The organism is Methylobacterium sp. J-088, from assembly GCF_022829295.1.
Lineage (GTDB): Bacteria > Pseudomonadota > Alphaproteobacteria > Rhizobiales > Beijerinckiaceae > Methylobacterium.
Genome location: NZ_JAKSYH010000048.1, coordinates 1 through 54,407, shown reverse-complemented (window position 1 = coordinate 54,407; position 54,407 = coordinate 1). Strand labels below are relative to the sequence as shown.

Genomic DNA, 54,407 nt, shown 5'->3' with positions numbered 1-54,407 from the left:
GCGCCGTGGCGCGGCTCTCCGAACTGGGCTTCCACACCTTCGAAGACCTGATCGACCACGGCTACGACCCGATCAGCGACCCGATCGAACGCCTGCCGCAGGTGTTTCGCGCGATCGAGCGGGCCTGGACAGACTGCAAGGCGGACCGCCCGGCCTGGCACCGCCGGGCGCGGGAGCAGACCGAGGCGAACGTCGCGCATGCGCGGAGCGGTCTGCTGCGGCAGCTGGATCGCGTGATGGTCGCGCCCCTCGTCGCGCGGCTGGCCCGGTTCGCCGAAACCGGCGCGATCGTGTCCTGAACGGGCTCCGTCTCACAGCATCTGGCGCAGCGTCTCCGCCAGGCGCCGCACCGCCGGCGCGATCGCCCGGTCGGGCACGGCGGCGTAGCCGAGCAGCAGCCCGGGCTCCGGCACCCCCGCGTGATAGGCCGAGAGCGCCACCGCGGAGATCCCGGCCCGGCCGAGGGCTGCCGCCGCGGCGGCATCGGTGAGGCTGGGTCCCCAGACCGGCCCCGGCCGCGCGATGAGGTGCATCCCGCCCTCCATCGGGTCGACCGCGATCACGTCCGCGGCGAATGTCGCGGCGGCCTCCACCAGGGCCTCCTGGCGCAGGGCGTAGAGGCGGCGGGTCCGGCGCAGATGGCCGGCGAGGTGCCCGTCCTCGATGAAGCGCGCGAGCGCCCACTGGCCGATCCCGGGCGGGGCGGGGCCGATCTCGGCGAGCGCCTGATTCACCGGGGCCACCAGCCCCCGGGGAAGGACGAGGTAGCTCAGGCCGAGGGCCGGCAGCAGGAGCTTGGAGAAGCTGCCCACGTAGATGACCCGGCCCGACCGATCGAGGGCGCGCAACGGCGCGAGCGGACGGCCGGCATACCGGTAGGCGCCGTCGTAATCGTCCTCGACGATCCAGCCCGAGACCGAATCCGCCCAGGCCAGGAGGTCGAGGCGGTTCTCCAGGCTCATCGTGTGGCCGAGGGGGTAATGGTGGGCCGGCGTCACCACGGCGAGCCGCGCGCCGGGCGCCAGGAGGGCCGCGCGGGACGCGGACAACCCGCCCGGTCCGACCGGGATCGGCACCGGCCGCAGGCCCGCGTTGGCGAGCGCCTGGGCGATCCCGGGAAATCCCGGCTCCTCCACCAGGGCGGTCTCCCCGGGATCGAGCAGCAGCTCTGCGAGCAGCCGCAGGCTCTGCCGGATACCGGCCGTGACGATCACGTCGTCGGCCTCGCAGACGACGCCCCGTGCCTGCGCCAGATAGGCCGCGATGGCGCCGCGCAACGCCGGCGAGCCGCGGGGATCCGGCGGCTCGACCGGTCCGTGGCGCCATTCGGCCTGGAGCAGGCGCGCCCAGACCGCGTACGGGAAGGCATCGGGTGCCGGACGGCCCAACGCGAAGGCGTCGGGCGCGGTGGATCCCGCCATGTACCGCTGCCGCGGCGTCGCGGTGAGGCCGGCACCCCGGCGCGACAGGTTGGGCACCGGGGCGACCGACGCGCCCACGGGTCGGACCGCCGACGGCACCGAATCGTCCGGCAGGGTCGCGGCGACGCGCGTGGCCGAGCCGGGGCGGGCCGTCAGGTAGCCTTCGGCGACAAGCTGTTCGAGGGCGAGCACCACCGTGCCGCGGGCGCAGGCGAGATCGGCGGCCAGCACGCGCGAGGCCGGAAGCCGGGCCCCGCGCGGCAGCCGGCGGTCGAGGATCGCCCGACGCAACGCCTCCCGAAGCTGCGCGTGGAGCGGCAGCGGGTTCGCGGGGTCGAGGCTGACGGGCAGCGGAAGCGGAGCTCTGGACATCCCGGCACGTGGTCCAGTCGCATTTCAGGAATTGGACCTTTCCTCTGGTCCACCAAACCGTCAAGCACCCCGGGCAAACGACGCGTCTGTGTGATCCGACAGGACGAGGCCCGTGTACCAGCCGCCACATTTCAGGGACGATGCTCGGGAGGCCCAGCAGGCGCTGATCCGCGCCTATCCGCTCGGCCTCCTGATCACCGCCGGGCCGGGGGGCCTGACCGCCAACCCGATCCCGTTCCTCCTCGACGAAGGCGGCGCGCACGGGATCCTGCGTGCGCATCTCGCGCGCGCCAACCCGCAGGGCGTGGATCTGGCTGCGGTCGCCGAATGCCTCGTGGTGTTCCAGGGGCCGCAGGGCTACGTCACCCCGAGCTGGTACGCGAGCAAGCGGGTTCATGGCCGCGTCGTCCCGACCTGGAACTACGCCACCGTCCATGCCTGGGGCCGCCCGCGCGTGATCGCGGATGCGGCATGGCTGCGGCGCCAGATCGCCGATCTCACGGCGCTCCGGGAGGGGTCGCGCGCCGAGCCCTGGGCGGTGTCCGACGCGCCGGAGCCGTTCGTGGCGGCGCAGGTTCAGGCGCTGATCGGCGTCGAGATCCCGATCACGCGTATCGAGGGGAAGTGGAAGATGAGCCAGAACAGGCCGGAGCCCGACCGGGCCGGCGTGATCGCAGGATTCCAGGCCGCGGGCGAGGCGGAACTCGCCGAACTGGTCGCCGAGCGGAGCCGGCCATGAGCGCGCGCGTCGACGAGTTCGGCCAGCCGATCGGGCCGGCTTTGCCGGACTGGACGCCGCGTCCGCACCCGCCCCGGACGCCGATGGAGGGCCGCACCTGCCGGGTCGTGCCCCTCGACGCCGAGGCCCACGCGGCCGGTCTGTTCGCAGCCTACAGCGCAGCGCCCGATCGGCGGACGTGGACTTATCTCCCCGACGCGATGTCCGAGAGCGAGGCAGCGTTCCGCGAGCGTCTCGAAGCCCGGGCGGCGAGCCGGGATCCGCTGTTCCATGCGATCCTCGACCGCGAGAGCGGCGAGCCCTTAGGCATCGCCTCGTATCTCAGGATCGACGCGGCCAACGGCGTGATCGAGGTCGGGCACCTGCATTTCGGGCCGGGCCTGCAGCGTACCCCAGCCTCGACCGAGGCCATGGCTCTGATGATGACCCGCGCCTTCGACGCGCTCGGCTACCGCCGCTACGAGTGGAAGTGCGACAGCCTCAACGCCCCGTCCCGTGCGGCGGCCCTGCGCCTGGGCTTCACCTTCGAGGGCATCTTCCGGAATGCCACCGTGGTGAAGGGCCGCTCGCGCGACACCGCGTGGTTCTCGATCACCGACGCGGACTGGCCGAAGGTCCGTGCCGGTTTCGAAGCGTGGCTCGATCCCGCGAATTTCGACGCGGAGGGCCGCCAGCGGCGCTCGCTCGCCGATCTGCGCGGAGCGGCGGGCTGAGGCGACCCGTCCGGCGAAGCCACGACGGACGCGTCGAGGCTGCTTGGGACGCGCAACGAACGGCCTCCCGTTCGATCAAGGCAAGTCGATCCGATCTGGGAACGTAGTGTAACAGACAGAGAAACCCAATCGGCTCCGGCGGAAAGCGGCGCGCACCGCAATGCAGACCGGTTCACGACACATGGCGAAGATGTTAATCGTGTCGTCATATTCGGAGACTCCGAGTCTGCGCGCGGAAAATCATGCCCTTGCTCGCATACCTCTGGAAGATCGATCTGTAGGCGACAGGAAATACGGAGCATGCGCGGCCCCATGTTTCGCTCCGGACGTATCTCTTTGCGGTCGTCGGGTTCCTCGGCCTCGCGCTCATCGCCGATGTCGCGGCGCGGGCGTGGCATGCCTGGGAGGTTGTGACCGCGTCGGAGATCGCCAAGCGCGATGCCGTCGCCGACAAGGCTGTCTTGAACGCATTGCAGGCCCTTCGATTCGAGCGAAGCAACAGCCTCTCCAGCCTCAAGGCGAGCACCGGGGAGGCCCGGACCGCTATCGAGCGGCTCGCCAAGATCCGCTTGGAAGTCGATGCGACGATGCGGGAGATCGGTTTGCAGGCGGCCGGGTTCGCCGATCCCGAGCTGACCGTCGCGACGCGTGCGATGGATCAGGTCGTGGCCGCGACGGAAGCCGCGGTCGAGCGGGCGCGGCGGGTCATGACGTCGATGTCGGCCGTCATCGGGGCGGCATTGCTCGTGGTCCTGGGCGGCTTGGCGATCACGCAGTTCCGCGTCGTCCGGCCGCTCGGCGCCATGCAGGGGACGATGTCCAGGCTCGGCGCCGGCGATCTGGACGTCCGGATCCCGGGCTTGAACCGCCGGGACGAGATCGGCGCGATGGCGGCGGCCGTGCAGCTGTTCAAGGACAACCTGATCCGCACCCGGGCCCTGGAGGCCGAGACCGCTCAGGCACGGTTGGCCGCCGAGGACCAGCGCAGGACCGTCATGCGGCAACTGGCCGATGGCTTCGAGCGGGCGGTCGGCGGCATCATCGGCCTCGTCTCGGCCTCGGCTACGGAGTTGCAGGCCACAGCCCAGACCATGAGCGCCACCGCAGCCCAGACCGCCGACCAGTCGACCACGGTCGCGGCCGCCGCCGAGGAGGCGGCCAGCAACGTCGGCACCGTGGCGGCCGCCGCCGAGGAACTGGGCTCCTCGGTTCAGGAGATCGGCCGGCAGGTGCAGGGCTCCGCGGAACTCGCGACGGCAACGGCTTCGGAGGCCGATCGGACCACCGCGCTGGTGCAGGAGCTGAGCGGGGCGGTCACGCGCATCGGCGACGTGGTCGGCCTGATCGCCTCGATCGCGAGCCAGACCAACCTTCTTGCGCTCAACGCCACGATCGAGGCGGCGCGGGCCGGCGAGGCGGGCCGGGGATTCGCGGTGGTGGCTTCGGAGGTCAAGGCGCTCGCCGAGCAGACCGCCAGGGCGACCGACGAGATCTCCGGGCAGATCACGCGGATCCAGGCCTCGACCGGCCAGGCAGTGGTGGCGATCGGAGCGATCACCGCACGGATCCAGGATCTCAGCGACGTGGCGACCACGATCGCCGCGGCGGTGGAGCAACAGGGATCGGCGACCCAGGAGATCGTGCGCAACGTCACCCAGGCGGCGCAGGGCACCGGCGCGGTGACGAGCAATGTCGCGGGCGTGGCGCATGCGGGCGAGGAGACGGGGGCAGCGGCGAGCCAGGTCCTCGGGGCCGCTTCCGAACTCTCGCGCCAGTCCGAACACCTCACGGCTGAGGTCGCTCGCTTCCTCGCGACGGTGCGGGCCGCGTAGACCGACGGGGCGCCCGTCTCGGGCGTTTCCCGCTGCCGCCGGTCCACCGCCGCGCAGGCCGGACCTCAGCTCCGCCCTGCACCGCCCAAAAACGCCTCTGCGGTGCGCAGGCTCAGCGCCATGATGGTCAGCGCCGGGTTCGCCGCGAGAGAACTCGGAAAGGTCGAGCCGTCGCAGATCCACAAATTGTCGATGTCGAAGCTGCGGCCCTGCGGGTCGACCACGGCGCTCGACCCGTCGCGGCCCATCCGGCAGGTGCCCAGCGTGTGGGCGACGCGCTCCAGCACCCAGATGTCGTCGGCGCCGGCTTGTTCCCACAGGTCGCGCATGACCCGCGTGGCGTGGGCGTTGAGGCTTTTCTCGTTGGTGCCGTAGCCGAAGCTGATCTGGGGCTTGCGCATCCCACGCGCGTCGGTCTCGTCCGCCAGCGTCAGCACGTTGGCGTCGCAGGGCAGGGTCTCGCCGTTGATGCCGATACCGGCGAGATTGTTGTAGCGGTCGAGATAGTCGAGGAGCGGCTTGCCCCACAAACCGCGCCCGCGCGCCACAGCGTTGCCGAAGGTCACCGGCACGACGCCGAGGCTCTGAATCAGGTAGCCGCCGGCGAAATCCGAGCCCGCGCGGATGAAGTCCTCGGTGATGAGCGACGAGGGGTAACCGCGGTTCATCCGCACCGCGTGCGGGAAGGTGCCCCAGACCTGCGTCGCCACATGGCCCATGTAGTTCCGGCCGATCTGGTCGCTCGAATTGGCGAGGCCGCAATGCAGCAGCAGCCGCGGCGTCTCGACCGCGCCGGCGCAGAGGAAGACCGTGGCGCAGCGCTGGCGCCGGTCCTGGCCGTCCTGCCGGTAGACCACGGCGGTGATGCGCCCGTCCGTGCCGCGCTCCAGGCCGTGCACGAAGGCCTCGGCCCGGATCTCCGCGCCGCGGGCCAGCGCCATCGGCAGGTAGGTGACGTCCATGCTGGCCTTGGCGCCGTTGCGGCAGCCCTGGTGGCAGTAGCCGCAATTGATGCAGGCGCCGCGGTGGGGTCCGTCCTCCGACTGGAAGTCCCGGGAGACCACGGCCGCGGGCGCGTCGGCCCAGCGGATGCCCCGGGCTTCGCAGGCCTGCGCCATGATCTGCGCGGGGCCGTTGCGCGGCACCGGGGGCAGGGGATAGCGCCGGTCGGCATCCCACGGATAGCTCTGCGCCCCCGAAACGCCGAGGAACCGCTCCACGCGCTCATAAAACGGCAGCAGGTCGTCGTAGCCGAGGGGCCAGTCGACGCCCTCGCCGGTCTCCGTGTGGAGCCGCAGGTCGCGGGCATCGGCCCGGGGCACGAAAGCGCCCCAGTGCAGCGTCGAGCCGCCCACCCCGGTGCCGCTGTTGTTGCCGCCGAAGGCCTCCGGCGTCGAGCCGCCGCTGAGGCGCTCATCCGTCCAGTAGATCTCGTCCGCCAGGGTCTCGTCGAAGGCGAAGCGCTCCGGCGTGAAGTTCGGTCCGGCCTCCAGGGCCACGACCTTCAGGCCCGCCGCGGCGAGGCGGGCGAGGAGCGGCGCGCCGCCCGCCCCGGTGCCGACGATCACCGCATCGACGACGTCATCCTCGCGGTAGGTCCGCATCCCCGCGACGTTCATCGTACAGTCTCCCCGTGTGACGGTCGTGGTTCCCAGGCTTCGGGCGTGTCGAGCCCGACCGCGTGGAAGCCGGGCAGGTCCGTGGCGATCGCATCCGGCCGGTCGCCGCCGGCGCCGATCCCCGAGAAACCGATCCGCGCCAGGGCCGCCGGGTGGCCGAGCCAGAGCCGGGCCGCGTCGCCGCGCAGGTCCTCGAACCAGAAGCGCATCCGGTCGGCGTCGAGCCGGCCGCCGAGCGTGTCCGGAACCGTCAGTTCGCCCCGCTGGCAGAGCGTCAGCAGCGCGTCCTGGTTGTCGGTGTCGAGGGCCACGAACGGGCGGCCGTGAGCCGCGCGTGCGGCGGCGTCGAGGGTCCGCAACGCAGCCCGATAGGCGTCCGGGTCGGCGGGCAGGGCCGCGAAGCGCCAGCCGTCGCCCTGTCCGGAGGCGAGGCGGCGGTCGATCCGTGCGGCGAGGTCGAGGCCGGGCTCGGGCAGGACCCGGGCGAGGGCGGCGCGCAGGATCGCGAGTTCCACCGGGTCGACAGCCTCCGGCCGGTAGGCGGGATCGTCCGGCTCGGCGCGGGTGTTCAGCGCTTCGCGCAGGCGGCTGTTGACCCGCTCCGAGGCGATCAGCGCCGCGTAGGCGGGCGGAACCTCGGGCGGGCCGGCGACCGGCGCCGCGGCCCGCGTGGCGAAATGCTCGCGCACCAACCCGGCCAGGAGGTCGGGGCGCTCCAGCGGCAGGAGATGGCCGACGCCCGCGACGGTCACGCGGCGATGCCGCGCGAGATGGGGCGCCATCAGCGCCTCCTGCGCGTCCGCGCCGAGATCGGCATCTTCCGAACCCGCCAGGATCAGGGCAGGCGTGGGCAGAACGCCGATGCGGCGGCCCCAATCCTCGCGGGCGCCGGACTCGAGCCAGGCCTTCCAGGCTTCCGGCGCGGCCCGGAGCACATCGGCCACCGCCGCGTCCTCGGTCGCGCGATCCAGGGCGGTCCCGACATTCTCGCGCACGAAGGCCCTGGCCTCCCGCGCCCGCGTCTCGGGATCCGCGTCGATCCAGGCCCGCATCCGGGCGCGGCGCTCCTCCGGGATCGGCTCGGGGCTCGGCGGCGAGCCGGACACCAGGATCAGGTCGGTGAGCCCGGCAAGCCCCGGCGCCCCGTCCTCGGAGCGGCGCGCCAGGGCCAGCGCCACCTTGGCGCCCATGCTGTGCCCCGCGATCCCGTAGGAAGCAGGTGCGCGGGCGCGGATGGCCTCCGCTACGTGATCGGCCATTGCGTCGACCGAGAACCCGGTCTTGCCGGCTTCCACCCCGAAGCCCGGCAAGTCTATGGGCACGCACGTCACGACGCCGTCGAGCGCCTCGGCAAGTCGCGCCCAACTTTGGGCAGACCCGCCGAGAAAGTGCAGGCAGAACAGGCATTCAGGTTCGGACATCGCGAAGACATCGCGCGGGCCTGGAATGCTTCAAGCGGACGCGACGCCGCACGGCAAAACTCTTGGCCGCACGTCCGTTGTCCGCGTTCCCGCGGCATGGGATCACCGCCCCCGGAGGACATGATGATCGTCGATCTCGACCTGGCCTGGCGCGTGGAGGAGGCCTGCCTCAACGCCTGGCCGAGCCCGCGCCAGATCCTGGTGGAGGGCTATCTACTGCGCGCCGCGGGCGGGCGGTCGAAGCGGCAGAACTCGGTCAATCCGATGCGCGGAAGCGGCGCCCCCGAGCCCGCCATCGCGGCGGCCCGCGCGCTCTACCGCAGCCTCGGCCAGCGCCCGATCTTCCGGGTTCCGGCCATCGCGCCGCAGATGGAGCCGCTCCTCGGACACGGCGACTACGCGGTCGTGGATGAGACCTGCACGCTGTACCGCCCCCTCGACGGCGTGCCGGACGCGCTCGACCCGTCCGTCACCGTCGCGACGGCGCCCGGCGCGGACTGGCTGGCGCTTCGCGACGCGGTGAACCAAGCGGACGCCGCGGCCGCCCAGGTGTTTCGCGACACGGTCGCGGCCCTGATGCTGCCGCGGGTTTTCTCAAGCACGGCCGCGGAGGGCGGGATCGGGGCGATCGCCTTCGGGGTCCTCGACCGCGGGTTGCTGGTGATCGAATCCGTGGCGACCCCCGCGCCCCTGCGCGGCCGTGGCCATGCCCGGCGCGCCGTTGGGGCGTTGCTCCGCTGGAGCCGGGCCCAGGGGGCCGAGGCCGCCTGTCTGCAGGTCGTTGCGGAGAACACCCCGGCGCGGTCGCTGTATCGCAGCCTCGGATTCGAGCGCGAGTTATACCGCTACCATTACCGGGTCGGGCCGGAGCCGGACTGAACGGGCGCTGCAAGAAGAGCATCACGACAAAGGCCCGGAGCCATGCTCGATTGCGATGCCACGATACGCAACCACCGTCTGTCGACAGGATCGGCAAGCGCGACCGGCCCCCTCTCCCGAGCGGGAGAGGGTTGGGGTGAGGGATGAGAACGCTCAGGACAAAGCACGTGATCGACGCCCCGATGGGTCGCGCCTCGTTCGGAACGTTCTCGACCCTCACCCTGTCCCTCTCCCGCTCGGGAGAGGGGACCCGCGCTTCATTCGGCGACGGTGGCCGTACCATCGTTTACAGTGTTGCAATGCGAATATGCGCGCCTCCAAAGTCGTTATTGCGCCGTATCTAAATCACCGGTCTGGACGCTGCCGTCTTCGCGAATGGGGCGACGTGACAACGAGGCGGATTGCAGCGATGCAATCCTTCAACCCGCCACCCTGTCAGGCGTCGAACAGCGAGCCCTGCCGCACCGGGCTGGCCGGCTTCGCGCTGCGCCGCTCAGCCGCGCGAGCAGAAGCCGGGGACGGTCGCGCGCTGGCCCGGCGCTTGGCCGCCCCATCCGGATCCTGCCCGACATCCGGCACGGCCGCGACGGTCCCGTCCGAGAACTGCAGACTGAGGCGCGTGGCGGCGGCGGCCTCGGCGGCGCGGCGCATCGGCAGGCCGGCGGCGTCTCGGACCAGCACGTAACCCCGCTCGAGCACGGCGTGGTAGCTGAGCGAGCCGAGGAGCCCGGCCAGACCCTCCAGCCGATCACGGCGCCGCTCGATCCCGCGCGCACCGGCCTGGGTCAAGCGGTCGGACAGGGCGAGCAGCCGGTCGGTGCGGCGTGCCTGCAGGGCGCGGGCCCGCTCCAGGCTCGCGTCGCGGGCCACGACGAGGCGGCGCCCGAGCTGGACCAGCGCCTCGCCCTTGCGCTGCACGTCGTTTTGCAGGGCGTGGAGCGGCCGGTGATCGATCCGCGCCAACCGGGCGCGGGCATTGGCCAGCGCCACATCGGGCGAACGCCGCGCCATCCGGTCGAGCAGGAGCTGGAGCCGCGCCCGGTGCCGGCTTGCGCCCGCGGCCAGGGCCGGGGCGAGGCGGGCCTCGGCGAGGTCGAGCCGCTGGCGCTTGGCCGCCAGCAGGGCATCGGCACTGGGTAGCGCCCGCCCCAGCGCCCGCAGGTCGACCCGGTCGCGCTCGATCCGCCGCCCGACCGCGCCGATCGCCCGGGCGGAGAGGTCCGCCACCGTAGCGATCAGGTCGGCCCGGACCGGCACCGCCATCTCGGCGGCCCCGGTCGGGGTCGGGGCGCGGCGATCGGACACGTAGTCGATCAGCGTGGTGTCGGTCTCGTGACCCACCGCCGAGATCAACGGGATCGCGCTTTCGAAGGCGGCGCGGACCACGCATTCCTCGTTGAAGGCCCAGAGATCCTCGATCGAGCCGCCGCCGCGGGCGACGATCAGCACGTCCGGGCGCGGGATCGGGCCGCCGGGCTTCAGGGCGTTGAAGCCGCGGATCGCGGCGGCGACCTCCTCGGCCGCGCCGTCGCCCTGCACCCGCACCGGCCAGACCAGGACGGGGCGCGGGAAGCGATCCTCCAGCCGGTGGAGGATGTCCCGGATCACCGCACCGGTGGGCGAGGTGACGACGCCGACGACGCGCGGCAGGTAGGGGATCGCCCGCTTGTGCTCGGGGGCGAACAGCCCCTCGGCGGCAAGCTGCTTCTTGCGCTCCTCCAGCAGGGCCATCCAGGCGCCGAGGCCGGCCGGCTCCAGGCTCTCGACCACGATCTGGTACGACGATTTGCCCGCGAAGGTGGTGATGCGCCCGGTGGCGATCACCTCCAGCCCCTCCTGGGGCCGCTGGCGCAGGCGCCCGAACACGCCCTTCCAGACGACCGCGTCGATGCGCGCCTGCCCGTCCTTCAAGGAAAAGTAGGCGTGGCCCGAGCCGTGCTGGCCGCGATAGCCGGAGATTTCGCCGCGCAGGCGCACATGGCCGAACGCATCCTCGAGGGTGCGCTTCAGAGCGCCCGCGAGGTCGCCCACCGTCCATTCGGGCTGGTTGGCCGTGAGCACGCTGGTCGGCGGGATGTCCGTCGCGGGCGGGGCGGCGGGGCGCGGGGGTGGAACGAGGGGCATCATCGGAGGCTAATGCATGCGGCGCGGAAGGGGAAACCGGTTCTCCGACTTCATCGCGATTGCGGCGATCCAGTCGAGATCGTCACCCGCGGCGGGCGCGTAGACGATACGTCGCCGCCTCACGTGCCATCCCGCATCCGTGCTTCGTGACGCTGACGCATCCGCTCGGCCATCTCGTCCGCCGAGATCAAGCGCTCGCGATGTGCCTTCATCGCGTCGTAGGTCGCGGCGACTTCGTCCCGGAGCCAGCACGCGACGGCAGCGTCACGCTCCTGAAGCGCGCGCAACCCGGGCCGCACAACCTCGCTGGCGCTCGCAAACGCGCCGGCCCTGACTTGAGCATCGATGAACGCGGCCCGCTCAGCGGTCAGACTGAACGTCCGCTTCTCGGTCGCGGCCATGCCGGCTCCTGCGAAACAACGGCATGACATGATCATACCGCGCCCGGAGGCGGCCGCAAACGCAGCGGCCCCTCGAAACGACGCCTACTCCACCGCGAGTTCGCGCGGCCCCTCCGAGATCGCCACGGGCGGGACGAGGAGCGACAGGAGCAGGGTCAGCACGGCAACGGCGAAGACCGTCCAGAACGTCCCGTGGAGCGCATGCTGCAGTCCGGCCCGGATCGCCTCGCCGCCGGCGCCGAGGCTCGACGGATCGTCGAGCAGGCGCCGGAGTTCGTCCGAACTGACCGTGGCCCCGCTCGTCGGGTGCGCCAGCCGGTAGTTCAGGACGGCGCCCAGCGCAGTGGCGCCGAGCGTCGAGCCAAGGTTGCGCGCAAAAATGTTCGAGGCGGTGGCGGCCCCGCGCTGCGCCCAGGCGACGCTGTCCTGGATGATCACGATGGCGGCCGTGGACAGGAAGCCCATGCCCAGCCCCATCACGATCGAGCCCGCAGCCGCCACGGCGGGCGAGGTCGACGGGCCCAGGGCCACGAACGCGGTGGCCCCGAGCGGCAGCAGAACCGCGCCGACCAGCAGGATCGGGCGCAGGCCGAAGCGGACGAAGCTGCGCGCCGCCGTCGTCGCGCCGATCGGCCAGCCCAGCACCATCAGGGTCAGGGTCAGGCCGGCGATCAGCGGCGATTGCTGCAGCACGCCCTGGACGTACATCGGCAGGAAGGCCGTGAGCCCGATCACCGTCATGCCGGATAGGAGCGTCGCGGTGTTGGCGGTGGCGATCGGCCGCTGCATCCACAGGCGGATGTCGAGCATCGGGTCGGGCGCGCGGCGCTCCTGCAGCACGAACAGGAGCGCGGCGACCACGAAGGCCATGCCCGGCCATAGCGCTGCCGCAGCCGACTCGCCCGCCTGGGTCAGCGCGATCATCAGCGCCGCGATGGCGGCGGTGAACAGGCCTGCGCCGATCACGTCGATCTGGCGGCTGCGGCGCTCGACGCCCTCGTGCAGGTACCGGAGGAACAGGCCCGCCGCGATGAGACCGATCGGCAGGTTGATCCAGAAGATCCAGGGCCAGCTCAGATGGCCGATGATCAGCCCGCCGACCAGCGGACCGGCCACCGAGGAGATGCCCCAGACGCTGGCGAGATAGCCCTGGACCCGGCCGCGTTCCCGGGCCGAATAGAGATCCCCGACCACCGTCAGGCTCACCGGCTGGATCGCCCCGGCGCCGACGCCCTGAACGAGGCGGAACAGGATCAGCGAGGGCATCGACCACGCCAAGCCGCAGAGCAGCGAGCCGAGGAGGAACACCGCGATGCCGAACAGCAGGACCGGCCGGCGCCCATAGAGGTCGGACAGCTTGCCGAACACCACCGTGGTGGCCGTCTGGGTCAGCAGGAAGGATGCGAACACCCAGGCATAGAGGTGGAGATCCCCGAGCTGACCGGCGATCTGCGGCATCGCGGTCGAGACGATCGTCGCCTCGATGGCGATCATGAACATCGCCGCCATCACCGCGGCGAGGACCAGCGGGCGGTGCGTCTCAGGGGGTGTCGGCATGGAAGCGATCTAGGCCGGGCGTGAGCCGCAACCCAGCGCCGTCGTGCGGCAACTGGGCGGCCATGGCGAGGTCCGTGCGCGAGCGCACATCGACCGCAGGTGCGGCCCGCCGTGGGGGCATGGACCGGCCGCAGCCCTGTTCCGCCGGCATGGGTTGCGCCGGCAGGGGTTGCGCCGGCGGAGACGACCGTCAGGCTTCGCTGTTCGCGTCGAGGTCGCGCCCGCGGGTCTCCGGCATCAGGAAGGCTGCGACCGTCCCGACGAGGCTGAAGGCCGCGAGGTAGTAAGCCGGCGCGAGCCGCTCCCCGGTCGTGGCGATCAGCCAGTTCACCACGAAGTTGGTACTGCCGCCGAACAGCGAGACCGAGACCGCGTAGACGATCGACAGGCCGGCGCTACGCACCGCCCGGGGCAGGGCCTCCGGGATGCCGACGATCACCGCGGCGGCGTTGATGGAGGAGAGCGCCGAGAGCAGGAACGTCACCGCGTAGACGCTGGCCGCGCTCGGCGCCTTCACCACCCAGGCGAAGGCCGGAACCGCCAGGATCAGGATCAGCGCCCGCGGCCAGATCATCACGGGACGCCGGCCGATCCGGTCGGCCAACCAGCCACCCAGCAGCGGGAACACAACCGAGGCGAGCCCCAGCGCGATCGGCACCGCGGTCGCGGCGGTCTCGCTCAGGCCGAGCGTCGCGCCGGCATAGACCGGCATGTTCGTGCCGATCGCGTTCGAGACGGTCGAGGCGGAGATCACCAGGAAGGTCACGCCGAGCAGCCGGCCGTGGTCGCGCAGGAGCCGGCCGACCACCGCGAGGGTCGAGTCGGCGGCGTTTGGATCCGCCTCGACGCCCGCCGTCTCCGGCAGGTGGCTGCGGATGATGAGGCCGACCGGCACGACGCCGAGGCCGAGCACGAACATCAGCCGCCAGCCCCAATCGTTCATCGCCTGATCGCCGACGACGAGCGCCAGGGTGGTGGCCACGATCCCGGCGAACAGGGCGGCGCAGCCCTGGCTGGCGATCTGCCAGCTCGTCACGAAGCCGCGCCTGTCCGGCGGCGCGGCCTCCAGCAGGTAGGCGGTGGACGGGCCGACTTCGCCGCCGAGCGCCAGGCCCTGGATCAGCCGCCCCGCGATGACGATCACCTGCGCCCAGCCGCCGATCGCCGCGTAGGACGGGCAGACGGCGAGCATCAGCATGCCGAGCGCCATCAGCCCGATCGTGATCAGCATCGCGGGCTTGCGCCCGGCGCGGTCCGCGAAGGCGCCGATCAGGGCCCCGCCGATCGGCCGCATGACGTAGCCGATGCCGAACAAGGCCAGCGACGCGAGCAGGCTGTGGGTCGGATCGGTCGCCGGGAAGAACGCCGCGCCGATGGATTTGGCGAAGAAGGCGTAGACCGTGAAATCGTAGAATTCGAGCGCGTTGCCCAGCACCACGGCGCCGACCGACTTGCGGTCCAGGGCCGGGTGCGCGGCCGCGCCGGGAGGGGCTCCGGTCCGGGCGTCCATCACCGCCCTCCGTTTATCAGATGCTCGGCGATGCCGCCCGTGACGGGCTCGGCGCCGTCCGCCAGCGCCGCGTCATAGCCGGCGAGCCAGAGCGTTCGGGCCTGCGTGCCCTCGGCGTAGGGGCAGGCCTCCCGGGCGAGGCCCTTGGCGGGCGCGGCCTGGCCGAGCGCATGCGCGTCGAGGTCGTTCGGGGGTGTGTCCATCGTGGCGCAGATCCTGATCTCTGGCGTTCGCCGCGATGTAGGGCGCTTGAGCGCGTCGCGCCGCTGTCAGTGCAGGATCGGATCGTCCGTTGTCGGCAGCGCGACGCCTTCGCTGAACGGGAATTCCAACACGATGTCGCCCGCCGCATCGGCGACGATCAGGCAGGCGGTCAGGAGTCGGGCTTGGTCCCCGCGCTCGCGCAGGGCCGCACGGATCGTGTCGCGTGCCTTGTCCCAGGCCGCGTCCGGGTCGCGCAGCTCGACGCCGGTCGGATCGCTGATCAGGTCGTCGCCGATCTGCGTGTGAAAGAAATAGCGCGGCATGATCCCGTCACCTCCGAGAACGGGCCCCGGGCGGGGCCCTGCGCTCACGTGGTGATCCGGCCCGGCCAGCGCACGCAAAACCGCGGCTCAGCCGTTGACCGAGCGTATCTCCGCGGGCACCGGGACCGGCCGCAGGGTGCGCACCTGTGCGGATCCGGAGTTTGCGCGATGATGCTTCTCCATCAGCATCAGCGGTCGCAATTCGGGCTCCGCGAAATCGAGCAATCGGGCGTTGCGCCAGCGCGGCTTGCCGGCGCCGCGGCCGAACCACCGGGGCTTCTCCTCCTCGACCAGCAGCACGAGCCGCCCCGTCCAGGATTTTCGAAACCAGAAGCGCCCGGTCAGCGACATGGTCCGGTTCCTCGCACAGAGCGCCTGCCGCGCAGGCCAAGAACAATCTTGGCCGCAGCATCGCCACTCGATAGCGGATTTGAACGGGCAAGTCTTGGTGGATCGGGACGACGCGTGCGTAGATCGTGGCTTTCCACAGGGCTCCGGGGAGCCCCACCCTAACCCCCGATATGGCGGACGATCAGCAGCATCACGACGAACCAGACCAAGCCCGATACGCCGTACACGAAGCCCCGCAACAGAGCGGATTCCAGTGCGGCATGGGCGGACGCGCCATCCTGCGCGGGCATCCCGTGCTCCATGGGCGGCAGCCGCGCGGACGGGGTCGCGGTGAGCAGGCGCGTCAGGCTTATCGGGAGCGGGCGTTCGTCGGTCTGCACGGCATCGTGAGGCTTACAGGACCGGCGACCGACGCGACAAGCGGGCCCGTGATCGACGAGGCCTTCGTACGGTGCCTCAGCCTCGGCCTCAGCCGCCGGGCCGGCGCGCGGCGTGGCTTCGATGTGCCGCACCGAGCCGAGATCGCGACGATCCGTTGAGGCTTACGCAGGTCGCCGTCGCGGTCGGGCGGGCGGGCGGTCGGGCCAGGCTGGACCGTTGCGCCTTGGCTGTGACTTCAATTAGACCTATTCCAGGCAGGAGCATTCTGCCCACAGTGCTGCCGCGACGGCGGCCAATAGGAGGAAATCCATGCGTTCACTCGTTCTCGGCGCCGTCCTTGCCGTTCTGGTTCCGCTCTCGGTTCAGGCCCAGGAGGCCGGAGACGCGGCTGCCGGCGAGAAGGCGTTCGCCCCCTGCAAGGCCTGCCACAACTTTCAGAAGAATGGCGTCGGCCCTGACCTGAAGGGCGTCGTGGGCCGCAAGGCGGGCACCTACGAAGGCTACAACTACTCGGCGGCCCTGAAGAATTCGGGCATCACCTGGGACGAGGCCAATCTGCATGAATGGCTGAAGAACCCGAAGGCGAAGGTGCCGGGCACCAAGATGATCTTCCAGGGCTATCCGGACGACAAGAAGATCAGCGACGTGATCGCCTACCTGAAGACGCAGTCCTAAGTTCAGTCCGGACGGACCGTGACCCCGGGGGTGGCCGAAGGGCCGCCCCCAACCCGTTCCGTGCCTGCTAAGAGCCGTCAACGAGCGCGCCGCCATCATGCGCGGCTCTGCACTCTGGCTGTGACATGCTCTGTCGAGCCGAACCGGTGTCGCGCGCGCCGGAGAGCGCTCTAATCACCGATGACGCCGGCCTGGAGGCCCATCCGCAGCGTCACAAGATCGTGAAGCAAGGTCTTCCGGCCCTCGGTGTCGAGACCGGTCAAGCCGCCGGCATCGTCGGGAATGCAGGCGAGGACGTCGCGCAGCTTGGCACCGGCCGGAGTCAGGAAAATGCTGACCTGCCGCTCATCGACCCGGTCCCGGGCCCGACGCACGCGGCCCGACGCTTCGAGGCGCTTCAGCAACGGGGTCAGCGTGCCGGAATCGAGGAAGAGGCGGTTGCCGATCTCCTTGACCGACAGACCGTCCTGTTCCCACAACACCAACAGCACGAGATATTGTGGATAAGTCAGCTCGTAGCGGCCGAGAAGGTTGCGATAGGCGCGGCCGAAGGCGTGTGCGGCGGCGTAGACCGCGAAGCACAGCTGGTTGTCGAGCCTCTGCCGCTCCTGCTGCGCCGACGGGTCGACGGTTGCATGATCCGACTGGTTCGGCACAGCGCCGCTCTGCAGAGCAGTCGGGCCTGGCATGGATTGATCTCTCTCTGGTAAAGTCTGGCTCGCGTACCGGTATGGCGATCCGTCACATTTAGGCAGTTCGGCATACAAGAACAATCGTCGCAAGCGTTAGGGCACGCGCCGCGTCATTGCGTCAGGACATCGCTGCCTCCGCTGAAACGCCCCCATGGCCGTCTGGGCCTCCCGCAAATGCCGTTGTGACCGGCCATTCCGGCACAGGCCGTCAGCCATCCATCAACGGGTGCAGATCCCGTACCATCGCCTTCAGGCGCTCATCGAGCACGTGGGTGTAGATCTGGGTCGTCGAGATATCGGCGTGCCCGAGCAATTCCTGGACGATGCGCAGATCGGCCCCGTTCTGCAGCAGATGACTGGCGAAGGCGTGGCGCAGCACGTGCGGGCTCACGCGGTCCGGCCGCAAACCGGCCTCCAAAGCTGCGGCCTTCAGGTCACGGGCAAAGGCCTGCCGAGTCAGATGGCCGCTGTCGCTGTCGGCGGGGAAGAGCCATGGGCTTTCCTCCGGCACCGCCGAAAGATGCGCCCCCATGGCGGCGCGGGCCGCATCGGTGAGCGGCACGAGGCGCTCGCGGCCGCCCTTGCCTTTGATGATCAGGTATCGCTCGCGGCTCGCCCCCGCGGCCCGGGGCAGGGAAACGAGTTCGGACACGCGCAGACCCGTGGCGTAGAGGAGTTCGAGCAGGCACATCATCCGGAGCGCCCGCCGGGCCCGGCCGGGCGCCTGTTCGGCGCCGGCAGCCGCCTGCGCGACGGCCAGGAGACGATCGACCTCGGCCACCGACAGGATCTTGGGCAGCGTCCGGCCCTGGCGCGGTCCCGAGACTGCGACGCTCGGATCGACCTCGGCGAGGCCCTCGGCGTACAGAAACTTGTGGAAACCGCGCACGCAAGACAGGCGCCGCGCCGCCGACGAGGCCTTGAGACCGCGCGTCTCCAGATCAGCCAGGAAGGCGCGCAGCGTGCCGGCCTTCACGGCATCGCGGGCGATCCCGGAACGGACGAGGTAGGCGAAATAATCATCCAGGTCGCGCCGATAGGCGGCCAGGGTATTGGCGCTGGCGCCGCGCTCGGCGGCCAGCATGTCGAGATAATCGGCGACTTCGGTACTGGACGCCCCGCCGCTGCCGCCGTCCTCCGTCGCGCTCAACGGTTGCCGGGCTGCAGCTTCGAGGCGGGGATGGCCACGCTCATCTCCCGCGGCGTCGGCTGAATCAAGGTCGCGAGCGCGAACATCGCCGCAAAGACGAGACCCGCCAGGATCGCAAGGGTGGCGAAGAAACGGAACAGGGTCGGCACGTCGGTCGAACCTCTGGCAGACGATACGGTCGGCGGGGGGAAAGCGGGCGGCGGCTTTTCCCAACCGACGCGGGTGCCCGGTTTCGACCATGCGAACAAGGCGCTGACAAGGCCCACAACGACACAGCGATGCGTTTCGCTGGCCGCTTGAATCGCGCTAAGAGCCTGCCGCAGGATGGGGGATCGCCCGGCGCCGTGCGCCCGGTGCGACCGAGAGGGCGCCGGATCGATGCGGTGCGACGGATAGTGGAAGCGGCGGTACACGGGGCGATGCAGGAGTCGGTGGGCGAGGCGGAGGGTGGCGAACCGATCGAGGCGCGGCTGCGCCGCGCGCTCGGCCTGCGCTCGATCGTGCTCGTGGGGTTGATGGGAGCCGGAAAGAGCACGGTCGGACGGCGCCTCGCGAGCCGCCTGGGTCTGATCTTCAAGGACGCCGACATCGAGATCGAGGCGGCGGCCGGCCTGACCATCCCCGACATCTTCGCCATCTACGGCGAGCCGAGCTTTCGCGACGGCGAGGAGCGCGTGATCTCGCGCCTGTTGCGGGCCGGCCCCCTGGTGCTGGCCACCGGCGGCGGCGCCTATCTGCGTGAGGCCACCCGCCTGCGGATCACGGAATCCGCGATCTCGGTCTGGCTCAAGGCCGACCTCGACGTCCTGATGCGGCGGGTGCGCAAGCGGGGCAACCGGCCGCTCCTCCAGACCGAGGACCCCGAGGCGACGATGCGCGAGTTGATGGCGATCCGCCACCCGGTCTACGCCGCGGCCGACGTGATGGTGATCTCGCGGGAGGTCTCGCACGACCGGGTCGTGCAGGACGTGCTGGAGGCGCTGGACGCGCATCTCAGCGGCGAGCGTTCGATCTCGCTCGCCGCGCAGTAGGAATTCGTTGACCGTGACCGAGCCCACGCCCCGCCCCGAACCGCTGACCGTCCACGTCCCCCTCGACGGCGGGCGTGCCTACGACATCCGGATCGGGCGCGGCCTGATCGATACGGCGGGCGACGCGGTGGCCGCACTCGGCGGCCGCCGGGCCGCGATCGTGACGGACGAGACCGTCGGGGCGCTCTATGCCGGCCGCCTGCGGGAGAGCCTGGAACGGGCCGGTCTGCAGGCGGGCGTGGTGACGGTGGCGCCCGGCGAGAGCTCGAAATCCTACGCGGGCTACGCTGCGGTCTGCGACGGGCTGCTCGGCCTCAAAGTGGAGCGCGGGGACCTCGTGGTGGCGCTCGGCGGCGGCGTGGTCGGCGACCTCGCGGGGTTCGCCGCCGCGACCCTGCGGCGGGGCGTGCGCTTCGTGCAGGTACCCACCAGTCTGCTGGCGCAGGTCGATTCCTCGGTCGGCGGCAAGACCGGCATCAACGCGCCGCTCGGCAAGAACCTGATCGGCGCCTTCCATCAGCCCCGTCTCGTGCTGGCCGATACCGCGGCCCTCGACACCCTGTCGGAGCGCGAGATGCGCGCCGGCTACGCCGAGGTCGCCAAGTACGGGCTGATCGCCGATTCCGGCTTCTTCGATTGGTGCGAGGCCAACTGGCGGGGCATCTTCTCCGGTGGACCGGAGCGCGAGGCGGCGGTGGCGGCCTGCTGCCGCTCCAAGGCGGCGGTCGTGACCCGCGACGAGCGGGAGGATGGCGAGCGCGCCCTGCTCAATCTCGGCCACACCTTCGGGCACGCCCTGGAACGCCTGACCGGCTACGATTCGGCGCGACTGGTCCACGGCGAGGGCGTCGCGATCGGTCTCGCGCTGGCGTTCCGCTTCTCGGCCCGGCTCGGCCTGTGCGCCGGCCAAGAGGCCGGCCGCGTCGCCAACCATCTGGCGCTCGCCGGCTTGCCGACCCGCCTCCAGGCAGTCCCGGGCGGGTGCGGCGACGCCGAGGCGATCGTGGACGCGATGGCGCAGGACAAGAAGGTGCGGGACGGCGCACTGACCTTCATCCTGGCCCGCGGGATCGGCCACAGCTTCATCGCGCCGGGCGTGGATCGCGCCGCGGTGACGGCCTTCCTGCGCGACGAACTCGCCGCCGCGGCCGACGCGTGATCGCGATCCGGCGCGGCTCCGGCCTTGCCTAAAGCAGGGCGGCCCGCTATGAGCCTGCCACGTCCGACGCGGTCGTTCGCGCGCCGGGCCCGGCCTCCGTCGGGGCCTGGGCCGCAATAGCTCAGCTGGTAGAGCACCTCATTCGTAATGAGGGGGTCGGGGGTTCGAATCCCTCTTGCGGCACCACATCTTTCCCGTTCTCATCCGCCCGGATTCGCCGCCCCTCCGTGGTGAGGGCGTGCATCTCGGTCGTCTGGCCGACGCGCGTCCTTCGACGAGGCAGGATTAAGGGGGCCGATGGCCTGCGCTTTCGCCCCACGTTTCCGTCATCCGCCGCGCGAGGCGTTTTGACGTCGATGGCTGCCACATCGCCCGCCTATCCGGCTTCGGCCAAGGTAGCCAGCAGCGCCGCCCAGAAGCCGAGGTGAGACCATCTGGCGAACCGGTTGGAGACGGTGGTGCGCGACCCATCCTCCGCCGGGCCGTCGCGCCAGCGGTGGCCGTCGATCACACACGCGAAGCGCAGGCCATGCCTCGCTCCGGTTCGCACCCATGGGGGCTGAAGCATTGCCCTCAATCGAACCAGCCCTGCCGCTCGAGACGGCGCGATCACAGCATGGCGGATCGTCGGTACCGATGAAGGCCGGACTGGCGAGGACCAGGCCGCTCACACCATCGCCAGCACGGCCGCAATCACCGCCACACCGACGGCGAGCCAGACCGCGTAATCGCCGATCAACCCGCTGTGCAGGATCTCCAGCGCGCGCGTCGGCGCCGACTGCGAGGCGCTCACCGGCCGGACCACAAAGGCCGGCAACCGCTTTCGGAACAGCCCGTAGCCGGCCCCCAGAAGGGCCGCCGCCACCGAGACCCACGGGAGCCAGCCCGGCCCCTCGGCCAGCATTCCGGCTTCCGGCCGGCGCATGAAGGCCGAGACGGCCCGGGGTAGGGCATGCGCGATCGGGCCCGCCGGGAGCGCAACGTCGACCGCCAGCAGCGCGCAGCACGGGGCCAGCATCAGCCAGAGCGGCCGGTTGGCCTTTTCGCGCTCATCCGCACTCGGCGCGCCGGCCTCGTCCCCGGGATCGGGCCCGAGCCCGAGGAAGATGCGACCCGCCGCCCGCAGCACCGCCGCCCCGGTCAGCGCGGCGCCGATCGCGGTGGCGGCGAGCGCGATCCCGTGGCCCTGCTGCGACAGCCCCCCCTGGACGAGGCGGGTGCCCTGGTCGAGGATTCCGATCGGCAGGCCGCAGAGCAGGAGGCCGGCCAGCCCCATGGCGATCCCGGCCGGCCAGATCCCGCGGCCGAGGCCGCGCAGGGCGATCTCGTCGATGCTCGCCTGCGTGGCGAGCAGAATGCCGGCGATCATGAACAGGGCGCCCTTCACCAGCCCATGGCCGACCACGTAGACCAGCATCCCGCCGGTGCCGCCGGCCGAGAGGGCGCCGAGGCCGGTCAGCATGATCCCGGCATGCGAAATCGTCGAGAAGGCCAGCATCCGCTTGAGGTGGCGCTGCAGCAGGGCCATCCAGCCGCCGAGCAGGGCCGTGGCGCTGCCCAGCCCGATCAGCAGCACCGGCAGGGCGCCCTGGACCTGATCGGAGCCCCCGAACACGACGGCGCTCACCTTCGCGAGGCCGAACAGCCCGAGCGAGACCATCGAGCCGGAGAAGATCACCGAGACCGGGCTCGGCGCCACCGCGTGGGCGTCGGCGAGCCAGAACTGGAACGGCACGATCGATCCCTTGATCATCAGGGCCGCCGCCACGAGGCAGAAGGCCCCCGCCACCACGGGGCTGCGCCCAGTCTGGGCGATGGCCGCGGCCATGCCGTCGTAATCGAGCGTGCCGGTCTGCGCGTAGATCAACCCGATGCCGCCGAGCATCAGGAAGCCCGCGAGGCTGTTGACCACCGTGAAGTTGATGGCCCCCGCGAGCGATGATTCCGCGAGGTGATAGGCCGTGAGCGCGAAGGCCGCGACGCTCATCACCTCGAACCACACGAACAGGTTGAACATGTCCCGGGTGAAGCAGAACCCGACCATGGCGGCCAGGAACAGCAGCATCAGGATGTGGAAGTGCCCGTGGGTGCGGTCGAAGAAGCCCCAGGCGAACACGAAGGTCAGGGCGTAGAGCAGCCCGATGAAGGCCGCGATCCAGCCGCTCGCGGCATCGACCGAGAAGCCGATCCCGAGATGGACGCCGTCGCGCGGCTCCCACCCGCCGAACCAGTAGACGAGGGGGCCGTCGGCCGCGTGGACGGCGATCACGGCGGAGAGCACCGCGACGGCGAGGGCTGCGAGCAGCGCCAGGATATCGGGGATGCGGCCCGGCAGCAGGTGCGCGGTCGCCAGCAGCGTCGCGCAGATTACGAGCGGGATCGCGACCGGAAGCGGCAGAAGGGCGGCGGGAGCGAGCGTCACGAGGCTTGGCGCCCACCGTCGGAGACTTGGCTCGACCCCTGGCTCTGGCCGGACTTGCCGCCGGCCCGCATCGGCCGGAGCTTTTCCGGGTTCAGGCTGCCGCCGCGCTTGTAGGCCTGGACCGTCAGGACGAGGAGCAGGGCGGTCAGGGTCGCGCCGACCACGATGTCGGTGAGCACCAGCGCCTGCATCACGGGATCGACCGCGGGCGTACCCGGCGGGTGATCATAGAAAATCGGCGCGATGCTGCCCCAGCGATAGCCGAGCCCCAGCAGCAGCACGTAGGTCGCCGACTGGCAGACCCCGAGGCAGCCGACGAGGTGGATGAAGTTGCGGCTCGTGGCGATGCCGTAGAGGCCGATGCCGAACAGCCACGCGGCGACCGCGTAAGGCAAGACATTGGTGGCCGCACTCACGCGGATTCCTCCCCGGGTTCGTCGGGTTCCTCGGCCTGGCGGGTCTCCTCCATGAATTCGAGGAAGAGCTGCGTGAACCCGCCCGTCACCGCCATCGCGACGCCGAGGTTCTCAACCAGCATCAGGCCGCCGGAGAACAGGTCGCGCAGCGTGCCGAGCGGCAGGATGTTCTGCATGAAGGCGGCGCCGGTCAGCATCGGCACGAGCCCGCACAAAGCGAACACGAGCGCGCCCCCGCCCTCAAGCGCGTCGAGCCAGTGGCTGTGGATGGCGTCGCGCCAACCGGAATAGCCCTCGCCGAGGTAGATCAGCAGGGTCCCCGAGGCGAGGATCACGCCGCCCTGGAAACCGCCGCCGGGGGTGACGGTCGCGTGCAGCACCACGTAGAGGCCGAACAGGCAGGTGAGCGGCCCGGCGATCCGGCAGGCGAGCACCGTCGCCTCCGAGCGCGGGATCACGGCGCGGCCGGGCCGGCGCATCGCGCGTCCGGTAAGACCCTCGCCGCGGTGGCCGCGCAGCAGCACCACCGTACCGGTGATGGCGGCGAGCAGCATGAATTCCTCGCCCAGGGTGTCGAGACCGCGCAGGTCGAAATTGATCGCGCTCACCATGTTGGCGACGTGCCGCGCCTCCGGGGTGATCGCGTTGATGCGCGCGCCGTACAGCGCGATCTTGGATCCGAAGGCCGGCAGCCCCGCGATCACCGAAGCGGCGCAGGGCAGCAGGATCAGGCCCGACAGGGCGAGCAGCGCGACGCGGATGCGCGGGCTCACGATTCCGCTCCGGGCGGCTGCGTGCGCACCGCCATCAGAGCCACGAGGAAGAGGAGCGGCACCGCGGCGGACCCCACCGCCAGCTCCGACAGGGCGACATCCGGGGCCTGGAGGGCGTCGAACAGGATCGTCAAAACGAGCCCGTTGATCGCGATGGCGAAGACCTGCCGGACGGGATCGCGCACCAGCACCACGGCACTGCCGGAGATCGCGGTGAGCAGGAACAGGAGCGGCAGGATGACGCTCATCGGGCCGACCTCATGCCGAGCGCCCCTCGCGCATCAGTACGGCCCGGCCGGAGACGTGCGACAGCACCGCGGCCCACCCTAGAAACACCCCCATCATCACCAGGATCTTGAGCGAGCGCCCCGAGATTCCGTCGGCCAGGAAGGCCGCCACGGAGACGAGGCCGGAGGCGGCGACGTTGAGGAAGGCGAGGGCGTGCAGCCGGTCGAGCGCCCGGGGCAAGCGCCACAGGGCGAAGGCGGCGAGCCACGTCACCGCCACCGCGAGGGCGAGCAGGATCCCGATCGCGACGCTCATATCCAGCGCTCCAGGAAGACCGCGAGCAGCATCGTGCCGGGCAGGTTGAGCAGGACCAGAGTGAGGGCGAGATCGGTGATCGAGGCCTGATCGGTGGCGAAGGCCATCAGCGTCAGGATCACGACCGTGACGCTGCCGGCGAGCTGGTAGGCGGCGAACCGCTGGCCCGGCGTTCCGCGCCACGCCAGGGCGGCCGCGAGGGCAAGCGGCGGCAGCAGCGCCAGGATGGCCGCCGTCCAGATATTCATGGCGCTTCACCCGCCAGGGCGTGCGTCGTCACCGTCCCGTGCGCACGGTCGAGGCTGACCACGTAGCTGTCCGGGGCGAGCGAGGCGGCGAGCAGCCCCACCGCGCGGGTCGCCGATGCCGTTTCTCCGTCAGGCCGTGCCCAGGCGATCGTGGCGGCGCTCTGCTCGCGTGTCACGCCACCCCCGGCGCGCCCGAACACGACCCGCGCCAGCTGAAGCCCAACCCGCCCCGTCTGCCGGGCCATGCCCAGGATTGCCGGCCCGAGCGGCCGGAGCGCGACCCGGTCGAACCGGAAACGCATGCCGCCGCGCCGCCCTACGACCCACCACCAGGCCGTGCCGAGGGTCGCGCATCCGACCATGGCGATGCTTTCGGTCACGCTCACCGAACCGGCGAAGACCAAGTAGGCGAGGGCGAGCAGCAGCCAGATCGCGACGGCATCGCGCGTCGTCCGCTCCTTGAACCCGCTGATCGGTCCTAGCCGCATCGATCCTGACCGGAAGCCGTCGTGAAAGCGTGGCCATACGCCTGACCGATCCAAACGGGTTCGGGACACGGGCGTTCCCGGAACCCGAGGACACGCCTTCGTGTAAGCATGGCGCGGCGTCGGACGGTTCGGCGGGCGAGGGCGCATCATGAAGGCCGAGATCCTGTCGATCCGCTTCCTCCACGAAGGCTGGAACCGGTTCGGACTCGCGCAGGTGCGCCTCCACGACGGATCCGTCGCGGAGCGGGCGATCGAGGATCACGGGCACTCGGTCGGGATCCTGCCCTTCGATCCCGAGCGGCGGGTCGCCACGCTGGTGCGCGAGTTGCGGGTGCCGGCCCTGTTCGCCGCCGGCGAGCAGATGCAGCTCGAAGCGCCGGCCGGCCTGATCGACGACGGCGGCCCGGAGGAGAATGCCCGCCGGGAAGTTCTGGAGGAGGTCGGCCTGCGCCTGCATGGCCTGGACTTCATCGGCGCCGCTTATTCCTGCGCGAGTTTGACCACCGAGAAGATCCACCTCTACCTCGCCGCCTACGGCCGCGGAGACCGGGCCGAAGCGGGCGGCGGGGCCGAGGGCGAGCACGAGAACATCCGGATCATCGAGGTGCCGCTCGCGGAGCTGGCCGCCATGGCCGACCGGGCCGAAATCACCGACCTCAAGACGCTGACCCTCGTGCTGGCGCTGCGCCTCCGGCATCCGGAGCTTTTTCCGACATGAGAATACGGTATCGCGTATACGCGCGGTGGTTGCTGACAGCCGTCGTGCTCGCCGGGGTCGCGTGGATCGCCTTCCACCTGCGCTGACTTCCACCTGCGCTGACTTCCGTCGCACTTGCTTCTCAGGGATCGACGCCATGAGCGATGACGCCGGACATGACGAGCCGCACGGGCTCGACCGCGGCCTGACCAATTACGGCGACCGCGACTTCGCCCGCTACCTGCGCCGCTCCTTCGCCCGCTCGATGGGCCTCTCGATCGGGCTCCTGAACAAGCCGGTGATCGGCATCGCCATGACGCCCTCGGGCTTCAACAACTGCCACCGGGGCATGGACGAGCTGGTGGAGGCGGTCTCCCGTGGCGTGCTGGCGGCCGGCGCCCTGCCGCGGCCGTTCCCGACCGTGTCGCTCGGCGAGGTTTTCCTCAACCCGACCAGCATGATGTACCGCAACCTGATGGCCATGGACACGGAGGAGATGATCCAGGCCCAGCCGATGGATGCGGTCGTGCTGATCGGCGGCTGCGACAAGACCGTACCGGCCCAGCTCATGGGCGCGGCCTCGGCGGGGCTGCCGGCGATCCAGCTTGTCACCGGCCCGATGTCGACCGGCCGCCACAGGGGCCAGCGCCTCGGCGCCTGCACGGATTGCCGGGGGTTCTGGGCCAAGTACCGGGCCGGCACCGTCGACGCCGAGGAAATCGCCGAGGTCGAGGGTCGGCTCTCGGTCACCGCCGGCACCTGCGCGGTGATGGGCACGGCCTCGACCATGGCGTGCATCGCGGAAGCGCTCGGCATGTCGCTGCCGGGCACGGCCGCGATCCCGGCGGTGCATTCCGACCGGCTGGTCGCCGCCGAGGAGACCGGCCGCGCCGCCGTGCGGTTGATCCAGTCGAAAATCGCGCCGTCTCAGGTCATCACCCGCCAGTCCGTCGAGAACGCGATTCGGGTCCTGATGGCGGTCTCGGGCTCGACCAACGCCATCGTCCACCTCACGGCCATCGCCGGGCGGCTCGGCATCCGCGTTCCGTATGAGCGCTTCAACCAGATCTCCGACGAGACCCCCGTGCTGGTCGACCTCAAGCCCGTGGGCGAGGGCTACATGGAGGATTTCCATGCGGCCGGCGGCATGGGCGCGCTGCTGCGCGAACTGCGCCCTTTGCTCCACCTCGACACCGTGGACGTCGAGGGCCGCACGCTGGCCGAGCGGCTCGACGAGCCCGCCGGCTGGGTCGACCGCGCGGTGATCCGCGCGTTCGACAATCCCGTCTCGCCGGTCGGCGGGCTGGTGGCGCTGACCGGCAACCTCGCCCCCGAGGGTGCGATCTTCAAGCGCGCGGCCGCGACGCCGGAGCTGTTCGAATCCGAGGGCCGGGCGGTGGTGTTCACCGGCCTGGAGGACCTGAGCCGGCGGATCGACGATCCCAACCTCGACGTGAACCCCGGCGACGTGCTGGTCCTCCAGAATGCCGGTCCGCACGCGGCCGGGATGCCGGAGGCCGGATACCTGCCGATCCCGAAAAAACTCGCCCGGGCGGGGGTGAAGGACATGGTGCGCATCTCCGATGCGCGGATGTCGGGCACGGCGTTCGGGTCGATCGTGCTGCACATCGCGCCCGAATCGGCCGTCGGGGGTCCGCTGGCCGCGGTGCGCGACGGGGACCGGATCAAGCTGTCGATCCGGGACAAGCGGATCGACCTGCTGGTCGAGCCCGAAGAGATCGCCCAGCGCCTCGCCGATCATCGGCCGCCGCCGGCCCCGACCCGGGGCTACAAGGCGCTCTACCGCCGCACCGTCACGCAGGCGCCGGAGGGCTGCGACTTCGACTTCCTGATGGGGGAGGGGCGCGACGGCTGAGCGGCCGGCTTGATCGCCGGCCGCGCCGGGCCCATCGTCGGGCCAAGAGTCGGGCCAAGAGTCAAGCCAAGAGTCGGGAGGTCACCGGATGACGCGCGCCTGCATCGTGGGCTGGGCCCACACCCCGTTCGGCAAGCTGGAGGAGCCGGATGTCGAGGGGCTGATCGCCCGGGTCTCCGGTGAGGCGCTGGCCCATGCCGGCGTGGAGGAATCGCAGGTCGACGGCATCTACGTCGGCTCGATGAACACCGGCTTCTCGAAGCAGGGCTTCGAGGGCTCGCTCGTCGCCGTGAACCGGCCGGGCCTCGCCCACGCGCCGGCGACCCATCTGGAGAATGCCTGCGCCACCGGCTCGGCGGCGCTCTACGCGGCCCTCGATTTCGTGGATAGCGGCCGGGGCCGGATCGCCCTGGTGATCGGCGCCGAGAAGATGACCGCCAAGTCCGTGGCCGAAACCGGCGACATCCTGCTGGGCGCCTCCTATCGCAAGGAGGAGGCCGAGATCGAGGGCGGCTTCGCGGGCGTGTTCGGGCGGATCGCGGCGGGGTACTTCCAACGCTACGGCGACCGCAGCGAAGAGCTGGCCCGGATCGCCGCCAAGAACCACCGCAACGGCGTCGCCAACCCCTACGCGCAGCTGCGCAAGGATCTCGGCTTCGCGTTCTGCAACCGCGTCTCGGACAAGAACCCCTACGTGGCCGCACCCCTGCGGCGCACCGACTGCTCGCTGATCTCCGATGGGGCGGCGGCCCTGGTGGTGGCCGATGCCGAGACCGCCGAGGGGCTGGAGCGGGCGATCGGCTTCCGCGCCCGGGCCCATGTCAACGACATCCTGCCGCTCTCCCGCCGCGACCCGACGGAGTTCAAGGGCGCGCGGATGGCCTGGGACAAGGCGCGGGCGCAGGCCGGCATCGGCAACGACGACCTGTCCTTCGTGGAGACCCACGATTGCTTCACCATCGCTGAACTGATCGAGTACGAGGCCATGGGCCTCGCCGCCCCGGGCGAGGGTTTCCGCGTGGTGCGCGATGGGCTGGCCGAGAAGGGCGGCCGGCTGCCGATCAACCCGTCCGGCGGGCTCAAGGCCAAGGGCCACCCGGTGGGCGCCACCGGCGTCTCGATGCACGTGATGGCCTGCCTTCAGCTCATGGGCGAAGCGGGGGAGATGCAGGTGTCCGGGGCCGAACTCGCCGGGATCTTCAACATGGGCGGCGCGGCCGTGGCGAATTATGTGTCGATCCTGGAACGGCGGCGCTGAGCCAGAGGCGACGGCTCCGCCGCCCTTCCTCTCCCCTCTGCGGACGACGTCTTTCACACATACCCAGCGCGGACATCGGCGTCGGCGGAGAAGCTCGACAGGCCCCCTCTCCCGCACGGGAGCGGGGACCCGCGCTCGACCCTGAACTGGTGTTGTCAGACCGAACGCGTGAACCCGCAGGCCCCCGCGGGGGAGGGAGAAACTCCGCGCGCCCTTTCGGCAGTTTGACCGCTGCTAAACCCTGCTCAGCCCAGCTTATCCAGCGCCTGCTGAAGATCCGCGATCAGATCCGCCGCGTTCTCCAGCCCGATCGACAGCCGCACGGTCTCGGGCCCGACCTGCGCGGCGGCCTTCTCGTGCTCGGGCAGTTGGCGATGCGTGGTCGAGGCGGGGTGGATCGCCAGCGATTTGATCTCGCCGATGTTCACGAGGTGCGAGATCAGCTCCAGCCCGGCGATGAGTTCGAGCGCCGCGGGCTCGCCGCCCTTGAGCGCGACGGTGAAGATCGAGCCCGGCCCGTCCGGCGTGTAGCGGCGCGCCAGCGCCTCCCCGGGCTGACCGGGCAACATCGGGTAGCTCACCCAGTCCACGGCCGGATGATCCTTCAGGAAGGCCGCCACCGCCCGCGCGTTGGCGCAGTGCCGCTCCATGCGCAGCGGCAGAGTCTCGATGCCCATCAGCGTCAGGAACGCGTTCATCGGCGACAGGCCGGGCCCCAGATCGCGCAGGCCGAAGAACCGGCACGCCGCCGCGAAGGGCGTCGCCGGAAAGGCCTCGGTCAGCACGAGGTCGTCGTAATCCGGCCAGGGCTCGGTGATCAGGTTGTAGCCGCCGGCCTTGGTCCAATCGAACGTGCCGGCATCGCAGATCATGCCGCCGATGGTCTGGCCGGATCCGCTCAGGAACTTCGAGGTGGAGTGCCAGACGATGTCGGCGCCGTGCTCGATCGGTCGGATCAGGGCCGGCGAGGCAAGGGTGTTGTCTACCACGAGCGGCAGGCCGTGGCGGCGGGCCACCGCGGCGATCCCGTCGAGGTCCATCACCGAACCGCACGGGTTCACGATCGATTCGCAGAAGATCGCCCGGCAGTCCGGTGTGATCGCCGCCTCGAAATCCTCCGGGTCCATGCCGCGGGCGAAGCGGGGCTTCAGGTCGTAGCGCCCGTCGAGGCGCCGCATCAGGCCGAGCGAGCCGCCGAACAGACGCGGGGACGCGACATAGGCGTCGCCGCTCCTCATCAGCGTCATCAGGACCAGCTGCATGGCGGATTGTCCGGAGGACACCGCCACCCCGGCCTTGGCGCCCTCCAGATCGGCGATGCGGCGCTCCAACGCGGCCACCGTTGGGTTCGAACCGCGTGAATAGGAGAACCCGGTGCGGCGGCCCGCGAAGATATCGGCCGCCTGCTCGGTCGAGTCGAACACGAAGCCGTTCGTAAAGTAGATCGGCTGGACCCGCGCACCCGTGGCGGGGTCCGGCGCGGCGCCCGCATGGATGGCCCGCGTGGCGAAACGGTGCTGTCGCGTGGTGTCCGTCATGGCTCTCGGTCGGCGGTTCGGGGCCCGGAGTCGCGGTGAGCCCGGGCGGACCGGTGCGTCAAGCCGCGCGCTGGATGAAGGCGCGCAGCGTCCGGACCAGCGTGATCGGCTCGTAGGGCTTCGGGATGAACCGGGCGCCCTCCGGCATGTCGTTCGGGCCGGGCGTGCCCATGCCGGACACGACCAGCACGGGGATCGACGGCCAGCGATGCGCCACCAGCCGGGCGAGGGCGAAGCCGTCCATCGAGCCCTGCGGCATGTCGACATCCGTCATCAGGACGCCGACATCGTCGCGGTTCTCCAGCACCTTCAGCGCCTTGTCGGCGTGGCTCGCCTCCAGGACCGTGAAGCCCGCATCCGCCAGGGTATCTGCGGCCTCCATCAGCAGGAGACCATCATCCTCGACCAGGAGCACCACGGGTTGGTCGCACGGGCTTTCTGACATCAGACCTGCGGAGCTGTGGTGGATTCCGATGCCCGCGCCGTATTCCCCCGGGGCGCTCCCCGTCAAGGCGCAGGGTTGGCGCAGCGTCAGGCGGCCTCCTCGCGCTTGCCGAGACGCTTGTCGAGGTAGGTGTCCACCGTCTGGGTCAGTTCATCGACCTTGCCGTCGAAAAAGTGGTTGGCGCCGTCGACCACCTGATGCTCGATGATGACGCCCTTCTGCACCTTCACCTTCTCGATCACCGGCATGACCTCGCGGGCCGGCGCGACCCGGTCCTCCGAGCCGTGCACGAAGAGCCCGGAAGACGGGCAGGGCGCCAGGAAGGTGAAGTCGTAGCGATTCGCCATCGCGGCGATCGAGATGAAGCCCTCGATCTCGGGGCGGCGCATCAGCAACTGCATGCCGATCCATGAGCCGAACGACACGCCCGCGATCCAGCAGGACTTCGCCTCCGGATTGACCGACTGCACCCAATCGAGAGCCGCAGCGGCATCGGACAATTCGCCCGAGCCGTGATCGAACGCGCCCTGGCTGCGACCGACCCCACGGAAATTGAAACGCAGGGCTGCGAAGCCGCGGTTGGCGAAGGTGTAGAAAAGGTTGTACACAATCTGATTGTTCATCGTGCCCCCGAATTGCGGGTGCGGGTGCAGGATGATGGCGATCGGCGCGCCGCGCTTCTTGGGGGCCTGATAACGGCCTTCCAGGCGACCGGCGGGGCCGGTGAAGATGACTTCGGGCATGGTTCGCTACTCACTCTCGCATTCGCCCGCCGCGCGCGCGGCGCCAAGCTCAAGCAGCCTTGACTCGATGCGGGAGCACCATAAAAGCAGTCTTAGAACAGTTCTAGTCGATTAGAATCGTTCTAAAGAAGCTGCTCGATGTGTCGCACGGGCTGCCTGAGCCGATCCTGCCGGTCGGCGGGCCTCGATCCATCGGCGGCCCTTAGCACGTCGGACCGGTCGGAAGGCAAGGAATTGTGACGCGTGGCAGACGGGGATCGCACGGGACACCGATGAGCCGGGCACGCGCCTATCTTGATTACAACGCCACTGCTCCGGTCCGCCCGACCGTCGCGGATGCGGTGGCGCGCGCGCTGATGCTCCCGGGTAATCCATCCTCGATCCACGCCGAGGGGCGCGCCGCACGGGCCGCTCTTGAGGCCGCCCGTGCGGCCGTCGCGGCTCTGGTCGGTGCCCGGCCCGAACAGGTCGTGTTCACCAGCGGCGGGACCGAGGCGGCGAACGCGGTCCTGTCGGGCGATCTGCGCCGCCGCGGCCTGCCGGCGCCGACGCGGCTGTTGCACACGGCGACCGAGCATCCCTGCGTCGCCGCAGGCCACCGGTTCCCGGAGGCCGCGGTGGAGCGGCTGCCGGTGACCCGAGAGGGCATCATCGACCTCGCCGCCCTGGAGAGTCGCCTCGCCGCGCTGGCGGACGAGACCGTGCTGCTCTCGGTCCACGCGGCGAACAACGAGACCGGCGCCGTGCAGCCGCTCGCCGAGGTCGTGGCCCTGGCGCGGGGGCATAGCCGAACGCTGGTTCACAGCGACGCCGTGCAGGCGGTCGGCAAGGTCCCCCTCGACATGGCGGCCCTCGGCCTCGACGCCCTGACCCTGTCGGGCCATAAATTCGCGGCGCCGAAGGGTGTCGGCGCGCTGGTGCTGGCCGAAGGCGTCAGCCTCGAGAGCGCCTTCCTGCGCGGCGGCGGACAGGAGCGTCGGCAGCGCTGCGGCACCGAATGCCTGCCGGCCATCGTCGGCATGGGCGAGGCAGCCCGGGCCGCCCGCGCGGCGCTCGATGTAGAGAGCGCGCGGCTCACCGACCTGCGCGATCGGATCGAAGCCGGGGTGCGGGCTCTGGCGCCCGATGCCGTCATCTTCGCGGCCGGAGCCCCGCGCCTGCCCAACACCCTGAATTTCTCGGTCCCGGGCCTCGACGCGCCCGCGTCCGTGATCGCCCTCGATCTCGCCGGCGTGGCGGTGTCGTCGGGCTCGGCCTGCTCGTCGGGTAAGGTCGCGCGCTCGGCGACGCTCGCCGCGATGGGCGTGGATGCGGATCTCGCCGGGGGGGCGCTGCGCGTCAGCCTCGGCTGGAACACGGTGGACGCGGATGCGGCATGCTTCCTCGACGCCTTCGAACGGGTCGTGCAGACCCTATATAAACGGCGAGGACAGGCGGCCTGAGCGCCGTCCCCCCCGCTTTCCGCCAGATGCTTCCCGGCCCTTGACGCCGGAGATGCCTAGGAGACGCCTATGCCTGCCGTGCAGGAAACCATTGACCGGGTCCGCTCGATCGACCTCGACCAGTACAAGTACGGGTTCGAGACCACCATCGAGATGGAGAAGTCCGAGAAGGGCATCTCCGAGGATGTGGTGCGCTTCATCTCGGCCAAGAAGAACGAGCCGGCATGGCTGCTGGAATGGCGCCTCGACGCCTATCGGCGCTGGCTGACTATGCAGGAGCCGGAATGGGCCCGGGTTTCCTACGACAAGGTCAACTACAACGACATCTACTATTACGCGGCGCCCAAGCGCCCGGCCGCGATGTCGCTCGACGAGATCGACCCGGAGATCCTGAAGACCTACGAGAAGCTCGGCATCCCCCTGCGTGAGGTCGAGGTGCTGGAGGGCATCGCGCCGGAGCGCCGCGTCGCGGTCGATGCCGTGTTCGATTCGGTCTCGGTGGCCACCACCTTCAAGAAGGAGCTCTCGAAGGCCGGCGTGATCTTCATGCCGATCTCCGAGGCCGTGCAGGAATACCCGGAGCTGGTGAAGAAGTATCTCGGCTCGGTCGTGCCGGCGACCGACAACTTCTTCGCGACGCTCAACTCGGCCGTCTTCTCGGACGGGTCGTTCGTCTACATCCCGCCGGGCGTCCGCTGCCCGATGGAGCTGTCGACCTATTTCCGCATCAACGAGCGCGACACCGGCCAGTTCGAGCGCACGCTGATCATCGCCGACAAGGGCTCCTACGTCTCGTATCTGGAGGGCTGCACCGCCCCGAAGCGCGACGACAACCAGCTCCACGCCGCGGTGGTCGAGCTGGTCGCCCTGGACGATGCCGAGATCAAGTACTCGACCGTGCAGAACTGGTACCCGGGTGACAACGACGGCAAGGGCGGGATCTACAACTTCGTGACCAAGCGCGGCGATTGCCGCGGCGCCCGCTCGAAGATCTCGTGGACGCAGGTCGAGACCGGCTCGGCGATCACGTGGAAGTACCCGTCCTGCATCCTGCGCGGCGACGAATCCCGCGGCGAGTTCTACTCGATCGCGGTGTCGAACGGCATGCAGCAGGTCGATTCCGGCACCAAGATGATCCATCTCGGCAAGAACACGACCAGCAGGATCATCTCGAAGGGCATCTCGGCGGGCCGCTCGCAGAACACCTATCGCGGTCTGGTCTCGGCCCACCGCAAGGCTTCGAACGCCCGGAACTTCACGAACTGCGACTCGCTGCTGATCGGCGACCAGTGCGGTGCGCACACCGTGCCGTACATCGAGTCGAAGAACGCCTCGGCGGTGTTCGAGCACGAGGCCACCACCTCGAAGATCTCCGAGGATCAGAAGTTCTACTGCCAGCAGCGCGGCCTCTCCGAGGAGGAGGCGACCGCGCTGATCGTCAACGGCTTCGTCCGGGACGTGCTGCAGCAACTGCCGATGGAGTTCGCCGTCGAGGCGCAGAAGCTGATCTCGATCAGCCTGGAAGGCTCGGTGGGCTGAGCGCCCTCAACGTGTGTGTGCATCCTCCCTCCCCCTTGTGGGGAGGGGCAGGGGTGAGGGTGGTGCCGGATGAAACGCGGCGTTGCCTTCTGCTCCACCCCCACCTCCGGCTCCTCCCCACAAGGGGGAGGAGAGCGCGCCTTGCACTTCGTCACGCCAGGATGCGTGAGCGGCGAGGCCTTGGGGGCAAGGGACAATCCGTGAATCCGAACAGGACTACCGACCAATGCTGGAAATCAAGAACCTCGTCGTGCAGATCGAGGACAACCGCATCCTGAACGGCCTGAACCTGACCGTGAACGACGGCGAGGTCGCCGCCATCATGGGTCCGAACGGCTCGGGCAAGTCGACCCTCTCGTACGTCATCGCCGGCAAGGAGGACTACGAGGTCCTCGACGGCGAGATCCTGCTGGACGGGCAGAACGTGCTGGAGATGGCCGCCGACGAGCGCGCCGCGGCTGGTATCTTCCTGGCCTTTCAGTATCCGCTGGAGATCCCCGGCGTCGGCACGATGACGTTCCTGAAGGCCTGCCTCAACGCCCAGCGCAAGGCGCGCGGCGAGGCCGAGCTGTCGACGCCCGACTTCATCCGGGCGGTGAACGGCGCGGCCGACAAGCTCGAGATCAACAAGGAGATGCTCAAGCGCGCCCTCAATGTCGGCTTCTCCGGCGGCGAGAAGAAGCGTATGGAGATCCTGCAGATGGCGCTGCTGCAGCCGAAGTTCTGCGTGCTCGACGAGACCGATTCCGGCCTCGACATCGACGCCCTGCGCATCGTCTCCGAAGGCGTGAATGCCTTGCGCGACCAGGGCCGCGCGTTCCTGGTGATCACCCACTACCAGCGGCTGCTCAACCACATCGTGCCCGATACCGTGCACGTCATGTCCAAGGGCCAGATCGTGAAGACCGGCGGCAAGGAGTTGGCCCTGGAGCTCGAAGCTTCGGGCTACGCCGAGTACCGCACCAACGAGGCGGCCTGAGCCATGGCCGACGTCACCAACCTCCGCTCGCCCGCCGAGGCCGGCCTGTCGAAGCTGTTCGAGACGGCCCGCCAGAGCTTCGCCAGCGACGCGACCATCGCCCGCGAGGAGGCGTTCCGCTTCTTCGAGGCGACCGGTCTGCCGAGCCGCCGGGTCGAGGCGTTCAAGTACACCGACCTGCGGGCTGCCATCAGCGAGGCCGCGCCGCCGGCCGAGGCGCCGAGCCTCGAGGCCTCCAAGGTGGCGGTCGCCAAGGCGAAGGGCTTTGCCGGGATCGAGGCCGCGCGCTTGACCTTCGTGAACGGCCATCTCGTCCGCGCGCTGTCCGATCTCGATCGGATCCCGGCCGGCGTCACGGTCTTGCCGCTGAACGACGCGCTGAGCCAGGGCGAGGACGCCTTGACCCAGCTCGCCCCCGTGCCCCAGGCACGGGAGAACCCGATCTATCAGCTCAACACCGCCTTCCTGGCGGACGGCGCCGTGATCCGCGTCGCTCCCGGCGCCAAGCCGGCGCAGCCGATCCACCTGCGCTTCGTCGGCACCGGCAGCACGCCGTTCTCGACGGCGACCCGCGTGCTCGTCCAGATCGGCGAGGGCGCGGAATTCAGCCTGCTGGAGAGCCACGAGGGACCAAACGGCCTCACCTGCCAGCCCAACGACGCCCTCGACGTGGTGGTCGGCCCCAGGGCCGCCTTCCGGCACACCCGCCTGAACATCGAAGGCGACGCGACCATTGCGCTCTCGACCCTGTCGCTGAAGGTCGAGGCCGAGGGTCAGGTCGAGACCGTGAACCTCGTCACCGGGGCGGTTCTGTCGCGCCACCAGATCTACGTGCATGTCGCGGGCGACGACACCAACGTCGTGGTCAATGGCGCCGCCATGCTGCGCAACGGCCAGCTCGCCGACTCGACGCTGCTCGCCGACCACGCCGCCGTGGGCGGCGTCGGCCGCGAGCAGTTCAAGTGGATCATCGACGGCGACGCCACAGGCGTGTTCCAGGGCAAGATCATCGTCCGTCAGGCCGCCCAGAAGACCGACGGCAAGATGAAGTCCGACTGCCTCCTCCTCACCGACGAGGGGCAGATGATGAACAAGCCGGAACTGGAAATCTTCGCCGACGACGTCGCCTGCGGCCATGGGGCCACCTGCGGCGCGCCGGATCCGGAACTGCTGTTCTACCTGATGGCCCGCGGCCTGCCGCGCCCGATCGCCGAGAGCCTGCTGGTTCAGGCCTTCGTGGGCGAGGCGGTGGAGGCGGTCACGCACGAGGGCGCCCGCGCGGCGCTGATCGGCGAGATCGAAGCCTGGCTGAGGGCGCGGGGCTGACACCGACTCAACCCTCCCCCCTCTGCGGGGGAGGGTGCCGAACGGAGTGAGGCGGGAGAGGGGGGCGACGGTGGAGAACAAGGCTTTGTTCTCGACACCCGCTCAGTCCTTTCCAGCTGCCGGGCTCCCCTCTCCCGACCCCCTTCGGGGGCCACCCTCCCCCGCAGCGGGGGGAGGGAGATCCGCGAGCGTGACCCGATGAACGCACCCGTCCTCACCCCCACCTACGACGTCGAGGCGATCCGCAAGGATTTCCCGATCCTGGCGCAGCAGGTCTACGGCAAAAAGCTGGTCTATCTCGACAACGCCGCGTCGGCTCAGAAACCGCGGCAGGTGATCGACGCGATGGTCTCCTGCATGGAGACCGGCTACGCCAACGTCCATCGTGGCCTGCACTACATGGCCAACGCCGCGACCGAGGGGTTCGAGGGCGCCCGCGAGACCACGCGCCAGTTCCTCAACGCCGCCTCGACCGACGAGATCATCTTCACCCGCAACGCCACCGAGGCCTACAACCTCGTGGCCTCGTCGATGGGCTGGGGCGGCCTGATCGGGGAGGGGGACGAGATCATCCTCTCGATCATGGAGCACCACTCCAACATCGTGCCCTGGCACTTCCTGCGCGAGCGTCGCGGCGCCGTGATCAAGTGGGCGCCGGTCGACGACGCGGGCAACTTCCTCGTCGAGGAATTCGAAAAACTATTCTCGCCGCGCACCAAGATGGTGGCAATCACCCACATGTCGAACGTGCTCGGCACGGTGACGCCCGCCGCCGAGATCGTGCGCATCGCCCACGCCCACGGCGTGCCGGTGCTGCTCGACGGGGCGCAGAGCGCGGTGCATCAGCCGGTCGACGTGCAGGCGCTCGACTGCGACTTCTTCGTCTTCACCGGCCACAAGGTCTACGGCCCGACCGGGATCGGCGTGCTCTACGGCAAGAAGGAATGGCTGGATCGCCTGCCGCCCTACCAGGGCGGTGGCGAGATGATCCGCACGGTCGGTGAGGACGCCATCACCTACAACGATCCGCCGCACAAGTTCGAGGCCGGCACCCCGGCGATCATCGAGGCGGTGGGTCTCGGGGCAGCGCTCGAATACATGATGTCGCTCGGGCGCGATGCCATCGCCGCGCACGAGGCGAAGCTGACGGCCTACGCGCAGGAGCGGCTCGGCGCGATGAATTCCCTGCGCCTGATCGGCACGGCTCCGGGCAAGGGCGGCGTCATCGCCTTCGAGATGAAGGGGGCGCACGCCCACGACATCGCCACGGTGATCGACCGCCAGGGCGTGGCGGTGCGGGCCGGGACCCATTGCGCCATGCCGCTGCTCAACCGCTTCGGCGTCACCTCGACCTGCCGCGCCTCGTTCGGCCTCTACAACACGACGGCCGAGATCGATGCCCTTGCCGAGGCGCTCGCCAAGGCAGAAATGCTGTTCACCTGATATACGGGTACGAGGCTAGTCCCGTCCGGACGCGTCCGAAGAGAGTGAAGCGATGACCACCGACGCCACCATCACGGGCGGCATGAACGCCCCAGCCGTCGCCGGCGATTCCGCGATCCCGCCGGCGGAACTGGATCGCCTGACCGACGACATCGTCGCGGCGCTGAAGAGCGTCTACGATCCGGAGATCCCGGCCGACATCTACGAGCTCGGCCTGATCTACAAGGTCGATATCGGCGACGATCGGAACGTCGCCATCGATATGACCCTCACCGCGCCGGGCTGCCCGGTGGCGGGCGAGATGCCCGGCTGGGTCGAGAACGCGGTGGCAGCAGTGCCGGGCGTTCAGTCCTGCTCGGTCACGATGGTGTTCGATCCGCCGTGGGATCAGAGCCGCATGTCGGACGAGGCCCGCGTCGCCCTCGACATGTGGTAGCGCGCGGTCACGGCGCGTTGCGCCCGGGCTCGAAGGCGACGGCCTCGTAGACGTCGGCCAGCGCCAGATGCGGGCCGATCTCCGGCTGGTCGATGATGTCGGTCATCGCCTTGTTGCACGCTGAGGCGATCGACGATGCCATTAAGGTCGCGCTAACCATCCGGGCGCAGATCGGGACCGGCCGCAGCCGCGCGGTATCCCCATCAGAGTGCTCGGTGAAATTGAATGGCTTCGGGCTACGTGGTTGCAGCCATTCTGGAGACCGCCGGGCTGGTTGGTCTCGTTCTAGCTCTGGTGAGAATCCAGGCGGAACGTCGGGCGAAGGTCGCCGAGTTGCGGAGCTTCCTCCGCTCCGGCCAAACCGGATCCGCCGCCGGTGATCACGGTGGCTCGCATCATCGGGCCGCCTTCGGGACCCGCGTGGTCGCCGTTCCCTACGCTGCGGCACCCGGCCTAACCGGACCGACCCGTGACACGGCGGCCCGTTCCGCCCTCCGGCGCGCCATCGCGCGCGGTGGCCAGCAATTCCACGCCGACACGGCCGTCCCGATCAGCGCAGGATGATATCGAGGCCGCTGCCGAAGAGTACGACGGCGCTGAGCGTCAGCATGAACTTCAGGTCCTCGAGACGGGCGCTCATGATCGATCCTCTCTCAGGGGTGGCTGCCTCGCCGCCCGGCCAACGCATTACCAACGTATTAACGGAATTTCCGCGAGTCTTTTCAGCTTCCGTTAGGGATTTGCGGGCGGTTTCCATTTACTAAGGTTAGTCGTTCGTTAAGACCGCACCGGATCCGTTAATGTGTTCTAGCTCCGCCGGCACGGCTCGGCGGTGCGGCAGAGCACGCATTCTCCCAGGACGTTCGACGCCATGGAGCACAGCAGGACCGGCGTGTTCGCCAGGACGGTCGATTGGCTATTCCGGAACCGCAAAACCGGTGCGCTGACCGTCGGGCAATGGCCCAATCTACCCCTGTGGCTGTTCGGTGGGTTCACGTTGGGCGCCTGGGCGGCGCAGACGAACCAATCCCTGGCACGATGGCTGTCTGTCGGCGCAGACCTCGCCCTCGCGTGGTGGGCGCTCGATGAACTGTTGCGCGGGGTAAATCCCTGGCGCAGGTTCCTCGGGGCCGGGACGCTGGTCGGGCTTGTCGTGCTCATCACGCTTCGGCGAGCGGGTTGAGCCAAGCTCGTCTGATCACGGCGCCATTTCAAGGCGAGATGATTGAATTGGCCGTTGCCCGGAGGTCCGCTGATCCACTCGGCCCCCCTGTCCACCGAAACTCCGCTGTCTGCCGCGAGGTTCGACACCTAACGGTAGGTTGCACCGGTCGCGAATATGTGGATGTTCGCGCCGGGCGTCGGCGCATGCGTCCGATCGAGGGTTGGTGTTGAAGGCATCATGACGGACGCAGCGGGCTTCGATCCTAAGACAGCCACGTCCTCCGCCGACGAGCGGGTGCGGCTGCTCGGACAGATTGCAGAGGCGTTGAAGATCCCCGTCTCGACCTTCCAGGGGCGCGGGACCGCGAACGCAATTCCACGCGGACCGGCCGCCTCGGAATGCGCCGCGCTGCTGGCGGCGTTCTCGCGCATCGAAGACCCGGATCAGCGCCGGGAATGCTTGGCGATCGTCGAGCGCTTCGGCGAGCGATAACGGCTGACGTGCCCGGCCGTGCGCCGGCGCACACCGGATCGGCCCGGCTTCCCGATCGGCGTGCTATAGGGCCGGCCTTCCCGAGGCGACGTCCGTCGGCGCATCGACGCGCGCGCGGTGCGCACGTTACCGGCTCCGGGCTCGCCAACGCTTCACTCAGGCCCTGATGCCGATCATATCCATCTCGCAGCTGTCGAAGACCTACACGTCCGGCTTCACGGCCCTGCGCGACATCGACCTCGCGATCGAGGCCGGGGAGATCTTCGCGTTGCTCGGCCCGAACGGAGCCGGCAAGTCGACCCTGATCAACATCGTCTGCGGGATCGTCACGCCGAGTTCCGGCACCGTACTGGTCGATGGCCATGACATTGCCGGCGACTACCGCGCCGCACGGCGCGCCATCGGGCTCGTGCCGCAGGAACTCACCACCGACGCCTTCGAGACGGTGCTGAACACGGTCAGCTTCTCCCGCGGCCTGTTCGGGCTGCGGCCGGATCCCGGCCATATCGAGCGGATCCTGCGGGCGCTCTCCCTGTGGGACAAGCGCGACAGCCGGCTGATGACCCTGTCGGGCGGCATGAAGCGTCGGGTGCTGATCGCCAAGGCGCTGTCGCACGAGCCCCGGGTGCTGTTCCTCGACGAGCCGACCGCGGGCGTCGATGTCGAGTTGCGCCAGGACATGTGGCGTTTGGTGCGCGAGCTGCGTCAACAGGGCGTCACCGTCATCCTCACCACCCACTACATCGAGGAGGCGGAGGAGATGGCCGACCGCATCGGCGTGATCCGCCGCGGCGAGATCATCCTGGTGGAGGAGAAGGCCGCGCTGATGCGCAAGCTGGGGCGCAAGCAGCTCACCCTGAATCTTCAGCAGCCGATCACGGCCATCCCGCCCGAACTCGCCGATTACGAACTGGCCCTCGCCGCGGACGGGCGCGAACTGGTCTACACCTACGATACGCGGGCCGAGCGCACCGGCATCACCGGGCTGCTCACCGGGCTCGCCGCGGCGGGCATCCGGTTCAACGACCTGCACACCGAGCAGAGTTCGCTGGAGGACATCTTCGTGGGCCTCGTGCGCGAAGAAGGAGCACGGGCATGAGCACGGCTTACAGCATGAACTGGCCGGCGGTCCGGGCGATCTATCGGTTCGAGATGGGACGGTTCTGGCGCACCGCCGGGCAGAGCATCCTGGCCCCGGTGATCTCGACCACGCTGTACTTCGTGGTGTTCGGCGCCGCGATCGGCTCGCGGGTCTCGGCGGTCGACGGCGTGCCCTACGGGCTGTTCATCGTGCCCGGGCTGATCATGCTGTCGCTGCTGACGCAGAGCATCGCCAACGCCTCGTTCGGCATCTACTTCCCGCGCTTCGCCGGCACGATCTACGAGATCCTGTCGGCACCGATCTCGCCGCTGGAGGTCGTGCTGGGCTTCGTCGGTGCGGCGGCCTCCAAGTCGATCCTGATCGGCCTGATCATCCTGGCGACCTCGGCGCTGTTCGTGCCGCTTCGAATCGAACACCCGGTCTGGATGATCGGCTTCCTGCTGCTCACCGCCGTGACCTTCAGCCTGTTCGGCTTCGTGATCGGCCTCTGGGCGGACGGGTTCGAGAAGCTTCAGCTCGTGCCGCTCCTCGTCGTCACGCCGCTGACCTTCCTGGGTGGCAGCTTCTACGCCATCGGCATGCTGCCGCCGTTCTGGCACGCGGTGAGCCTGCTCAACCCGGTCGTGTACCTGATCAGCGGTTTCCGCTGGGCGTTCTTCGGCAAGGCTGACGTGAACATCGCGATCAGCCTCGGCATGACCGCGTTGTTCCTGGTGATCTGCCTCGGCCTCGTCACCTACATCTTCCGCACGGGCTACCGGCTGAAGAGCTGAGGCCTCAGGGCTGCGCGGCCAGGAAGGCCAGCACGCCATCCCGGTGCGGCTTCGCGCCGACCGCGGTGGAGTGGTCCTTGCCCTCGATCTCGAGCGCCCGCGCATCCGGGATCAGGGCGGCGAGACCCGGACCGGAGCCCGCGACCGTGTCGAGGGTGCCGACCGAGACCAGCACCGGAACCTCGATCTGTCCGAGTTCCGCCCGGCTCAGGGTCTGGCGGGAGCCGCGCATGCAGGCGGCCAGCGCCCGCAGGTCGCTCCGCGTCTGCTCGGCGAACATGCGGAAGGCCGCCGCGGTCGGGTTCGACGCCTTTGTGCCGGCGGGCGCCTCCAGCGCCTCCGCGATGCCCGAGGGCAGCCCCTTACCCTCGACGAGGTGCATGCCGAGCCCGCCGATCAGCGCCGAGCGGACCCGGTCGGCGTGGTCGAGGGCGATGTGCGCCGTGATCCGCCCGCCCATCGAGTAGCCCATCACGTGGGCGCGCTCGATCCCGAGATGGTCGAGCAGGCGAATCGCATCGCCCGCCATCGCCTCCGAGCTGTAGGCGGCCGGATCGTAGAGCTTCTCGCTCTCGCCGTGGCCGCGATTGTCCAGGGCGATCGCCCGGTAGCCGGCCTGGGTCAGGGCCTTCACCCACTGGGTGTTGACCCAGTTGACCGCGTGGTTCGACGCGAAGCCGTGGATCAGCAGGACCGGCTTGCCCACACCGTCCGCCGGTGGGACGTCGATATAGGCGATCCGCACGCCGTCGGAATTGAAGGATTCCATGCCGGGCAACCCATGCTCCTCACGCTCGGCCACCGCTTAGACCACGCGGGCTTGCCGGGGCAACGCATCGCGATCGGCTTGCGGGGGCGCGCGCCGGCTGGCAAACCCCGCCGGTCATGACGGACACGCAGCCTTACGGCACCTACGAACCCACCGGTCTCGTAGCGGCCATCACCCGCCGCACGACCAGGATCCCGGCCGGATCCTGGTACGGGCGGCGCCTCGCGCTGTTCCTGCGCCGGATCGCGATCTCGCGGCTCCGGGGCAAGCCCCTGGATGTCACCCGCTACGGGGCGCGCATGCGGCTGCACCCGTACAACAACAATTGCGAGAAGAAGGTGTTGTTCACGCCGCAGTTCTTCGATCCCGAAGAGCGGGCACTTCTTCAGGAACGCCTGCCGAAGGACTGCGTGTTCCTCGACATCGGCGCCAATATCGGAGCCTACGCGTTGTGCGTGGCCGCCTTCTCGGGCCCGGGGGCCCGGATCATCGCGGTGGAACCGCAGCCCGACGTGTTCAACCGCCTGACCTACAACATCGCTCAGAACCCGTTCCACACCGTGAAGGCGGTCGCCTGCGCGGTGGCCGACAAGGCCGGCGAGCTGACCCTGTTCATCGATCCCCGCAACCGGGGCGAATCGAGCCTGCGGATCGTCGGCACCAACGAGGGCGCCCGGATCACCGTGCCGGCGGTGACGCTGATGGATCTGCTGCGTGGCGAAAGGCTGTCGTGGGTCGATGCCGTCAAGCTCGACGTGGAGGGTGCCGAGGATCTGATCCTGGAGCCGTTCCTGCGCGAGGCGCCGGACTCCCTGCTGCCCCGCATCCTGCTGATCGAGAACGGCACCGGCCAGTGGCAGATCGACCTGCCCAGGCACCTCGAGGGCTTCGGCTATCGCGAGGTCGCGCGCTCCCGGCTGAACCTGATGTTCGAACGCTCGGCCGTCAGGGCGGCGTGACGACCGGAATCTCGTCCGCAATCCTAACGCCCTCCGGGCCGACCGCACAGCGATAGGCGCGGACCACCACGCCCGCGGCACGCGCCTCCCGAAAGGCCTTGTCGAAGGCCGGGTCGATGTCGCGGGCGACATCGAACGCCTCCGCGTGCATCTGCACCACGATGACGACCAGCGCCCGGCCGCCCGCGACGACCACCTGGGCGAGGTCGCGCATGTGCCGGGCGCTGCGGGCGGCCGTGCAGTCGGGGAACTCCGCCAGACCGGCCCGGCGCATCAGGTGGCAGTTCTTGACCTCGACGTGGCACGGCCCGCCACCACCGCCGCTCGCCAGGAAATCGACCCGGCTCGCCTGCGCGTAGCGAACCTCCGGCTTCAGCACGTCGTACCCGGCCAAGGCCGGGATCACCCCGGCCCGGAAAGCCTCGGCCACCAGGCCGTTCGGGCGCAGGGTGTTGAGGCCGACCCATTGCGGGCCGCCGGGCAGATCGGCCTCGACCAGCTCCCAGGTCAGCGGAAGCTTGCGCGTCGGGTTCGCCGAGCGGGACAGCAGTGCCCGCACCCCGGGCGTGTTCAGCCCCAGCATCGCCCCCGGATTGGGGCAATGCGCCGTGACGAGCCCCTCCGCAGTCTCGATATCGGCCAGGAAGCGCTTGTAGCGTCGAACCAGCCGTCCCGGCAGGAGCGGCGCGGCGAACTGCATGGCATCCTCGGGATTGTCGTAGCCAGGAGAGCGTGTCGCGCTATCTGCCCGCGCGATCCACCCGACGCCAGAGACCCATGGACCAGACCACCGAATCCGTCACCGCCGCCATCCTCGTGATCGGCGATGAGATCCTCTCGGGTCGCACCAAGGACAAGAACATCGGCACCATCGCGGACTTCCTCACCGCGGCCGGCATCGATCTCCGTGAGGTGCGGGTCGTGCCGGATGAGGCCGACATGATCGTCGAAGCGGTCAATGCCCTGCGGACCCGCTACGCCTATCTGTTCACCACCGGCGGGATCGGCCCGACCCACGACGACATCACGGCGGATTGCGTCGCCCGAGCCTTCGGGGTCGGCATCGATGTCGATGAGCGCGCCCGGGCGATGCTGCTGGAGCGGCACAAGCCGGAGGATCTGAACGAAGCCCGCCTGCGCATGGCACGCATCCCCTTCGGCGCCGACCTGATCGCCAACCCGGTCTCGAAGGCGCCGGGCTTCCGGATCGGCAACGTCCACGTGATGGCCGGCGTGCCCGCCATCATGCAGGCCATGCTGGATTCGATCGCCCCGACCCTGCAGGGGGGCGCCGCGATGCTCTCCGAGACGATCGAGGCGGCCGGCCTGCCGGAGGGCAATTACGCCGGTGACCTCGGCGTGATCGCCAAGGAGCGGCCGAAGGTTTCGATCGGTTCGTATCCGGCGATGACGCCGGAGGGGTTTCGCAACCGGATCGTCGTGCGCAGCCGGGATCCCGCGGCGCTCGCCGAGGCGCGCGGCGCGGTCGAAGCCTTGCTGGCGCGGCTGTCGGCCTGAATGTCGGACCTCCAATCGGATCGCGTTGCGTTACGGAGCTGAGTGGATGGTGCGGGACAAGAACAAGCGGGCCGATCCGGCGGCCCGCCGCGACGAGTTGCTGAAGGAGGTCTCGGAAATCGGCCGCCCCGACGCCTACGTCCTGCACGAGGTCATCCGGCTGGAAGGCGACGAGGAGTTGCGGCGCAACGGCCTCGCGCTGTTCCTCTCGGCGTTCTCCGCGGGCTTGAGCATCGCCCTGTCGCTGATCGTACCCGGCGTCCTGCGGAGCCACCTGCCCGAGACGGACTGGGCGAAGATCGTGAGCTCCATGGGCTACGCGGTCGGCTTCCTCGTCGTGGTCCTTGGGCGGCAGCAGCTCTTCACCGAAAACACGATCACGCCGGTCCTGCCGCTGCTGCACGACCGCTCCGTGAAGACGGCCCTGCGGGTGGTCCGGCTCTGGTCAATCGTCCTGTCGGGCAACATCCTGGGGACGCTCACGATCGCGACGGTGGTGGCCTATTCGGGCGCCTTCGAGCCACCCGTGCTCAAGGCCTTCGCGGAGATCAGCCACGACGCCATCGCGCACGATTTCTGGGCGACGTTCGTCAAGGCGGTCTTCGCCGGTTGGATGATCGCCCTGATGGTGTGGTTCCTGCCCGCCACGGCCAGCGCGGCACCCTTCGTGATCCTGCTGATGACGTGGCTGGTGGCGCTCTGCAGCCTCGCTCATATCGTGGCCGGCTCGGTGGAGGCCTTCTACCTCGTGGTCACCGGGGCCGCCTCGATGGGCGATTACGGGTTGAAGTTTTTCCTGCCGACGCTGCTCGGCAACACCTTCGGCGGGGCCGCTCTGGTGGCAGTGCTGAATTACGGACAGGTCGCGCCGGAGGTGGAGGAGACCAAGGCGGTCGAGGGCGAACGGCTCGATTGAGACCGGCCGCTCAGTCGAGCTTCACGGGCGGGCTGATCAGGTGATCGAGATCGTCGAGCAGCCATGCCAGAGTCCCGCGGACAGGTCCGTACAGGCCGATCTGATGCTGGCGGTACAGCAGGTCGTGGGTCAGCCGGGCGGACAGCCCTCTCAGGCGGCCGCCGCCGAAGGTGTAGCGGCCCAGCGTCCCCCATCCGTTGAAATCGGCCAGCGAGACGATGGCGCCTTTCTCGACGTAGCGGAATGGCGGCAGCTCGGTCGCCACGGTGCCGCCGCTGGCCAGCGCGCCTCCGAGATGGCGGGCGAGGTGCTGCGCCTGCTGCCGGGCGGCCTGTGCCGTCGCGGGAACCGGCTTGTCGGTTTGCGGATCCGCGAGGCTGGCGCAGTCGCCCAGCGCGATGATCGCCGGATCGCGGGTCGCGCGCAGGTCCGGGCCGACGACGAGCTGTCCGGTCCGTGACCGCTCCAACCCGTCGAGGCCGGCGAGCACGTCGGGGGCCTTCACGCCGGCCGCCCAGACCTTCAGACCGGCGGGGATGCGGCTTCCATCCTTCAGGGTAAAGCCCGACGCGTCCGCCGCCGTTACCATGGCGCCGGTCCGCACCGCGACGCCGAGGTCCGAGAGGGTGCGGGCGGCGGCGCGCGAGACTCGCTCCGGAAAGGCCGCCAGCAGGCGCGGCCCGCTCTCGATCAGGGTCAAACGCAGGCGCTGCGGCAAGTCCGGCGAACCGTAGGCCGAGAGCAGGTTGATGGCATGTTTCAACTCGGCGGCGAGCTCGACGCCGGTTGCCCCGCCGCCCACGATCGCGATCTCCAGCATGCCGCCGCGATCGAGCCGCGCCAGCAGATGGCATCGGAGCTGGTCGTGGAAGTGCTCGGCCTCGGTCAGATCGTCGATGGTCAGGCAATGCTCCGCAACGCCGGGCGTGCCGAAATCATTGGCCCGGCTCCCGATGGCGATGACCAGGAGGTCGTAAGCGAGGTCCACCTCCGGCCGCCCCTCGGCGGCTTCGATCATGAGTTTAACCCGCTTCGCCGCCCGGTCGATACCGGTCAGGGCCCCGGGCTGGAACCGGAAGCTATTGCGGCGCGCCTGGGCGAAGAAGTCGACCTTCTGCCGGTCGGCCTGGGCCGTGCCGGCCGCGAAGGTGTGCAGCATCGGCTTCCAGACGTGAGACAGGCTGCGGTCGGCGAGGATCACGTCGGCCCCGCCGCCGCGCCCGAGGCTCGTGGCCACCTCGATGCCGGCGACGCCGCCGCCGACGATTACGATCCGTGCCTTATCCGCCATGCCGTCCCCGCGCTCACACGCTTCGGGAACGTCGTTCACGGCCGCGATGTTCGCCGGTGCCGACGGTCTTCGTCATCGCGATTGGTCGCGCAGCGACCCCGGCCGGGCAGCGTCGGTGAGCGCGGCGCGATGGGATCCTTCCCGAGCGCCGACGCCGCTGAACGAAAAAAGCCGCCCGGAGGCGGCTTCTCTACGCGGGGATGAACTGGATCAGGACCGCAGGCGCGTCCGGACTTCACCGAGGCTCGCGCGGATCAGGCCCTGGGCGGCCTCGCCCTGCAACCGGTCGCGCAGGATCGTCTCCGACACCTTGACGGCGGCCTCGGCAGCCGCAGCCCGGACCTGGGCTTCGGCTTGCGCCTCGGCCTGGGCGATCTTGGTTTCAGCAGCCTTGGTGCGGCGGGCCAGGAAGTCGTCGAGCTTGCGGTGGCCCTCTTCGGCGGCGCGCTGCGCCTCCTCACGGGCGCCGGCGACGATCGACTCGGCCTCCTTCTCGGCCTCGGCGCGGCGGCGCTTGTAGTCGGCCAGCACGGCGGCCGCCTCCTCGCGCAGGCGCTTGGCCTCATCGAGTTCGTGGCGGACGCGCTTGGCACGGCCGTCGAGTCCCTTGGTCATCGCCGAGAAAGCGCCGGCCTTCCAGGCGATACCCATGAAGATGACGAACGCGACGGCGACCCAGAATTCGGCTTCGAGCAGCATCGTGGGTTCCCGTCTAGTGTGCGGTGGCGTCGAGGGCGCGGTCGAGGGTCGCCCGGTCGGGCGCCTGACCCGTCAGACGCTCGACGATCGCCGCGGCGGCCTCGCCCGCGATCGAGCGGACATTGCCCATGGCGGTTTCGGTCCGCTGGCGGATCGTCGCTTCGGAAGTGGCGAGCTTCGCGTTCAGCTGCTCCTCCAGCGCCTTGCGCTTGGCATCGGCCTCGGCGGCCAGTTCGTTGCGGGTGGTCTGCGCGATGTCGCGCGCCTTGCCCTGCGCGTCCCGCAGCGCGGTCTCGAAGGCGACGCCTGCGGCATCCGCCTCGGTTTTCATGGCCTGCGCCTGATCGAGATCGGCCCGCAGCCGCTCCGCGCGGGCGTGCAGGATCGACTGGATCCGCGGCAGCGCGATCTTGTCCATCAGGTAGTAGAGAAGCCCGAAGGCGAGCGCGAGCCAGATCAGCTGCGCCAGGAAGCCGGAGCTCTCGAAGGGCGGGAAGGCGCCGGTATGCCCTTCCGGGTGCTCGACATGGCCCGGCACGACCTGCGTGTCGGCGCCCGGGGGCGGCGTGGTGAGGGGGTTGGGCTGCGCCATGGGACCGCTACACTGACACCGTTCGCTGAAGCCACCGCGATGCGGTGACGGACGAAGGCGGGCGCCCCATCACGGAGCGCCCACCCGTTGACCGGGAGGCCGCAGCCTCCGTTGCCGATCAGACGGCGAAGAGCAGCAGCAGCGCGATCAGCAGCGAGAAGATGCCGAGCGCCTCGGTGAGGGCGAAGCCCAGGAGCAGCGTGGCGCGCTGGCCGTCGGCAGCGGACGGGTTGCGAAGGGCGCCGGCAAGGAACTGACCGAACAGGTTGCCGAGGCCGATGCCCGCACCCGCCATGCCGAGGCAGGCGAGGCCGGCGCCGATGTACTTCGCAGCGACGGGATCCATGATAACTCCTGAGGTCTCTTCAGATCGAAACGTGCTTTGACGTTTGCGGCGGGTGGAGCCGGCCGGATTAGTGGCCGGGGTGAAGGGCGTCGTTGAGGTAGATCGCCGTCAGCGTCGCGAAGACGTAGGCCTGCAGCGCCGCAACGAGGAATTCGAGCGCGGTCAGCGCGATCGTCAGGAACAGCGGGAGCGGCGATAGCACGCTCCAGGCGCCCGCGAGAAGAAGCTGAACCACGAAGAACGCGAAGATCTTCATCGCGATGTGGCCGGCCAGCATGTTGGCGAACAGACGCACCGACAGGCTGATCGGGCGCGAGATGAAGGAGATGATCTCGATCGGCACCAGGATCGCCAGAAGCGGCTTCGGCACGCCCGACGGCACGAACAGGCCGAAGAAGTGGGTGCCGTGCTTCATCACGCCGAAGATCACCACGGTGGAGATCACGAGCGCGGCGAGCCCGAAGGTGACGATCAGGTGGCTGGTCACCGCGAAGGCGTAGGGGATCATCCCGAACAGGTTCAGGATCAGCACGAACATGAACAGGGAGAACACCAGCGGCATGAACCGCTTGCCGCCGTCGCCGGTGGATTGGTGCAGCGTGTCGGCGATGAATTCGTAGAAGATCTCCGCGAGCGACTGCATCCGGCCCGGGACGATCGAGCGCGACGAAGTCGCCACGATGGTGATCAGCGCGATCACGCCGACGGCGGCGAACATGTACAGGGCGGATTGGGTGAACGCGAGTTGCTGATGGCCGATATGGCCGAGCGATACGAGCGGCTTCAGCTCGAACTGCTCGATCGGGTCGATCGTGACCGCCATTCCCGCTCCCGCCCTTCTTGTCCGACGCACCGGCTCATGCCGGCCGCCTCGATTGTCACCGACCGGCGCGCCTTATGGCTCCTGCCGGTCGCGCCGCTCCGGACGCGCGCCGGAGAAACCCGACACCCGCATCACGTTGTAGACCCCCGCGACGAACCCGAGCATCAGAAGGACGATCAAGCCCCAGGGTTTGGTCCCGAAGACATGATCGACGATCCAGCCGAGTACCCCTCCCGCGATCACGCCAGCGACGAACTCGGTCGAGAGCGTCATGGCCTGGCCCAGCGACGAGCCTCCGCCGTTCCGAGGGCGCGTTGAAGGATCGGCAGCAGCCTGCGGCCGCTTCCGTTCGATCTGCGTCTCGAGACGTTTGAGCCTCGCGGAGAGTTCGCTGTCCGTCGGCGTCCCCTCGGTCCCGTCTCCGTCCCTCGCCCCGCCCCTCGTGTCGTCGCCGTTCACGGCTCAAAACTCACAGGGCGGGAGGATCCGAAACCGGCTGGACGCCCCCAGCAAGCGGGCGCACCATAGTTTCGCCTATCTTGGGTGTCAAGGCGAAGCCCATACATGGTAAGCCGTTGATTTTAATCTGGTATTCCAGCTTGAGCCGCAACTCCGGCGCGGTGCTTCGCAAGAGCGTCGGCCCGGCCTTCAGGCCCCGATGATCGGCTTGATCACCTTCTCCATGCCCTCGACCGTCATCTCGCCGGTGTAGCGCTCGCCGTTGATGAAGAAGGTCGGCGTGGAATCGACCTTGAACACGTCGAGCCCGCGCTGCTTCACGGTGTTGACGGCACCGTAGATCTTCTGGTCCTTCAGGCAGGCCTCGAAGGTCTGCTTGGTGTAGCCGGCCTGCCGCAGCATCTGCTCCAGCGCATCCACCGGCTTGGGCGTGAAGGCCCAGGCCGCCTGCTGATCGAACAGCAGGTCGGTGATCGGGTAGTACTTCGAATCGCCCTCGCAGCGCGCCAGCATGAACGCGGCGGTGGCCAGGGGATCGAGGGGGAATTCGCGCAGCGTGAACCGCACCTTGCCGGTGTCGATGTAGCGCTCCTTCAACGTCGGCCACGTGTTGCGGTGGAAGGCGGCGCAGTGCGAGCAGGTCATCGAGGCGTACTCGATGATCGTGCACTTGGCGTCCGGGGGCCCGAGCCAGACATCGCCGAGCGGGCCCGGCTGCATCAGGGTCGCGAGATCCGCGCCCTGTGCCTGCGCCGCATGGGGCAGGTAGGGCAGGGCGAGGCCGGCGCCCAAGGCGAGGCCGGAGAACTTGAGAGCGTCGCGTCGCGTCGTCATCGGGCAGGCTCCGCCGGATTGATCAGTCTTGGCGTCCCGATGCGGGTACTCGGGCGCGGCCGTCCTGGCAAGGCGACCGAATCGCCTCGCTTATCGATCCGGGCGGGTGGCGACGGCCGCGGTCCCGAGGCGGTCGAGGGCCGCGCGCAGGCCGTCATCGGCGATCCCGGCGACCGCCTTCTGGACCTCGACGACCCGAACGGGATCCACGCGGGTGGGTTTGGCCTGCGCGCCGCTCCGGCCGACCCGGTCCTGCTGCAGGACGATCCGCGACACGCAGGCCCAGCCGTAATGCCTGTTGATCCGCTGGATCACCACCGGCGCGAGGTGCTGCAATTCGATGGCGAACACCCCCTCGACGCGCACGACCAGCGTACCGGATTCCGGCGCCTCGCCATCCCGGCGGCGGCGCTTGGGCCATTCGAGCTTGGACGGCCGGCAGTAGCGGGCCAGCCGTTCGCCCACGATCTCCGGCCACGCGGCCAGGATGTCGGTCGAGGCGAAGCCCTGCGCCGCAAAGGCCGGGCCGATGCAGCCCTCGATCAGTTCGGCCAGCGGTTTGACGCGCGCCATGGTGGTCCCGGCCCTGTGGATCCGGCGACGTTAGCGCAGGATGGTTGACGAAGGGAGGACGCAGCCGCGCTTTCGCCGCCCTATGATCGCCTCACCCCGCCGGCTATGCAGCGCGGACCCTGTCGATCTGCCCATGCCGCGCCGTACAGCCATGGATCATCAAGCCGGTGCCGGACCGCGCGCCGACGACCTGCTCGCCTGGTACGACCGCCATCGGCGCGTCCTGCCGTGGCGGGTGCTCGCCGGAGAGGCGCCCGATCCGTACCGGGTCTGGCTGTCCGAGGTGATGCTCCAACAGACCACGATCGCGGCGGTCCGGCCGTATTTCGAGCGCTTCCTGGGGCGGTTTCCCGACGTATTCGCCCTGGCGGACGCCCCCGAGGAGGCCGTGATGGCGGCCTGGGCGGGGCTCGGCTACTACTCCCGCGCGCGCAATCTGCACGCCTGCGCGAAGGCCGTGGCCGCGGGCGGCGGGCGCTTTCCCGATACCGCGGAGGCCTTGCGCAAGCTCCCGGGGATCGGCGCCTATACGGCCGGGGCGATCGCCGCGATCGCCTTCGACCGGCCGGAAGCGGCTGTCGACGGCAATGTCGAGCGGGTCCTGAGCCGCGCCTACGCGGTCGAGGCGCCCCTGCCGGGCAGCCGCCCGGAGATCCGGCGGCTGACCCAGGCCCTCGTCCCCGACGAAAGGCCGGGCGACTTCGCGCAAGCGCTGATGGATCTCGGTGCGACGATCTGCACGCCCAAGCGGCCCGCCTGCGCGCTCTGCCCCTGGATGGTGCCCTGTCGGGCCCGGGCGCTCGGCACGCAGGACACGTTCCCGCGCAAGATCAGGGTCGCCAAGGGGGCTCTGCGCCGCGGCGCGGCCTTCGTGGCGATCCGCAGCGGCGATGAGGGGGTTTTGCTGCGGACGCGGGCGCCGGAGGGACTGCTCGGCAACATGGCAGAGCCGCCGGGCAGCGTTTGGGAGCCGGACTACGACGTGGCCGGAGCCCTGCTGGACGCGCCCCTCGACGCGCGCTGGAAGCGCCTGCCGGGGCTCGTGCGCCACGGCTTCACGCATTTTCCGCTGGAGCTGACGGTGTTCGTGGCTCGGGTCGCCCTCTCGACGCCCGCGCCGGCCGGCATGCGCTTCACGCCGCGCAGTGCCCTCGACGACGAGCCGCTGCCGGGCCTGATGCGCAAGGTCCTGGCTCACGCCTTCGACCCGAAGCCGGAGCCCGAGAAGAAGCCGCGGGGACGCCCGAAGAAGGACCCGCCACCGATGCCGCTGCTGGCGGCGATGGAAGCCCCAGTGTCGATGCCGGATCCGGAGCCGCGCCCGCGCGTGCGGGCCGTGCCGAAACCGCAGCCGAAGCCGGCGCCCTTGCCGCCGCCGGACGCGGACGATTTCCTGGACGGTGAGCCTGAGGCACCACCGGCCGCGCCGCGCCGTCGGGGCACGGCGCGGCGGCGCTAGAGCGCTCTCCGCCGAAGTGGACACCGGTTCGGCGCAAGAGAGCGCGTTGAAACAAAGGCTTAGAGCTGTGCTCGATTGCAACGCGCACGGTACACGACACGCGTCTGCCAACACGGGTGGCAAGCGCGACATGCCCCCTCTCCCGTGCGGGAGAGGGTTGGGGTGAGGGTCGAGAAAGTTCAGGATCGCGCGCAGCTTAAAGGCGCTGACAGGGTGCGCCTCTTCCGGCAAGCTCTCATCCCTAACCCGGTCCCGCTCCCGAACGAGAGAGGGCACCCGGCACCTTTTCGGCGGCGTTGGTGTCACTGTCGTGTAACGTGTGCCACCCCATCGTACACGGCTCTAGCGCTTCAGCCACGCATCGAGCGCTTCGTAGCGCGTCGGGTCGTCCGGGCAGAGGCCGGTGCCGCATTCCGCCGCCGTCGAGACGGCATTGGCGAGGATGATTCCGAGGAACAGCAGAAGGCCGGC

60 protein-coding genes and 1 tRNA gene (1 of these 61 running past the window's edge) are annotated in these 54,407 nt (G+C 69.7%); 27 read left to right on the top strand and 34 right to left on the bottom strand.

The annotated features are described in order from the left end of the window. Positions 1–299 carry the end of a hypothetical protein gene (locus MKK63_RS05255; RefSeq protein WP_243999358.1) on the top strand. 946 nt of this gene lie to the left of the window's left edge, so 299 of the gene's 1,245 nt are visible here — the last part of the coding sequence; the start codon falls outside the window, past its left edge; its stop codon occupies positions 297–299. Between the two features lie 12 nt (positions 300–311). On the opposite strand, the gene MKK63_RS05250 is transcribed toward MKK63_RS05255, so the two are convergent. After that, positions 312–1,793: a PLP-dependent aminotransferase family protein gene (locus tag MKK63_RS05250; RefSeq protein ID WP_243999356.1), complete on the bottom strand. Its 1,482-nt coding sequence runs from the start codon at positions 1,791–1,793 to the stop codon at positions 312–314. A gap of 112 nt (positions 1,794–1,905) precedes the next feature. Between MKK63_RS05250 and MKK63_RS05245 the strand changes: the two genes are divergently transcribed. The 3 genes from MKK63_RS05245 to MKK63_RS05235 all read left to right on the top strand — a co-directional run bounded on the left by MKK63_RS05245 (position 1,906) and on the right by MKK63_RS05235 (position 5,077). Further along, entirely contained in the window at positions 1,906–2,532 is a 627-nt protein-coding gene (locus MKK63_RS05245) for an FMN-binding negative transcriptional regulator (RefSeq protein WP_243999354.1), read from the top strand. Then, entirely contained in the window at positions 2,529–3,245 is a 717-nt protein-coding gene (locus MKK63_RS05240; protein ID WP_243999352.1) for a GNAT family N-acetyltransferase, read from the top strand. The genes MKK63_RS05245 and MKK63_RS05240 overlap by 4 nt, the downstream gene beginning before the upstream one ends. 410 nt (positions 3,246–3,655) lie before the next feature. After that, positions 3,656–5,077, top strand: a complete 1,422-nt coding sequence (locus MKK63_RS05235) for a methyl-accepting chemotaxis protein (RefSeq protein WP_243999350.1) — start codon at positions 3,656–3,658, stop codon at positions 5,075–5,077. Between the two features lie 65 nt (positions 5,078–5,142). On the opposite strand, the gene MKK63_RS05230 is transcribed toward MKK63_RS05235, so the two are convergent. Then, positions 5,143–6,696, bottom strand: a complete 1,554-nt coding sequence (locus MKK63_RS05230) for a GMC family oxidoreductase (RefSeq protein ID WP_243999348.1) — start codon at positions 6,694–6,696, stop codon at positions 5,143–5,145. Further along, a complete protein-coding gene (locus MKK63_RS05225) occupies positions 6,693–8,117 on the bottom strand; it encodes an alpha/beta hydrolase (RefSeq protein ID WP_243999346.1) in 1,425 nt (474 codons plus the stop codon). Before MKK63_RS05225 ends, MKK63_RS05230 begins: the two co-directional genes overlap by 4 nt. A gap of 120 nt (positions 8,118–8,237) precedes the next feature. Here MKK63_RS05225 and MKK63_RS05220 point away from each other — a divergent pair, with 120 nt between their 5' ends. Continuing rightward, positions 8,238–8,996 carry a GNAT family N-acetyltransferase gene (locus tag MKK63_RS05220; RefSeq protein WP_243999344.1) on the top strand — a complete coding sequence of 253 codons (759 nt, stop codon included), beginning with the start codon at positions 8,238–8,240 and terminating at the stop codon, positions 8,994–8,996. A 435-nt stretch (positions 8,997–9,431) separates the two neighbouring features. Here the strand turns inward: MKK63_RS05220 and xseA are convergent, their stop codons facing one another. From xseA to MKK63_RS05180, 8 genes are all read right to left on the bottom strand, one after another. Beyond that, complete coding sequence (gene xseA, locus MKK63_RS05215; protein WP_243999401.1) at positions 9,432–11,120, bottom strand: exodeoxyribonuclease VII large subunit; 1,689 nt, start codon at positions 11,118–11,120, stop codon at positions 9,432–9,434. Between the two features lie 119 nt (positions 11,121–11,239). After that, positions 11,240–11,521 (bottom strand): type II toxin-antitoxin system ParD family antitoxin, encoded by a 282-nt coding sequence (locus tag MKK63_RS05210; RefSeq protein WP_243999342.1) that lies wholly within the window; start codon positions 11,519–11,521, stop codon positions 11,240–11,242. Positions 11,522–11,605: 84 nt separating this feature from the next. Then, entirely contained in the window at positions 11,606–13,078 is a 1,473-nt protein-coding gene (locus MKK63_RS05205; RefSeq protein ID WP_243999340.1) for an MDR family MFS transporter, read from the bottom strand. A 190-nt stretch (positions 13,079–13,268) separates the two neighbouring features. Further along, a complete protein-coding gene (locus MKK63_RS05200) occupies positions 13,269–14,588 on the bottom strand; it encodes an MFS transporter (protein ID WP_243999337.1) in 1,320 nt (439 codons plus the stop codon). Then, the gene (locus MKK63_RS05195) at positions 14,588–14,791 is read right to left on the bottom strand and encodes an Rmf/CrpP family protein (RefSeq protein WP_243999335.1); all 204 of its coding nucleotides are present in this window, start codon (positions 14,789–14,791) and stop codon (positions 14,588–14,590) included. Before MKK63_RS05195 ends, MKK63_RS05200 begins: the two co-directional genes overlap by 1 nt. 66 nt (positions 14,792–14,857) lie before the next feature. Further along, positions 14,858–15,115 carry a DUF6894 family protein gene (locus MKK63_RS05190; protein ID WP_243999334.1) on the bottom strand — a complete coding sequence of 86 codons (258 nt, stop codon included), beginning with the start codon at positions 15,113–15,115 and terminating at the stop codon, positions 14,858–14,860. A gap of 87 nt (positions 15,116–15,202) precedes the next feature. After that, on the bottom strand, positions 15,203–15,466 hold the full coding sequence (locus MKK63_RS05185; RefSeq protein WP_243999332.1) for a hypothetical protein: 264 nt from the start codon (positions 15,464–15,466) through the stop codon (positions 15,203–15,205). Positions 15,467–15,624: 158 nt separating this feature from the next. Next, positions 15,625–15,846 carry a hypothetical protein gene (locus MKK63_RS05180; RefSeq protein WP_243999330.1) on the bottom strand — a complete coding sequence of 74 codons (222 nt, stop codon included), beginning with the start codon at positions 15,844–15,846 and terminating at the stop codon, positions 15,625–15,627. Positions 15,847–16,156: 310 nt separating this feature from the next. Between MKK63_RS05180 and MKK63_RS05175 the strand changes: the two genes are divergently transcribed. Further along, positions 16,157–16,522 (top strand): c-type cytochrome, encoded by a 366-nt coding sequence (locus MKK63_RS05175; RefSeq protein WP_243999327.1) that lies wholly within the window; start codon positions 16,157–16,159, stop codon positions 16,520–16,522. A 170-nt stretch (positions 16,523–16,692) separates the two neighbouring features. Here MKK63_RS05175 and MKK63_RS05170 read toward each other — a convergent pair whose 3' ends face one another. The 3 genes from MKK63_RS05170 to MKK63_RS05160 form a co-directional block, all read right to left on the bottom strand. Beyond that, positions 16,693–17,211 carry a MarR family winged helix-turn-helix transcriptional regulator gene (locus MKK63_RS05170; RefSeq protein WP_243999325.1) on the bottom strand — a complete coding sequence of 173 codons (519 nt, stop codon included), beginning with the start codon at positions 17,209–17,211 and terminating at the stop codon, positions 16,693–16,695. A 211-nt stretch (positions 17,212–17,422) separates the two neighbouring features. Further along, the gene (locus MKK63_RS05165; protein ID WP_279574514.1) at positions 17,423–18,364 is read right to left on the bottom strand and encodes a site-specific tyrosine recombinase XerD; all 942 of its coding nucleotides are present in this window, start codon (positions 18,362–18,364) and stop codon (positions 17,423–17,425) included. Continuing rightward, complete coding sequence (locus MKK63_RS05160) at positions 18,361–18,513, bottom strand: histidine kinase (RefSeq protein WP_243999323.1); 153 nt, start codon at positions 18,511–18,513, stop codon at positions 18,361–18,363. The genes MKK63_RS05165 and MKK63_RS05160 overlap by 4 nt, the downstream gene beginning before the upstream one ends. Before the next feature lie 270 nt (positions 18,514–18,783). Between MKK63_RS05160 and MKK63_RS05155 the strand changes: the two genes are divergently transcribed. From MKK63_RS05155 to MKK63_RS05145, 3 genes are all read left to right on the top strand, one after another. Continuing rightward, the gene (locus MKK63_RS05155; RefSeq protein WP_243999396.1) at positions 18,784–19,395 is read left to right on the top strand and encodes a shikimate kinase; all 612 of its coding nucleotides are present in this window, start codon (positions 18,784–18,786) and stop codon (positions 19,393–19,395) included. Between the two features lie 13 nt (positions 19,396–19,408). After that, entirely contained in the window at positions 19,409–20,554 is a 1,146-nt protein-coding gene (aroB, locus tag MKK63_RS05150) for a 3-dehydroquinate synthase (RefSeq protein WP_243999321.1), read from the top strand. Positions 20,555–20,664: 110 nt separating this feature from the next. After that, positions 20,665–20,740 (top strand) — tRNA-Thr (locus tag MKK63_RS05145). A 481-nt stretch (positions 20,741–21,221) separates the two neighbouring features. Here the strand turns inward: MKK63_RS05145 and MKK63_RS05140 are convergent. From MKK63_RS05140 to MKK63_RS05110, 7 genes are read right to left on the bottom strand one after another with little or no spacing between them, the layout of a single operon-like run. Further along, positions 21,222–22,976: a complex I subunit 5 family protein gene (locus MKK63_RS05140; protein WP_243999320.1), complete on the bottom strand. Its 1,755-nt coding sequence runs from the start codon at positions 22,974–22,976 to the stop codon at positions 21,222–21,224. After that, positions 22,973–23,392 (bottom strand): sodium:proton antiporter, encoded by a 420-nt coding sequence (locus tag MKK63_RS05135; RefSeq protein WP_243999318.1) that lies wholly within the window; start codon positions 23,390–23,392, stop codon positions 22,973–22,975. Before MKK63_RS05135 ends, MKK63_RS05140 begins: the two co-directional genes overlap by 4 nt. Then, complete coding sequence (locus MKK63_RS05130) at positions 23,389–24,165, bottom strand: MnhB domain-containing protein (protein ID WP_243999316.1); 777 nt, start codon at positions 24,163–24,165, stop codon at positions 23,389–23,391. Before MKK63_RS05130 ends, MKK63_RS05135 begins: the two co-directional genes overlap by 4 nt. Then, entirely contained in the window at positions 24,162–24,413 is a 252-nt protein-coding gene (locus MKK63_RS05125) for a Na(+)/H(+) antiporter subunit B (protein ID WP_243999313.1), read from the bottom strand. The genes MKK63_RS05130 and MKK63_RS05125 overlap by 4 nt, the downstream gene beginning before the upstream one ends. A 10-nt stretch (positions 24,414–24,423) precedes the next feature. Next, positions 24,424–24,708: a monovalent cation/H(+) antiporter subunit G gene (locus tag MKK63_RS05120; protein WP_243999312.1), complete on the bottom strand. Its 285-nt coding sequence runs from the start codon at positions 24,706–24,708 to the stop codon at positions 24,424–24,426. Then, on the bottom strand, positions 24,705–24,956 hold the full coding sequence (locus tag MKK63_RS05115) for a monovalent cation/H+ antiporter complex subunit F (RefSeq protein WP_243999310.1): 252 nt from the start codon (positions 24,954–24,956) through the stop codon (positions 24,705–24,707). The genes MKK63_RS05120 and MKK63_RS05115 overlap by 4 nt, the downstream gene beginning before the upstream one ends. Beyond that, on the bottom strand, positions 24,953–25,444 hold the full coding sequence (locus tag MKK63_RS05110; RefSeq protein WP_243999308.1) for a hypothetical protein: 492 nt from the start codon (positions 25,442–25,444) through the stop codon (positions 24,953–24,955). The genes MKK63_RS05115 and MKK63_RS05110 overlap by 4 nt, the downstream gene beginning before the upstream one ends. A gap of 148 nt (positions 25,445–25,592) precedes the next feature. Between MKK63_RS05110 and MKK63_RS05105 the strand changes: the two genes are divergently transcribed. From MKK63_RS05105 to MKK63_RS05095, 3 genes are all read left to right on the top strand, one after another. Further along, positions 25,593–26,162: an NUDIX domain-containing protein gene (locus MKK63_RS05105; RefSeq protein WP_243999306.1), complete on the top strand. Its 570-nt coding sequence runs from the start codon at positions 25,593–25,595 to the stop codon at positions 26,160–26,162. 136 nt (positions 26,163–26,298) lie between these two features. Then, positions 26,299–28,017 carry a dihydroxy-acid dehydratase gene (locus MKK63_RS05100; protein WP_243999304.1) on the top strand — a complete coding sequence of 573 codons (1,719 nt, stop codon included), beginning with the start codon at positions 26,299–26,301 and terminating at the stop codon, positions 28,015–28,017. A gap of 88 nt (positions 28,018–28,105) precedes the next feature. Further along, a complete protein-coding gene (locus tag MKK63_RS05095) occupies positions 28,106–29,275 on the top strand; it encodes an acetyl-CoA acetyltransferase (protein ID WP_243999302.1) in 1,170 nt (389 codons plus the stop codon). Between the two features lie 245 nt (positions 29,276–29,520). On the opposite strand, the gene MKK63_RS05090 is transcribed toward MKK63_RS05095, so the two are convergent. From MKK63_RS05090 to MKK63_RS05080, 3 genes are all read right to left on the bottom strand, one after another. Next, positions 29,521–30,813, bottom strand: coding sequence for an O-acetylhomoserine aminocarboxypropyltransferase/cysteine synthase family protein (locus MKK63_RS05090; protein ID WP_243999300.1), 1,293 nt, complete (start codon positions 30,811–30,813; stop codon positions 29,521–29,523). Positions 30,814–30,871: 58 nt separating this feature from the next. Further along, on the bottom strand, positions 30,872–31,258 hold the full coding sequence (locus MKK63_RS05085; RefSeq protein ID WP_243999298.1) for a response regulator: 387 nt from the start codon (positions 31,256–31,258) through the stop codon (positions 30,872–30,874). Between the two features lie 86 nt (positions 31,259–31,344). Then, the gene (locus MKK63_RS05080; protein WP_243927070.1) at positions 31,345–32,001 is read right to left on the bottom strand and encodes an alpha/beta hydrolase; all 657 of its coding nucleotides are present in this window, start codon (positions 31,999–32,001) and stop codon (positions 31,345–31,347) included. Between the two features lie 272 nt (positions 32,002–32,273). Between MKK63_RS05080 and MKK63_RS05075 the strand changes: the two genes are divergently transcribed. The 11 genes from MKK63_RS05075 to MKK63_RS05025 all read left to right on the top strand — a co-directional run bounded on the left by MKK63_RS05075 (position 32,274) and on the right by MKK63_RS05025 (position 42,698). Next, positions 32,274–33,443, top strand: coding sequence for a cysteine desulfurase family protein (locus tag MKK63_RS05075; RefSeq protein ID WP_243999295.1), 1,170 nt, complete (start codon positions 32,274–32,276; stop codon positions 33,441–33,443). 69 nt (positions 33,444–33,512) lie between these two features. Further along, entirely contained in the window at positions 33,513–34,982 is a 1,470-nt protein-coding gene (gene sufB / locus MKK63_RS05070; RefSeq protein ID WP_243927075.1) for a Fe-S cluster assembly protein SufB, read from the top strand. A gap of 226 nt (positions 34,983–35,208) precedes the next feature. Next, positions 35,209–35,961 carry a Fe-S cluster assembly ATPase SufC gene (sufC, locus tag MKK63_RS05065; protein WP_243999293.1) on the top strand — a complete coding sequence of 251 codons (753 nt, stop codon included), beginning with the start codon at positions 35,209–35,211 and terminating at the stop codon, positions 35,959–35,961. A 3-nt stretch (positions 35,962–35,964) separates the two neighbouring features. Next, on the top strand, positions 35,965–37,287 hold the full coding sequence (locus MKK63_RS05060) for a SufB/SufD family protein (RefSeq protein ID WP_243999291.1): 1,323 nt from the start codon (positions 35,965–35,967) through the stop codon (positions 37,285–37,287). Between the two features lie 198 nt (positions 37,288–37,485). Continuing rightward, complete coding sequence (locus MKK63_RS05055) at positions 37,486–38,730, top strand: cysteine desulfurase (protein ID WP_243999289.1); 1,245 nt, start codon at positions 37,486–37,488, stop codon at positions 38,728–38,730. 52 nt (positions 38,731–38,782) lie between these two features. Further along, positions 38,783–39,166, top strand: a complete 384-nt coding sequence (locus tag MKK63_RS05050; protein WP_243999288.1) for an SUF system Fe-S cluster assembly protein — start codon at positions 38,783–38,785, stop codon at positions 39,164–39,166. Positions 39,167–39,391: 225 nt separating this feature from the next. Next, on the top strand, positions 39,392–39,730 hold the full coding sequence (locus MKK63_RS05045) for a hypothetical protein (protein WP_243999286.1): 339 nt from the start codon (positions 39,392–39,394) through the stop codon (positions 39,728–39,730). 307 nt (positions 39,731–40,037) lie between these two features. Further along, the gene (locus MKK63_RS05040; RefSeq protein ID WP_243999284.1) at positions 40,038–40,349 is read left to right on the top strand and encodes a hypothetical protein; all 312 of its coding nucleotides are present in this window, start codon (positions 40,038–40,040) and stop codon (positions 40,347–40,349) included. A 162-nt stretch (positions 40,350–40,511) separates the two neighbouring features. Beyond that, positions 40,512–40,823 (top strand): hypothetical protein, encoded by a 312-nt coding sequence (locus MKK63_RS05035; protein WP_243999282.1) that lies wholly within the window; start codon positions 40,512–40,514, stop codon positions 40,821–40,823. A gap of 163 nt (positions 40,824–40,986) precedes the next feature. Beyond that, positions 40,987–41,922, top strand: coding sequence for an ABC transporter ATP-binding protein (locus tag MKK63_RS05030; RefSeq protein ID WP_243999394.1), 936 nt, complete (start codon positions 40,987–40,989; stop codon positions 41,920–41,922). Between the two features lie 14 nt (positions 41,923–41,936). Then, positions 41,937–42,698 carry an ABC transporter permease gene (locus tag MKK63_RS05025; RefSeq protein ID WP_243999392.1) on the top strand — a complete coding sequence of 254 codons (762 nt, stop codon included), beginning with the start codon at positions 41,937–41,939 and terminating at the stop codon, positions 42,696–42,698. Between the two features lie 4 nt (positions 42,699–42,702). Here the strand turns inward: MKK63_RS05025 and MKK63_RS05020 are convergent, their stop codons facing one another. Next, positions 42,703–43,467: an alpha/beta fold hydrolase gene (locus MKK63_RS05020; protein ID WP_243999280.1), complete on the bottom strand. Its 765-nt coding sequence runs from the start codon at positions 43,465–43,467 to the stop codon at positions 42,703–42,705. 116 nt (positions 43,468–43,583) lie between these two features. Here MKK63_RS05020 and MKK63_RS05015 point away from each other — a divergent pair, with 116 nt between their 5' ends. Next, a complete protein-coding gene (locus MKK63_RS05015; RefSeq protein WP_243999279.1) occupies positions 43,584–44,426 on the top strand; it encodes an FkbM family methyltransferase in 843 nt (280 codons plus the stop codon). Here MKK63_RS05015 and sfsA read toward each other — a convergent pair. Further along, positions 44,413–45,126, bottom strand: coding sequence for a DNA/RNA nuclease SfsA (sfsA, locus tag MKK63_RS05010; protein ID WP_243999277.1), 714 nt, complete (start codon positions 45,124–45,126; stop codon positions 44,413–44,415). The genes MKK63_RS05015 and sfsA overlap by 14 nt on opposite strands. 77 nt (positions 45,127–45,203) lie before the next feature. On the opposite strand from sfsA, the gene MKK63_RS05005 reads away from it, so the two are divergent. Then, a complete protein-coding gene (locus MKK63_RS05005; protein WP_243999275.1) occupies positions 45,204–45,944 on the top strand; it encodes a competence/damage-inducible protein A in 741 nt (246 codons plus the stop codon). 46 nt (positions 45,945–45,990) lie between these two features. Next, positions 45,991–46,860, top strand: coding sequence for a formate/nitrite transporter family protein (locus tag MKK63_RS05000; RefSeq protein ID WP_243999274.1), 870 nt, complete (start codon positions 45,991–45,993; stop codon positions 46,858–46,860). A gap of 10 nt (positions 46,861–46,870) precedes the next feature. Here MKK63_RS05000 and MKK63_RS04995 read toward each other — a convergent pair whose 3' ends face one another. The 8 genes from MKK63_RS04995 to MKK63_RS04960 all read right to left on the bottom strand — a co-directional run bounded on the left by MKK63_RS04995 (position 46,871) and on the right by MKK63_RS04960 (position 52,477). Next, a complete protein-coding gene (locus tag MKK63_RS04995) occupies positions 46,871–48,151 on the bottom strand; it encodes an NAD(P)/FAD-dependent oxidoreductase (protein WP_243999272.1) in 1,281 nt (426 codons plus the stop codon). 210 nt (positions 48,152–48,361) lie between these two features. Further along, a complete protein-coding gene (locus tag MKK63_RS04990; protein ID WP_243999390.1) occupies positions 48,362–48,847 on the bottom strand; it encodes an ATP F0F1 synthase subunit B in 486 nt (161 codons plus the stop codon). A gap of 16 nt (positions 48,848–48,863) precedes the next feature. Then, a complete protein-coding gene (locus MKK63_RS04985; protein ID WP_243999270.1) occupies positions 48,864–49,442 on the bottom strand; it encodes a F0F1 ATP synthase subunit B' in 579 nt (192 codons plus the stop codon). Between the two features lie 118 nt (positions 49,443–49,560). Next, the gene (locus tag MKK63_RS04980; protein WP_007566773.1) at positions 49,561–49,788 is read right to left on the bottom strand and encodes a F0F1 ATP synthase subunit C; all 228 of its coding nucleotides are present in this window, start codon (positions 49,786–49,788) and stop codon (positions 49,561–49,563) included. A gap of 67 nt (positions 49,789–49,855) precedes the next feature. Next, entirely contained in the window at positions 49,856–50,611 is a 756-nt protein-coding gene (locus tag MKK63_RS04975; RefSeq protein ID WP_243999268.1) for a F0F1 ATP synthase subunit A, read from the bottom strand. Positions 50,612–50,683: 72 nt separating this feature from the next. Continuing rightward, positions 50,684–51,070, bottom strand: a complete 387-nt coding sequence (locus MKK63_RS04970) for an AtpZ/AtpI family protein (RefSeq protein ID WP_243999266.1) — start codon at positions 51,068–51,070, stop codon at positions 50,684–50,686. Positions 51,071–51,259: 189 nt separating this feature from the next. Continuing rightward, entirely contained in the window at positions 51,260–51,904 is a 645-nt protein-coding gene (locus tag MKK63_RS04965; protein ID WP_243999264.1) for a DsbA family protein, read from the bottom strand. A 90-nt stretch (positions 51,905–51,994) separates the two neighbouring features. Further along, on the bottom strand, positions 51,995–52,477 hold the full coding sequence (locus MKK63_RS04960; protein WP_243999262.1) for a DUF721 domain-containing protein: 483 nt from the start codon (positions 52,475–52,477) through the stop codon (positions 51,995–51,997). A 133-nt stretch (positions 52,478–52,610) separates the two neighbouring features. Between MKK63_RS04960 and mutY the strand changes: the two genes are divergently transcribed. Beyond that, entirely contained in the window at positions 52,611–53,936 is a 1,326-nt protein-coding gene (gene mutY, locus MKK63_RS04955) for an A/G-specific adenine glycosylase (RefSeq protein ID WP_243999260.1), read from the top strand. Positions 53,937–54,407 lie beyond the last annotated feature (471 nt).

Excerpts from the sequence above, each read along its gene's own strand:
- MKK63_RS05055 (WP_243999289.1), top strand. The coding sequence starts at position 37,486 with ATGAACGCACCCGTCCTCACCCCCACCTACGACGTCGAGGCGATCCGC.
- MKK63_RS05110 (WP_243999308.1), bottom strand. The coding sequence starts at position 25,444 with ATGCGGCTAGGACCGATCAGCGGGTTCAAGGAGCGGACGACGCGCGAT.
- MKK63_RS05120 (WP_243999312.1), bottom strand. The coding sequence starts at position 24,708 with ATGAGCGTCGCGATCGGGATCCTGCTCGCCCTCGCGGTGGCGGTGACG.
- MKK63_RS05205 (WP_243999340.1), bottom strand. The coding sequence starts at position 13,078 with ATGCCGACACCCCCTGAGACGCACCGCCCGCTGGTCCTCGCCGCGGTG.
- MKK63_RS05100 (WP_243999304.1), top strand. The coding sequence starts at position 26,299 with ATGAGCGATGACGCCGGACATGACGAGCCGCACGGGCTCGACCGCGGC.
- xseA (WP_243999401.1), bottom strand. The coding sequence starts at position 11,120 with ATGCCCCTCGTTCCACCCCCGCGCCCCGCCGCCCCGCCCGCGACGGAC.
- MKK63_RS05210 (WP_243999342.1), bottom strand. The coding sequence starts at position 11,521 with ATGGCCGCGACCGAGAAGCGGACGTTCAGTCTGACCGCTGAGCGGGCC.
- MKK63_RS05115 (WP_243999310.1), bottom strand. The coding sequence starts at position 24,956 with ATGAATATCTGGACGGCGGCCATCCTGGCGCTGCTGCCGCCGCTTGCC.
- MKK63_RS05230 (WP_243999348.1), bottom strand. The coding sequence starts at position 6,696 with ATGAACGTCGCGGGGATGCGGACCTACCGCGAGGATGACGTCGTCGAT.
- MKK63_RS05125 (WP_243999313.1), bottom strand. The coding sequence starts at position 24,413 with ATGAGCGTCATCCTGCCGCTCCTGTTCCTGCTCACCGCGATCTCCGGC.
- mutY (WP_243999260.1), top strand. The coding sequence starts at position 52,611 with ATGCCGCGCCGTACAGCCATGGATCATCAAGCCGGTGCCGGACCGCGC.
- sfsA (WP_243999277.1), bottom strand. The coding sequence starts at position 45,126 with ATGCAGTTCGCCGCGCCGCTCCTGCCGGGACGGCTGGTTCGACGCTAC.
- MKK63_RS05085 (WP_243999298.1), bottom strand. The coding sequence starts at position 31,258 with ATGTCAGAAAGCCCGTGCGACCAACCCGTGGTGCTCCTGGTCGAGGAT.
- MKK63_RS05225 (WP_243999346.1), bottom strand. The coding sequence starts at position 8,117 with ATGTCCGAACCTGAATGCCTGTTCTGCCTGCACTTTCTCGGCGGGTCT.
- MKK63_RS04995 (WP_243999272.1), bottom strand. The coding sequence starts at position 48,151 with ATGGCGGATAAGGCACGGATCGTAATCGTCGGCGGCGGCGTCGCCGGC.
- MKK63_RS04985 (WP_243999270.1), bottom strand. The coding sequence starts at position 49,442 with ATGGCGCAGCCCAACCCCCTCACCACGCCGCCCCCGGGCGCCGACACG.
- sufB (WP_243927075.1), top strand. The coding sequence starts at position 33,513 with ATGCCTGCCGTGCAGGAAACCATTGACCGGGTCCGCTCGATCGACCTC.
- MKK63_RS05000 (WP_243999274.1), top strand. The coding sequence starts at position 45,991 with ATGGTGCGGGACAAGAACAAGCGGGCCGATCCGGCGGCCCGCCGCGAC.
- MKK63_RS05170 (WP_243999325.1), bottom strand. The coding sequence starts at position 17,211 with ATGCCAGGCCCGACTGCTCTGCAGAGCGGCGCTGTGCCGAACCAGTCG.
- MKK63_RS05190 (WP_243999334.1), bottom strand. The coding sequence starts at position 15,115 with ATGCCGCGCTATTTCTTTCACACGCAGATCGGCGACGACCTGATCAGC.
- MKK63_RS05005 (WP_243999275.1), top strand. The coding sequence starts at position 45,204 with ATGGACCAGACCACCGAATCCGTCACCGCCGCCATCCTCGTGATCGGC.
- sufC (WP_243999293.1), top strand. The coding sequence starts at position 35,209 with ATGCTGGAAATCAAGAACCTCGTCGTGCAGATCGAGGACAACCGCATC.
- MKK63_RS05045 (WP_243999286.1), top strand. The coding sequence starts at position 39,392 with ATGGCTTCGGGCTACGTGGTTGCAGCCATTCTGGAGACCGCCGGGCTG.
- MKK63_RS05090 (WP_243999300.1), bottom strand. The coding sequence starts at position 30,813 with ATGACGGACACCACGCGACAGCACCGTTTCGCCACGCGGGCCATCCAT.
- MKK63_RS05220 (WP_243999344.1), top strand. The coding sequence starts at position 8,238 with ATGATGATCGTCGATCTCGACCTGGCCTGGCGCGTGGAGGAGGCCTGC.
- MKK63_RS05075 (WP_243999295.1), top strand. The coding sequence starts at position 32,274 with ATGAGCCGGGCACGCGCCTATCTTGATTACAACGCCACTGCTCCGGTC.
- MKK63_RS05015 (WP_243999279.1), top strand. The coding sequence starts at position 43,584 with ATGACGGACACGCAGCCTTACGGCACCTACGAACCCACCGGTCTCGTA.
- MKK63_RS05025 (WP_243999392.1), top strand. The coding sequence starts at position 41,937 with ATGAACTGGCCGGCGGTCCGGGCGATCTATCGGTTCGAGATGGGACGG.
- MKK63_RS05020 (WP_243999280.1), bottom strand. The coding sequence starts at position 43,467 with ATGGAATCCTTCAATTCCGACGGCGTGCGGATCGCCTATATCGACGTC.
- MKK63_RS04975 (WP_243999268.1), bottom strand. The coding sequence starts at position 50,611 with ATGGCGGTCACGATCGACCCGATCGAGCAGTTCGAGCTGAAGCCGCTC.
- MKK63_RS05250 (WP_243999356.1), bottom strand. The coding sequence starts at position 1,793 with ATGTCCAGAGCTCCGCTTCCGCTGCCCGTCAGCCTCGACCCCGCGAAC.
- MKK63_RS05200 (WP_243999337.1), bottom strand. The coding sequence starts at position 14,588 with ATGGACGCCCGGACCGGAGCCCCTCCCGGCGCGGCCGCGCACCCGGCC.
- MKK63_RS05175 (WP_243999327.1), top strand. The coding sequence starts at position 16,157 with ATGCGTTCACTCGTTCTCGGCGCCGTCCTTGCCGTTCTGGTTCCGCTC.
- MKK63_RS05035 (WP_243999282.1), top strand. The coding sequence starts at position 40,512 with ATGTTCGCGCCGGGCGTCGGCGCATGCGTCCGATCGAGGGTTGGTGTT.
- MKK63_RS05050 (WP_243999288.1), top strand. The coding sequence starts at position 38,783 with ATGACCACCGACGCCACCATCACGGGCGGCATGAACGCCCCAGCCGTC.
- MKK63_RS05040 (WP_243999284.1), top strand. The coding sequence starts at position 40,038 with ATGGAGCACAGCAGGACCGGCGTGTTCGCCAGGACGGTCGATTGGCTA.
- MKK63_RS05105 (WP_243999306.1), top strand. The coding sequence starts at position 25,593 with ATGAAGGCCGAGATCCTGTCGATCCGCTTCCTCCACGAAGGCTGGAAC.
- MKK63_RS05080 (WP_243927070.1), bottom strand. The coding sequence starts at position 32,001 with ATGCCCGAAGTCATCTTCACCGGCCCCGCCGGTCGCCTGGAAGGCCGT.
- MKK63_RS04965 (WP_243999264.1), bottom strand. The coding sequence starts at position 51,904 with ATGACGACGCGACGCGACGCTCTCAAGTTCTCCGGCCTCGCCTTGGGC.
- MKK63_RS05185 (WP_243999332.1), bottom strand. The coding sequence starts at position 15,466 with ATGTCGCTGACCGGGCGCTTCTGGTTTCGAAAATCCTGGACGGGGCGG.
- MKK63_RS05240 (WP_243999352.1), top strand. The coding sequence starts at position 2,529 with ATGAGCGCGCGCGTCGACGAGTTCGGCCAGCCGATCGGGCCGGCTTTG.
- MKK63_RS05155 (WP_243999396.1), top strand. The coding sequence starts at position 18,784 with ATGCAGGAGTCGGTGGGCGAGGCGGAGGGTGGCGAACCGATCGAGGCG.
- MKK63_RS04960 (WP_243999262.1), bottom strand. The coding sequence starts at position 52,477 with ATGGCGCGCGTCAAACCGCTGGCCGAACTGATCGAGGGCTGCATCGGC.
- MKK63_RS04980 (WP_007566773.1), bottom strand. The coding sequence starts at position 49,788 with ATGGATCCCGTCGCTGCGAAGTACATCGGCGCCGGCCTCGCCTGCCTC.
- MKK63_RS05095 (WP_243999302.1), top strand. The coding sequence starts at position 28,106 with ATGACGCGCGCCTGCATCGTGGGCTGGGCCCACACCCCGTTCGGCAAG.
- MKK63_RS05195 (WP_243999335.1), bottom strand. The coding sequence starts at position 14,791 with ATGGACACACCCCCGAACGACCTCGACGCGCATGCGCTCGGCCAGGCC.
- MKK63_RS05060 (WP_243999291.1), top strand. The coding sequence starts at position 35,965 with ATGGCCGACGTCACCAACCTCCGCTCGCCCGCCGAGGCCGGCCTGTCG.